The sequence below is a fragment of the Streptomyces meridianus genome (genome assembly GCF_023703325.1).
In the GTDB taxonomy this organism is placed as follows: domain Bacteria; phylum Actinomycetota; class Actinomycetes; order Streptomycetales; family Streptomycetaceae; genus Streptomyces; species Streptomyces meridianus.
This window is the reverse complement of sequence record NZ_JAMQGM010000021.1, coordinates 1-57127: the sequence shown is the minus strand read 5'-3', so window position 1 is coordinate 57127 and position 57127 is coordinate 1. Positions and strand designations below refer to the sequence as shown.

50 protein-coding genes, 1 tRNA gene and 2 pseudogenes (1 of these 53 cut by a window edge) are annotated in these 57127 nt (G+C 71.9%); 26 read left to right on the top strand and 27 right to left on the bottom strand.

Annotated features, from left to right (window positions below):
• Positions 1 to 4: the final stretch of a septum site-determining protein Ssd gene (gene ssd / locus M1E25_RS10120; RefSeq protein ID WP_251412904.1), read on the top strand. It extends 1103 nt beyond the left edge of the window; only the last 4 of its 1107 coding nucleotides appear in the window; its start codon lies beyond the left edge, outside the window; its stop codon occupies positions 2 to 4.
• On the top strand, positions 1 to 1239 hold the full coding sequence (locus M1E25_RS10115; RefSeq protein ID WP_251412901.1) for a TadA family conjugal transfer-associated ATPase: 1239 nt from the start codon (positions 1 to 3) through the stop codon (positions 1237 to 1239). Before ssd ends, M1E25_RS10115 begins: the two co-directional genes overlap by 4 nt.
• A 245-nt stretch (positions 1240 to 1484) precedes the next feature.
• Positions 1485 to 2129: a type II secretion system F family protein gene (locus M1E25_RS10110; RefSeq protein ID WP_308290406.1), complete on the top strand. Its 645-nt coding sequence runs from the start codon at positions 1485 to 1487 to the stop codon at positions 2127 to 2129.
• Positions 2126 to 2920: a type II secretion system F family protein gene (locus M1E25_RS10105; protein ID WP_251412896.1), complete on the top strand. Its 795-nt coding sequence runs from the start codon at positions 2126 to 2128 to the stop codon at positions 2918 to 2920. Before M1E25_RS10110 ends, M1E25_RS10105 begins: the two co-directional genes overlap by 4 nt.
• 97 nt (positions 2921 to 3017) lie before the next feature.
• On the top strand, positions 3018 to 3218 hold the full coding sequence (locus M1E25_RS10100) for a DUF4244 domain-containing protein (RefSeq protein WP_251413103.1): 201 nt from the start codon (positions 3018 to 3020) through the stop codon (positions 3216 to 3218).
• Positions 3205 to 3594: a TadE family type IV pilus minor pilin gene (locus M1E25_RS10095; protein WP_251412894.1), complete on the top strand. Its 390-nt coding sequence runs from the start codon at positions 3205 to 3207 to the stop codon at positions 3592 to 3594. The genes M1E25_RS10100 and M1E25_RS10095 overlap by 14 nt, the downstream gene beginning before the upstream one ends.
• On the top strand, positions 3591 to 3995 hold the full coding sequence (locus M1E25_RS10090) for an Rv3654c family TadE-like protein (RefSeq protein WP_251412892.1): 405 nt from the start codon (positions 3591 to 3593) through the stop codon (positions 3993 to 3995). The genes M1E25_RS10095 and M1E25_RS10090 overlap by 4 nt, the downstream gene beginning before the upstream one ends.
• Here the strand turns inward: M1E25_RS10090 and sftH are convergent.
• Complete coding sequence (sftH, locus tag M1E25_RS10085; protein WP_251412890.1) at positions 3973 to 6333, bottom strand: DEAD/DEAH box helicase; 2361 nt, start codon at positions 6331 to 6333, stop codon at positions 3973 to 3975. The genes M1E25_RS10090 and sftH overlap by 23 nt on opposite strands.
• Before the next feature lie 133 nt (positions 6334 to 6466).
• On the opposite strand from sftH, the gene bldG reads away from it, so the two are divergent.
• The 13 genes and pseudogenes from bldG (at position 6467) to M1E25_RS10020 (ending at position 23570) form a co-directional block, all read left to right on the top strand.
• A complete protein-coding gene (gene bldG, locus M1E25_RS10080; protein WP_098752640.1) occupies positions 6467 to 6808 on the top strand; it encodes an anti-sigma factor antagonist BldG in 342 nt (113 codons plus the stop codon).
• A gap of 105 nt (positions 6809 to 6913) precedes the next feature.
• Positions 6914 to 7366 (top strand): ATP-binding protein, encoded by a 453-nt coding sequence (locus M1E25_RS10075; protein ID WP_251412888.1) that lies wholly within the window; start codon positions 6914 to 6916, stop codon positions 7364 to 7366.
• A 643-nt stretch (positions 7367 to 8009) separates the two neighbouring features.
• On the top strand, positions 8010 to 10412 hold the full coding sequence (locus M1E25_RS10070) for a sodium-translocating pyrophosphatase (RefSeq protein ID WP_251412886.1): 2403 nt from the start codon (positions 8010 to 8012) through the stop codon (positions 10410 to 10412).
• 228 nt (positions 10413 to 10640) lie between these two features.
• On the top strand, positions 10641 to 11195 hold the full coding sequence (locus M1E25_RS10065; RefSeq protein ID WP_251412882.1) for a small secreted protein: 555 nt from the start codon (positions 10641 to 10643) through the stop codon (positions 11193 to 11195).
• Positions 11196 to 11280: 85 nt separating this feature from the next.
• Positions 11281 to 12846, top strand: coding sequence for a DUF7059 domain-containing protein (locus M1E25_RS10060; RefSeq protein ID WP_251412880.1), 1566 nt, complete (start codon positions 11281 to 11283; stop codon positions 12844 to 12846).
• Positions 12847 to 13100: 254 nt separating this feature from the next.
• Positions 13101 to 15971, top strand: a complete 2871-nt coding sequence (topA, locus tag M1E25_RS10055) for a type I DNA topoisomerase (RefSeq protein ID WP_251412878.1) — start codon at positions 13101 to 13103, stop codon at positions 15969 to 15971.
• A 128-nt stretch (positions 15972 to 16099) separates the two neighbouring features.
• Positions 16100 to 19168: a dTMP kinase gene (gene tmk, locus M1E25_RS10050; RefSeq protein ID WP_251412876.1), complete on the top strand. Its 3069-nt coding sequence runs from the start codon at positions 16100 to 16102 to the stop codon at positions 19166 to 19168.
• Between the two features lie 227 nt (positions 19169 to 19395).
• Positions 19396 to 20622 carry a DNA polymerase III subunit delta' gene (locus M1E25_RS10045; RefSeq protein ID WP_251412864.1) on the top strand — a complete coding sequence of 409 codons (1227 nt, stop codon included), beginning with the start codon at positions 19396 to 19398 and terminating at the stop codon, positions 20620 to 20622.
• 239 nt (positions 20623 to 20861) lie between these two features.
• Positions 20862 to 22448, top strand: coding sequence for an alpha/beta hydrolase (locus tag M1E25_RS10040; protein WP_251412852.1), 1587 nt, complete (start codon positions 20862 to 20864; stop codon positions 22446 to 22448).
• 116 nt (positions 22449 to 22564) lie between these two features.
• Positions 22565 to 22641: transfer RNA gene (locus tag M1E25_RS10035), tRNA-Thr, on the top strand.
• Positions 22642 to 22773: 132 nt separating this feature from the next.
• Positions 22774 to 22908: pseudogene (locus M1E25_RS10030) on the top strand (Uma2 family endonuclease); the annotation flags it as partial.
• A gap of 147 nt (positions 22909 to 23055) precedes the next feature.
• On the top strand, positions 23056 to 23313 hold the full coding sequence (locus tag M1E25_RS10025; RefSeq protein WP_251412850.1) for a type II toxin-antitoxin system Phd/YefM family antitoxin: 258 nt from the start codon (positions 23056 to 23058) through the stop codon (positions 23311 to 23313).
• Positions 23310 to 23570, top strand: coding sequence for a Txe/YoeB family addiction module toxin (locus tag M1E25_RS10020; RefSeq protein ID WP_251412848.1), 261 nt, complete (start codon positions 23310 to 23312; stop codon positions 23568 to 23570). Before M1E25_RS10025 ends, M1E25_RS10020 begins: the two co-directional genes overlap by 4 nt.
• 120 nt (positions 23571 to 23690) lie before the next feature.
• Here the strand turns inward: M1E25_RS10020 and M1E25_RS10015 are convergent, their stop codons facing one another.
• Positions 23691 to 24014, bottom strand: a complete 324-nt coding sequence (locus M1E25_RS10015) for a hypothetical protein (protein ID WP_251412846.1) — start codon at positions 24012 to 24014, stop codon at positions 23691 to 23693.
• A 564-nt stretch (positions 24015 to 24578) separates the two neighbouring features.
• Between M1E25_RS10015 and M1E25_RS10010 the strand changes: the two genes are divergently transcribed.
• On the top strand, positions 24579 to 25292 hold the full coding sequence (locus tag M1E25_RS10010) for a scabin-related ADP-ribosyltransferase (protein ID WP_251412844.1): 714 nt from the start codon (positions 24579 to 24581) through the stop codon (positions 25290 to 25292).
• A 143-nt stretch (positions 25293 to 25435) separates the two neighbouring features.
• Here M1E25_RS10010 and M1E25_RS10005 read toward each other — a convergent pair whose 3' ends face one another.
• From M1E25_RS10005 to M1E25_RS09910, 21 genes and pseudogenes are all read right to left on the bottom strand, one after another.
• Entirely contained in the window at positions 25436 to 25864 is a 429-nt protein-coding gene (locus M1E25_RS10005) for a universal stress protein (protein ID WP_251412842.1), read from the bottom strand.
• Between the two features lies 1 nt (position 25865).
• The gene (locus tag M1E25_RS10000; RefSeq protein WP_251412840.1) at positions 25866 to 27362 is read right to left on the bottom strand and encodes an APC family permease; all 1497 of its coding nucleotides are present in this window, start codon (positions 27360 to 27362) and stop codon (positions 25866 to 25868) included.
• Between the two features lie 57 nt (positions 27363 to 27419).
• Entirely contained in the window at positions 27420 to 28505 is a 1086-nt protein-coding gene (gene hypE, locus M1E25_RS09995) for a hydrogenase expression/formation protein HypE (RefSeq protein ID WP_285830596.1), read from the bottom strand.
• Positions 28498 to 29622: a hydrogenase formation protein HypD gene (hypD, locus tag M1E25_RS09990; RefSeq protein WP_251412836.1), complete on the bottom strand. Its 1125-nt coding sequence runs from the start codon at positions 29620 to 29622 to the stop codon at positions 28498 to 28500. The genes hypE and hypD overlap by 8 nt, the downstream gene beginning before the upstream one ends.
• Entirely contained in the window at positions 29619 to 29942 is a 324-nt protein-coding gene (locus M1E25_RS09985) for a HypC/HybG/HupF family hydrogenase formation chaperone (RefSeq protein ID WP_251412834.1), read from the bottom strand. The genes hypD and M1E25_RS09985 overlap by 4 nt, the downstream gene beginning before the upstream one ends.
• A gap of 24 nt (positions 29943 to 29966) precedes the next feature.
• Positions 29967 to 32360, bottom strand: coding sequence for a carbamoyltransferase HypF (hypF, locus tag M1E25_RS09980; RefSeq protein WP_251412832.1), 2394 nt, complete (start codon positions 32358 to 32360; stop codon positions 29967 to 29969).
• Positions 32357 to 33097 carry a hydrogenase nickel incorporation protein HypB gene (gene hypB / locus M1E25_RS09975; protein WP_251412830.1) on the bottom strand — a complete coding sequence of 247 codons (741 nt, stop codon included), beginning with the start codon at positions 33095 to 33097 and terminating at the stop codon, positions 32357 to 32359. The genes hypF and hypB overlap by 4 nt, the downstream gene beginning before the upstream one ends.
• A 5-nt stretch (positions 33098 to 33102) precedes the next feature.
• A complete protein-coding gene (locus M1E25_RS09970) occupies positions 33103 to 33489 on the bottom strand; it encodes a hydrogenase maturation nickel metallochaperone HypA/HybF (RefSeq protein WP_251412828.1) in 387 nt (128 codons plus the stop codon).
• Positions 33490 to 33602: 113 nt separating this feature from the next.
• The gene (locus M1E25_RS25885; RefSeq protein ID WP_372500552.1) at positions 33603 to 33707 is read right to left on the bottom strand and encodes a DUF6893 family small protein; all 105 of its coding nucleotides are present in this window, start codon (positions 33705 to 33707) and stop codon (positions 33603 to 33605) included.
• 18 nt (positions 33708 to 33725) lie between these two features.
• Complete coding sequence (locus tag M1E25_RS09965; protein ID WP_251412826.1) at positions 33726 to 34289, bottom strand: hydrogenase maturation protease; 564 nt, start codon at positions 34287 to 34289, stop codon at positions 33726 to 33728.
• The gene (locus M1E25_RS09960) at positions 34286 to 35707 is read right to left on the bottom strand and encodes a hypothetical protein (RefSeq protein ID WP_251412822.1); all 1422 of its coding nucleotides are present in this window, start codon (positions 35705 to 35707) and stop codon (positions 34286 to 34288) included. The genes M1E25_RS09965 and M1E25_RS09960 overlap by 4 nt, the downstream gene beginning before the upstream one ends.
• On the bottom strand, positions 35704 to 36387 hold the full coding sequence (locus M1E25_RS09955; protein ID WP_251412820.1) for a DUF6084 family protein: 684 nt from the start codon (positions 36385 to 36387) through the stop codon (positions 35704 to 35706). Before M1E25_RS09955 ends, M1E25_RS09960 begins: the two co-directional genes overlap by 4 nt.
• Positions 36384 to 37061 (bottom strand): DUF5947 family protein, encoded by a 678-nt coding sequence (locus M1E25_RS09950; protein ID WP_251412819.1) that lies wholly within the window; start codon positions 37059 to 37061, stop codon positions 36384 to 36386. Before M1E25_RS09950 ends, M1E25_RS09955 begins: the two co-directional genes overlap by 4 nt.
• Entirely contained in the window at positions 37058 to 37618 is a 561-nt protein-coding gene (locus M1E25_RS09945; RefSeq protein ID WP_251412817.1) for a NifU-related iron-sulfur-binding protein, read from the bottom strand. The genes M1E25_RS09950 and M1E25_RS09945 overlap by 4 nt, the downstream gene beginning before the upstream one ends.
• Positions 37615 to 39399: a nickel-dependent hydrogenase large subunit gene (locus tag M1E25_RS09940; protein ID WP_251412815.1), complete on the bottom strand. Its 1785-nt coding sequence runs from the start codon at positions 39397 to 39399 to the stop codon at positions 37615 to 37617. Before M1E25_RS09940 ends, M1E25_RS09945 begins: the two co-directional genes overlap by 4 nt.
• A gap of 66 nt (positions 39400 to 39465) precedes the next feature.
• A complete protein-coding gene (locus tag M1E25_RS09935) occupies positions 39466 to 40551 on the bottom strand; it encodes an NADH-quinone oxidoreductase subunit B family protein (protein ID WP_251412813.1) in 1086 nt (361 codons plus the stop codon).
• A 138-nt stretch (positions 40552 to 40689) separates the two neighbouring features.
• Positions 40690 to 42414 (bottom strand): enoyl-CoA hydratase-related protein, encoded by a 1725-nt coding sequence (locus M1E25_RS09930; RefSeq protein ID WP_251412810.1) that lies wholly within the window; start codon positions 42412 to 42414, stop codon positions 40690 to 40692.
• A 137-nt stretch (positions 42415 to 42551) separates the two neighbouring features.
• Positions 42552 to 43289: a flavodoxin family protein gene (locus M1E25_RS09925; RefSeq protein ID WP_251412807.1), complete on the bottom strand. Its 738-nt coding sequence runs from the start codon at positions 43287 to 43289 to the stop codon at positions 42552 to 42554.
• Between the two features lie 41 nt (positions 43290 to 43330).
• A pseudogene (locus tag M1E25_RS09920) lies at positions 43331 to 44090 on the bottom strand (ArsB/NhaD family transporter); the annotation flags it as partial.
• Between the two features lie 198 nt (positions 44091 to 44288).
• Positions 44289 to 45824 (bottom strand): ATP-dependent DNA ligase, encoded by a 1536-nt coding sequence (locus tag M1E25_RS09915; RefSeq protein WP_251412804.1) that lies wholly within the window; start codon positions 45822 to 45824, stop codon positions 44289 to 44291.
• Between the two features lie 82 nt (positions 45825 to 45906).
• The gene (locus tag M1E25_RS09910) at positions 45907 to 47667 is read right to left on the bottom strand and encodes a bifunctional 3'-5' exonuclease/DNA polymerase (RefSeq protein ID WP_251412802.1); all 1761 of its coding nucleotides are present in this window, start codon (positions 47665 to 47667) and stop codon (positions 45907 to 45909) included.
• A 212-nt stretch (positions 47668 to 47879) separates the two neighbouring features.
• Between M1E25_RS09910 and M1E25_RS09905 the strand changes: the two genes are divergently transcribed.
• Positions 47880 to 49121, top strand: coding sequence for a DUF2786 domain-containing protein (locus tag M1E25_RS09905; protein ID WP_251413099.1), 1242 nt, complete (start codon positions 47880 to 47882; stop codon positions 49119 to 49121).
• A gap of 42 nt (positions 49122 to 49163) precedes the next feature.
• Here M1E25_RS09905 and M1E25_RS09900 read toward each other — a convergent pair whose 3' ends face one another.
• Both M1E25_RS09900 and M1E25_RS09895 read right to left on the bottom strand, forming a co-directional pair.
• Positions 49164 to 49649: a hypothetical protein gene (locus M1E25_RS09900; RefSeq protein ID WP_251412800.1), complete on the bottom strand. Its 486-nt coding sequence runs from the start codon at positions 49647 to 49649 to the stop codon at positions 49164 to 49166.
• A gap of 71 nt (positions 49650 to 49720) precedes the next feature.
• Positions 49721 to 50260 (bottom strand): ATP-binding protein, encoded by a 540-nt coding sequence (locus tag M1E25_RS09895; RefSeq protein ID WP_285830595.1) that lies wholly within the window; start codon positions 50258 to 50260, stop codon positions 49721 to 49723.
• A 322-nt stretch (positions 50261 to 50582) separates the two neighbouring features.
• Here M1E25_RS09895 and M1E25_RS09890 point away from each other — a divergent pair, with 322 nt between their 5' ends.
• Complete coding sequence (locus tag M1E25_RS09890; RefSeq protein ID WP_251412798.1) at positions 50583 to 52040, top strand: aldehyde dehydrogenase family protein; 1458 nt, start codon at positions 50583 to 50585, stop codon at positions 52038 to 52040.
• 173 nt (positions 52041 to 52213) lie between these two features.
• Here M1E25_RS09890 and gad read toward each other — a convergent pair whose 3' ends face one another.
• Together gad and wrbA are read right to left on the bottom strand one after the other, a co-directional pair.
• Positions 52214 to 53623 carry a glutamate decarboxylase gene (gene gad / locus M1E25_RS09885; protein WP_251412796.1) on the bottom strand — a complete coding sequence of 470 codons (1410 nt, stop codon included), beginning with the start codon at positions 53621 to 53623 and terminating at the stop codon, positions 52214 to 52216.
• 14 nt (positions 53624 to 53637) lie between these two features.
• Positions 53638 to 54261, bottom strand: coding sequence for an NAD(P)H:quinone oxidoreductase (gene wrbA, locus M1E25_RS09880; protein WP_251412794.1), 624 nt, complete (start codon positions 54259 to 54261; stop codon positions 53638 to 53640).
• A 187-nt stretch (positions 54262 to 54448) separates the two neighbouring features.
• Between wrbA and M1E25_RS09875 the strand changes: the two genes are divergently transcribed.
• From M1E25_RS09875 to M1E25_RS09865, 3 genes are all read left to right on the top strand, one after another.
• Complete coding sequence (locus tag M1E25_RS09875) at positions 54449 to 55207, top strand: MerR family transcriptional regulator (RefSeq protein ID WP_251412792.1); 759 nt, start codon at positions 54449 to 54451, stop codon at positions 55205 to 55207.
• A 213-nt stretch (positions 55208 to 55420) separates the two neighbouring features.
• Positions 55421 to 56113, top strand: a complete 693-nt coding sequence (locus tag M1E25_RS09870; protein WP_251412789.1) for a DedA family protein — start codon at positions 55421 to 55423, stop codon at positions 56111 to 56113.
• Positions 56114 to 56307: 194 nt separating this feature from the next.
• Positions 56308 to 57127 (top strand): transposase (locus tag M1E25_RS09865; RefSeq protein ID WP_251412786.1); only part of this gene is annotated, 820 nt, incomplete at its 3' end.

Below are 57127 nucleotides of genomic sequence, written 5' to 3'. Positions count from 1 at the left end.
GTGACGGGGCACGGCACTGCCACCGAATCGCTGCTGGAAGCGGTGCGGTTGAGGCTGGCGGAAACCGGGGCCGAGCCGACCCCTGCTCGGGTCGCCGCAGTTCTGCGGGAGCAAGGCAGGCTCCTCGGGGACACCGAGATGCTCGGGGTGGTCACGGCCCTGAGGTCCGAACTGGTGGGCAGCGGGCCGCTGGAGCGGCTTCTTGCCGACCCGGAGGTCACCGACGTGCTGGTGAGTGCTCCCGACCAGGTGTGGGTGGACCGGGGGACCGGCCTCGAGCGGACGGACGTGGTCTTCCCCGATGCCGCAGCAGTCCGACGCCTGGCGCAGCGTCTGGCGGGCGTCGCCGGGCGCCGACTCGACGACGCCCGCCCGTGGGTGGACGCTCGGCTCCCCGACGGCACGCGGCTGCATGCCGTCCTGCCTCCGGTGGCGGTCGGATCGGCCTGCCTGTCGCTGCGGGTCGTGCGGCCGAAGGCGTTCCGGCTGGACGAACTCGTGGTGGTCGGCACTCTGCCGCCCGGTGGAGCGGAACTCATGGCAGCGATCATGGATGCCCGGTTGTCGTTCCTGATCAGCGGAGGTACCGGGACCGGGAAGACGACACTCCTGAGCAGCATGCTCGGGCTGGTCGGTGCCGGGGAGCGGATCGTTCTGGCGGAGGACTCCGCCGAGTTGCGGCCCGATCATCCGCACGTGGTTCGGCTCGAGGCGCGTCCGCCGAACCAGGAGGGCACCGGCAGGGTCACTCTGCGGGACCTCGTCCGTCAGGGGCTCCGGATGAGGCCGGACCGGCTGGTGGTCGGCGAGGTGCGCGGCGAAGAGGTCACGGATCTGCTCGCCGCGCTCAACACCGGACACGAAGGCGGGTGCGGAACCGTGCATGCCAACGCGGCGGCGCATGTTCCCGCGCGGCTCGAGGCGCTGGCATCCACCGCGGGTCTCGACCGGGCCGCGTTGCACAGCCAGTTGGCTGCCGCTCTCTCCTTGGTCGTCCACCTGGTGAGAGACCGTTCCGGGGCGCGCAGGGTCGCCGAGATCCATGTGCTCGAACGGAGCGACGCCGGTCTGGTCTGTACCGTTCCGGCAGTGGTCCGGTCCGCCGACGGCTTCCGGCGGGCGCGTGGCTGGGAACAGCTTGGACGCATGCTGGCGGCGTCGGGTTCCGCCGTGCGGCCGGCAGTCACGGTGGCGGCCGAGACATCTGCCGGGCCTGCAGGTCGGCGAGGCGGGTCGTGAGCGCCGCGGCAGATCCGTTCCAGGGATGGACGCCGGTTCACTCCGCAGTCGCCTGTGTCGGGGCGGCGGTCCTGCTGTTGACGGGCGGCGAGGTTGCGGCGCGCAGAGCATGGGCCGTTCTGACCCGGGACGGTGTCCGTCCCGGGTCACCTCGCACCGGTTTCAGAGCTCTGCAGAGCCGGTGGTCGTCCGGCATCGGGAGGCGTGCCGGGAAGGAGTGGCTGTGTCTGCCGGCCGGACTGGCCATGGCCGTTGCGGGGCAATCCGCACTGCCGCTGCTGGCCGTTCCGCTGGGCATCCCCCTGGTGCGGCTGGCATTGCGGCGGCGCCGCGAGCGACGGACTGCTGCCGGGACGTCGGCCGAGGTGATCGACCTCTGCGGCACGGTGGCGGGAGAACTGCGGGCCGGCCGGCAGCCGGACGAGGCGCTCCGGGCGGCGCTCGCGGGCGGCGCCGGGGTTGTGGGTGCTCCGGTGATGGCGGCGGCGCGCTTCGGCGGTGACGTCCCCGTGGCCCTGCGCGAGGCGGCGCAGCGGCCGGGCGCCGAGGGGCTGTCCGGTGTGGCCGCGTGCTGGCAGGTTGCGGCGGACCGGGGCGCCGGGCTGGCGGCAGGACTTGAGCGGGTGGCAGGAGCTCTGGGAGCCGAACGGGACCAACAAGAGGAATTGTTGGCGCAGTTGGCGGGAACCCGGTCCACGTCCGTGATGCTCGCCGTACTGCCGCTCTTCGGGATGGCCATGGGCGCGGCGATGGGTGCCAGGCCCCTGTGGTTCCTGTTGCACACACCCGAGGGCCTGGCCTGCCTCGCGATCGGCGGGGTTCTGGAAGCAGCGGGCCTGTGGTGGACCGCCCGCATCGCCCGGTCGGCCGCGGGACGGGGACCGGGATGAGCGGCGCGGTCGTTCACAGCCCGGGGCCGGGACTGGTGGCAGCTCTGCTCATGGGATGCCTGGTGTCCGCGCTCGGCGGCGCGTTCCGGGAGCGAGCGGAACGCCGACGTGCGGAACTGCTGGTCGGCGGCCGGCCCGGGCGACCGTCGCGCCGCGGCTGTCCCACGCTGCCGGCCGGCGCGCGGACGCGATCGGTCCGGGACCGGCTGCTCGCGGCGGGCGTGGGGTTGTCGGTGTTCGTGTTCCTCGGTGGAGCGGCGGGGTGCGTCGTCGGACTCTGCGCCGCCGTGGGCGTCCGGCGGTGGCGCAGCTCGGCTTCCACGGCCGCCGACAGCGATCGCACGCAGGACGTGGAACAGCAACTTCCGTTGGCCTGCGATTTGCTGGCGGCTTGTCTCGAGGCCGGAGCCGGGCCGCAGGAGGCGGCCGAGGCGGTGGGCGCTTCGCTGGGCGGTCCCATCGGGGAGCGGCTCCGCCAGGTGGCAGCGGAGCTGCGGATGGGCCAGGAGCCCGTTGCGGCCTGGTCCCGGCTGGCCCGGCTGCCGGGTGCGAGTGGGCCGGCCCGGTGCCTCGAGCGCGCCCACACCACCGGTGCGCCCGCAGCAGGGCCGATGGCCCGGCTCGCCGCGGACCGGCGGACGCGGCAGGCGCGGGACTCCGTCTCCAGGGCTCGCCGGGCCGGGGTTCTGGCGACGGCTCCGCTGGGGCTGTGCTTCCTGCCCGCATTTCTGCTGATCGGCGTCGCGCCGGTGCTGATCGGGTTGGCCGACGGGCTGATGGACGGGGGGTGACGGGACACAGACGAGCAGGGCATCGGCACCACCGTGGTGCTGCATGCGGATCGACGACGGAGGGACCGAGGGGATGAGCATGTTCGGAGTGACGGGAATGCGGATGCGTGAGCGGTTCCGGAGCCTGCACGCGGTGCTCGCTGCACGGGCCGAGGCCGGGATGACGACCGCCGAGTACGCGGTCGGAACCCTTGCGGCCTGCGGGTTCGCGGCTCTGCTCTACAAGGTCGTGACGAGTGGAAGCGTCGCGGGAGCGCTCGAGGCGCTGATCACCAAGGCGCTCGATGCGAAGTTCTGACCGCGGTCAGGCGACGGCGGAGGCAGCGGTCGTCCTTCCGGCGCTCGCCGTGTTCGCCATGGCCCTGATCTGGGGGCTGGTGGCCGCCTCGGCGCAGATCAAGTGCGTGGACGCCGCCCGGGCGGGTGCCCGGGCGGCCGCCAGGCAGGAACCGCAGTCGGTCTCTCTGGCGGCAGCCCGTTCGGCAGCCCCGTCCGGGGCGGAGGTCACGCTGTCCCGGGAGGGGGACCTGGTCCGCGTCCGGGTGGAGGCTCCGGCCACCGGACCGGGCCCGTTGGCGGTGCGGTTGCGGGCCGAGGCGGTCGCACGGTCCGAGGAACTGCCCGAGGCGCCGGGGTACGAACCGGGTGAGGTGGCGAGAGGAGCGCAGGAATGAACCGCCACGGGGACCGCGGCTCGGCGACGGTGTGGACGGCCGCACTGGCTGCGGGACTGTGCGTGGTGTTCGCCGCGGTGCTGGGCATGGGCCAGGCCGTGCTCTCCCGTCACCGTGCCGGCGGAGCGGCAGACCTCGCAGCTCTGGCTGCAGCGGATCACGCGGTCCAGGGAGCGGCGGTCGCCTGTCGCGAAGCCGGAAGGGTGGCACGTGCTCAGGCGGTCCGACTCGTCGAGTGCACGGTGAGCGGCGAAATCGCCGATGTCACCGCCGAGGCGACGTGGGGGCCGTACGCGGCGCAGGTCCGCGCGCGAGCGGGCCCGGCGGGCAGCGGCCTGTCAGCTCCGCGCGCCGGTACGTTTCGCCGCGAACAGCCGGTCAGCCGCGAGGCGCCCCGGTGAGCAGGGTGGTGAGAAGCCGGACTGCTGCGCCCTTGTGCAGGGGGTCGTTGCCGTTGCCGCACTTCGGGGACTGGATGCAGGACGGGCACCCCGACTCGCAATCGCAGGAGGCGATGGCCTGGCGGGTGGCGTCGAGCCAGTCGTGGGCGGTGTGGAAGGCCCGTTCGGCGAAGCCGGCACCCCCGGGGTGACCGTCGTAGACGAAGACCGTGGGAAGCAGGGTGTCGGGATGCAGGGGCACCGAAACACCGCCGATGTCCCACCGGTCGCAGGTGGCGAACAGCGGCAGGATCCCAATGGACGCGTGCTCGGCTGCGTGCAGGGCCCCGCCCAGCTGTTCCGGATGGACACGGGCCTCATCGAGCTGATCCTCGGTGACGGTCCACCACACAGCCCGGGTGCGGAGCGTTCGAGGCGGCAGGTCGAGCTTCGTCTCGCCGAGCACCTCCCCGGTGATCAGCTTCCGGCGAAGGAAGGAGACGACCTGATTGGTGACCTCCACGGATCCGAAACACAGGCGGGACGCACCCCAGGGGACCTCCGTGGTGGTTTCGAGTACGGAGATCGCGGTGGTGTCGCGTGCTGTCGTCGAGTATGGCGGGTCTGCCGGTTCCACCAGCGCCACGGACTCGTCCAGGTCAAGGTGGCGCACGAGATAGGTGCGGCCGCGGTGAAGATGGACGGCCCCCTCGTGGACGGTGGTGTGGGCGGAAGCCGCGTCCACGGTGCCGAGCAGCATCCCGCTGGCCACCTCCACGACCTGCACCGGGGCCCCACCCTGCCCGCGGATGTCGGCGAGATCCGCTGCTCGTTCCCGCCGCGTCCAGTGCCACGCCCTGGCCCGCCGGCGGAGCAGCCCCCGCTGCTCCAGCTGTGGCACCAGCCCGGGTGCCTCGGGGCCGAACATCTCCAGGTCCGCATGGGTCAGCGGAAGCTCGGCGGCGGCAGCGCACAGATGGGGGGCGAGGACGTACGGGTTGTCGGGGTCGAGCACCGTGGATTCCACCGGTCGGTGGAAGAGGGCCTCCGGGTGGTGCACGAGATACGTGTCCAGGGGGTCGTCGCGGGCGACGAGTACGGCCAGGGCGCCCTGCCCGGCTCGCCCCGCTCGGCCGGCCTGCTGCCACAGGGAAGCACGGGTGCCCGGATATCCGGACAGCAGGACGGCGTCGAGTCCGGAGACGTCCACACCGAGTTCCAGCGCGGTGGTGGTGGCCAGGCCCAGTAGTTCGCCCGTGTGCAGGGCCCGTTCCAGCTCGCGGCGCTCACCCGGCAGATAACCGCCCCGATACGCGGCGACACGCCCGGGCAACGACGCGTCGACCGCGGCGAGCCGTTCCTGGGCGACCAGCGCGATCAGCTCCGCGCCCCGCCGGGACCGGACGAACGCGACGGTCCGCACGCCCTGTACGGCCAGGTCGGTGAGCAGGTCCGCGGTCTCTGCGGTGGCGGTCCGCCGGACGGGTGCGCCCTGTTCGCCGTGCAGCTCGGTGAGTGGCGGCTCCCAGAGAGCGAAGACGAGCTCGCCTCGCGGGGAGGCGTCCTCGGTGATCTGCGCGACCGGGAGTCCGGTGAGCCGGGAGGCGGCCACGGCCGGATCCGCCGCAGTGGCCGAGGCCAGCAGGAACACCGGTGCCGAGCCGTAGCGTGCGCAGACCCGGCGCAGACGGCGCAGCACCTGGGCGACGTGGGAGCCGAAGACACCGCGATAACTGTGGCACTCGTCGACGACGACATAGCGCAGGGCGCGTAGGAAGGATGACCACCGGGCATGCGCCGGGAGGATGCCCCGGTGCAGCATGTCGGGGTTCGTGAGTACGTGGTTGGCGTACTGCCGCACCCATTCGCGCTCCTCGACGGGGGTGTCGCCGTCGTACACGGCGGGCCGGATCGCGGTCCCGAGCGGGTCTGCGAGTTCGGCCACGGCCCGCCGCTGATCGGCGGCAAGCGCCTTGGTGGGAGCGAGGTACAGCGCCGTGCAGCCGCGGCCGTTCGGGGCCTCGGCCCCGTCGAGCAGGGTGCTGAGGACAGGAGCGAGATAGGCGAGAGACTTCCCGGAGGCCGTTCCGGTCGCCACGACCACGGACTCTCCCCGCAGAGCGTGCTGGGCGGTACGCGCCTGGTGTTCCCAGGGCCGGCTGATGCCCGCCTCCCGGATGGCAGCGATCACTTCGGGGCGGATCTCTGCCGGCCAGTCGGCATGCCTCCCCGGACGTGGGGGCAGGTGCTCCGTATGGGTGATGCGCGTAGCCCGTTTCGGCCCGGCCGCCAGCCGGTCGAGGACGGACCGGGGGGAAGGGCCTGTGCCGGTGGATCGCGGTGGTTGGTTCTCGGCCATCGGCACCGAGTGTGTCACCGGCTCGACGAACAATGGAGTCCAGGCGTCGTACAACGCCTGCCGGTAAGTGATTGAATGCCATCGCGGCTGCCGATCCATGGGGGGCGACCGCTCGATGCAAGCTGGAGGATCCGTGGACTTGTCCCTGTCGACCCGGACCGTTGGCGACCGCACGGTCGTCGAGGTCGGTGGCGAGATTGATGTATACACCGCGCCCAAGCTGCGCGAGCAGCTGGTCGAGCTGGTGAACGACGGCAGTTATCACCTTGTCGTCGACATGGAAGGCGTCGACTTCCTCGACTCCACCGGGCTCGGCGTGCTCGTGGGCGGGCTGAAGCGAGTGCGTGCCCATGAGGGCTCCCTGCGCCTGGTCTGCAACCAGGAGCGCATTCTCAAGATCTTCCGTATCACCGGACTGACCAAGGTGTTCCCGATCCACACCTCGGTGGACGACGCCGTGTCGGCGACCGACTGACATCGTGAGATTCCCCGGCCCTGAGCCGGGGGAGGAAGTCACTGGGGGTTCCGGGCCGTCGGCCCGGCCCCTGGACACGGCATTCGTACGACCGAGGGGGATGGCATGGCCACCGTCGAGCTGCGCTTCAGTGCCCTGCCCGAGCATGTCCGGACGGCCCGCCTGGTGGCGGCCGCCGTGGCGCGCCGTGCCGGGGTCGACGAGGCGGTGCTGGACGAGGTGCGTCTGGCGGTGGGCGAGGCCTGCTCCCGCGCGGTCGGACTCCACGAGGTCAACGAACTGACCACCCCGGTGCGAGTGCTGCTCATCGAGGACGAGAAGAAGTTCTCCATCGAGGTCGGCGACGAGGCGCCTCACACACCGGCCGGCCGGCCGGCGGAATCCGCCGGCCGGCCGGGGGCCGGAGAGCCGTCCCGCGGCGCCGGCGGTGACGAGGAGGACGACATGGGTCTCGCCGTCATCAGCGGGCTCGTGGACGACGTCGAGGTGTCCGCCGGGGAGTCCGGCGGTTCCATCCGTATGAGCTGGCCTGTGACGTCGGCGCCCGTTCTGTCCTAGGGGTCCACCCCCGTTCCGGCCGCTTCCGTGCGTTTCGCCGGGAGAGTTCGCCGAACGAGCCGTCTCGGCCCGCACCTCCCACCCACCGCCCATCGGAGCGCCACACGCGGTGGCGCTCTGTCTGCCGGCCACGGCTGCCGGTCCCTCCCCGGCGGGCCGTATCCGCCCGCCCGGCGCTTTCCCCGGGCGCTCAGCGCGAGCCCGGCGGCCTCCCGGACTCCTCTCCGCGCGGGCTGCACCGCATCCCTTCCGATCTTCCGCGGGATCCACACAGGCTCTCGGGAGCCTCGTGCGCACCGCTGGACAACCTGCCCGGGAATCCCGCGGCGAGAGTCCTCCACCACCGTCCGGTGTCCCCTGGAAGCGCCATCGAGAGAACCCTGACCAGGGGTGTTCATAACACTCTTCGATAAGCCGTAGATCGTTTATCGGGTGTCGGTTGTTTGATCGACTTCCTCCCTTCGGGGGAATTGGCGGAGCGATCTTTTTTTGATCTTCGCTGGTCCGGGCCAATTCCTCTTCAGGCGCACTTTTTTGCCGCGGCCAGGCTCCCTACAATCCGTCCACAACTTTGCTCAGGACGCCTGAGCGCCGCGGCTGTTCCACTGCTGCGCGCCCATGTGCCAAACGTCAAGGAGGACGAATGGCGGGGCCCTTTCCCCCTCTGCAGAACGACCTACCCTCATCTCTTGCAGCTGCGACCCTGACCGATGACAACCGGATGATCGTGCTGGTCATCGCGGCCGTCGCGATTGCGGCCCTCGTCGTCGCCGTGGTGCTGGTGCGCCAGGTGCTCGCCGCCGGCGAGGGCACCGACAAGATGAAATCGATCGCCGCCGCCGTCCAGGAGGGCGCCAACGCGTACCTTGCACGCCAGTTGCGCACCCTGGGCGTATTCGCCGTCGTGGTGTTCTTCCTGCTCATGCTGCTTCCGGCGGACGACTGGTCGCAGCGCGCCGGCCGGTCGGTCTTCTTCTTGATCGGTGCTCTCTTCTCGGCGGCCACGGGCTATATCGGAATGTGGCTCGCCGTGCGCAGCAATGTGCGCGTGGCGGCCGCGGCCCGTGAAGCCACCCCGGCGGAAGGCGCCCCGCCGAAGGATCTGACGGACGTCTCCCACCGGGCCATGAAGATCGCTTTCCGCACCGGCGGCGTGGTCGGCATGTTCACGGTCGGGCTGGGCCTGCTCGGCGCCTCGTGCGTGGTGCTGGTCTACGCCGCTGACGCCCCCAAGGTTCTGGAGGGCTTCGGTCTCGGCGCCGCGCTCATCGCCATGTTCATGCGTGTCGGCGGCGGCATCTTCACCAAGGCCGCGGACGTCGGAGCGGACCTGGTCGGCAAGGTTGAACAGGGCATTCCGGAGGACGACCCGCGGAACGCCGCGACCATCGCGGACAACGTGGGCGACAACGTCGGCGACTGCGCGGGCATGGCGGCGGACCTGTTCGAGTCGTACGCGGTCACGCTCGTCGCCGCGCTCATCCTCGGCAAGGTGGCCTTCGGTGACGTCGGCCTGGCCTTCCCGTTGCTGGTGCCGGCCATCGGCGTCGTGACGGCCATGATCGGCATCTTCGCGGTGGCACCCCGGCGGGCGGACCGCAGCGGAATGACGGCGATCAACCGGGGTTTCTTCATCTCCGCGGTGATCTCCCTGGTGCTGGTGGGGATCGCGGTGTTCGCGTACCTGCCGTCCTCGTACGGCGATCTCACCGGTGTGACCGACCCCGGGATCCTGGGCCACGCGGGGGACCCCCGGGTGCTCGCGCTCGTCGCCGTGGGCATCGGTATCGTGCTCGCCGCGCTGATCCAGCAGCTCACCGGCTACTTCACCGAGACCACCCGGCGTCCCGTGAGGGACATCGGGAAGACCTCGCTGACCGGCCCGGCCACCGTGGTGCTGGCGGGCATCTCGATCGGCCTCGAGTCCGCCGTCTACTCGGCGGTGCTGATCGGGCTCGGCGTGTACGGCGCATTCCTGCTCGGCGGCAGCTCGGTCATGCTCGCCCTGTTCGCGGTGGCTCTCGCGGGCACCGGCCTGCTGACCACGGTGGGCGTGATCGTCGCCATGGACACTTTCGGCCCGGTCTCGGACAACGCGCAGGGCATCGCCGAGATGTCCGGTGACGTTGAGGGTGCGGGCGCCCAGGTCCTCACGGACCTCGACGCCGTCGGCAACACGACGAAGGCGATCACCAAGGGCATCGCCATCGCCACGGCGGTGCTGGCCGCCGCGGCGCTCTTCGGTTCGTACCGTGACGCGATCGCCTCGGCCGTCGCGGATGTGAATGCGCGCGCCGGGGAGCTGGGTCTGAGTCTGGACATCTCGCAGCCGAACAACCTGGTCGGGCTGGTGCTGGGCGCCTCGGTGGTGTTCCTGTTCTCGGGGCTCGCCATCAACGCCGTCTCGCGGTCGGCGGGCTCGGTCGTCTTCGAGGTCCGACGCCAGTTCCGCGAGCACCCCGGGATCATGGACTACTCCGAGAAGCCCGAGTACGGCCGCGTCGTTGACATCTGCACCAAGGACGCGCTGCGCGAGCTGGCCACCCCCGGTCTGCTCGCCGTCCTCGCGCCGATCGTCGTCGGGTTCACCCTCGGCGTCGGTGCGCTCGGCTCCTACCTCGCCGGCGCGATCGGCACCGGCACGCTGATGGCCGTCTTCCTCGCGAACTCCGGGGGTGCGTGGGACAACGCCAAGAAGCTGGTGGAGGACGGGCACCACGGCGGGAAGGGCAGCGAGGCCCACGCCGCGACCGTGATCGGTGACACGGTGGGCGACCCGTTCAAGGACACCGCGGGGCCGGCCATCAACCCGCTGCTGAAGGTGATGAACCTGGTGGCGCTTCTGATCGCCCCGGCTGTCGTGCAGTTCAGCTACGGCGACAACGCCAGTACGGGCATCCGGGTGCTCATCGCGGTGCTGGCCCTCACGGTCATCGTCGGAGCCGTCTACGTCTCGAAGCGGCGCGGAATCGCCGTGGGTGACGAAGGCAACGACGGAACGGCCGAAAGCGTCTCCAGCGCGAGTGATGCGGCCACGGTCTCCTGACGTCCGGTCGATCGGAAGGCGACCCAAGTAGTCGCAACAGCAAGGGAGTTGTTGGGCGGGCGGTGTGCGGTGAGCACGCCGCCCGCTCTCGTGTCCGGGCGGCACCGACGCCCTCCGGGCCGTGATGCAAATGGCTGCAATGCCCGTTACGGGGCATCCATGACTCGCGACTACCCCTCTTTGGGCGTGTATGTTCCGTGGCCGATAGCCACGGAAGGGACCAATCCGGTGAACAAGAAGCTTGTGGCCGCACTGTCCGGCGGCACGGCCCTGGTACTGGCGCTGTCCGGCTGCAGCGACAACAGCGAGGTCAACGACTACGCCAAGAAGGTCTGCGATCAGCTCGAGCCCCAGCTGCAGAAGATCACGGACGCCAACGAGTCGATCACCTCGACGGCCGCCGACGGCAAGCCCGCGGACATCAAGAAGGCCGACTCGGCTGCCTTCCAGCAGATCTCGACCGCCTACGCGTCGATGGCCGGCGCCGTGGACAAGGCCGGGGCCCCGCCCGTGGACGACGGCGAGCAGAAGCAGCAGGCCGCCGTGCGCGGACTGAACGCCACGTCCCGCGCGTACGCCGATCTGAAGGCGGACGTCGAGCGGCTCAACACCAACGACCAGGGCAAGTTCGCGTCGGGGCTCCAGGACATCGCCCAGAAGCTCGACGCCGTCAACAAGACCGGTGACGACGCGATCAAGAACCTCCAGTCCGGTGAGGTCGGCGAGGCCATGAGCAAGCAGTCCGGGTGCAAGCGGCCGTCGGAGGCCAGCCCTTCCTCGTGACCCGTTCGCCGGTCACGGGATCACGGGTCCGCACTCCCTCTCCGGAGGTGCGGGCCCGTGGCACTCAACGGCGGCGCATCCGACAATGGGACGCGTGAGTACGAACCGCCTTCCCTCGCCCTTCGCCGACCGCACCCGCCGGCTCCGCGACGACCTCCTGCGGGCCGGCTTCACGGCCGACGGCCTGCTCGAGCTGCTCGGCGCGCCCGCCTACGCCGCACTCGCCCGCAACGAGACCGTCCCGGCGCTGCGTGCGACCCGCGGCGGCAGCCCGCTGGAGACCCTCGTCCGGCTCTTCCTCCTGCAATGTCCGGTGCCGGCCGAACGGGCACGCGCAGCGCTGCCGTTCGACGAGTGCCTGGAGGACGGCTGGCTCGCCGGGACCGCGGAGGAGGTGCGGGCGACCGTGGACGTCCGCCCGTACGGCGGGCCCGTCGGCGAGGACTGGTACATCGTCTCCGATCTGGGCTGTGCGGTCGGCGGTGCCGGTGGTGCCGGTGGTGCCGGAGGTGCGGCGCTGCCGGAGGCGGACCGGGCGCAGCTCGTGCTGGGCGTCGGTGGGGCGTCCACCACGCTGGCCGGGATCACCCTCCGGGATCCGGTCGACCGGGCCCTCGACGTCGGCACCGGGTCCGGTATCCAGGCCCTGCACGCCGCCGGGCACACGACGGCGGTCACGGCGACCGACGTCAACCCGCGGGCGCTGCGCTTCGCCCGGCTCACCCTGGCCCTGTCCGGGGTCCGTGAGGCCGATCTCCGCGAGGGCTCGCTGTTCGAGCCGGTGCCCGAGGGCGAGCTCTACGACCTGATCGTCTCCAACCCGCCGTTCGTCATCTCACCGGCCGCCTCCGCCGGGGCCCAGGCAGAAAGAGGCCGGCTGACGTACCGCGACGGCGGTATGTCGGGGGATGCGCTGTGCCGCACGCTCGTGCAGCAGTCGGCGAGCCGGCTCGCCGAGGGCGGCTACTGCCAGCTGCTGGCCAACTGGCAGCACATCGCGGGTGAGGACTGGCGCGAGCGGGTATCCGCCTGGGTGCCGCCGGGCTGCGACGCCTGGATCGTGCAGCGGGAGGTGCAGGACGTCACGCAGTACTCCGAGCTGTGGCTGCGGGACGCCGGTGACCACCGGGCCGGCCCCGCCGAGTACGCGGCGCGGTACGACGCATGGCTGGACGACTTCGAGGCGCAGAAGACCAAGGCGGTCGGCTTCGGCTGGATCACCCTGCGCAAGTCGGGCGCCGAACGCCCCAGGGTGACCGCCGAGGAGTGGCCGTACCCCGTCGAGCAGCCCCTCGGCGAGGCGATCCGCTCCCACTTCGACCGACAGGACTTCCTCCGGGACACCGACGATGCCGCCCTCCTGGCCGGTCACTACCGCCTCGCCGACGAGGTGGTGCAGGAGCAGGTCGGGCTGCCGGGAGCCGAGGACCCCGAGCACGTGCTGCTCCGGCAGAACCGGGGCATGCGCCGGGCGACCGAGGTGGACACGGTCGGCGCCGGTTTCGCCGGCGTGTGCGACGGCACACTCAGCGCGGGCCGCATCCTCGACGCGATCGCCGATCTGCTCGGCGAGGATCCCGTCCTGCTGCGGGACCGGACCCCGGCGTCGATCCGTCTCCTCGTCGACCAGGGATTCCTGCTGCCCGTCTGACCGTTCCGGGCGGTCGTGAGAGGTCTCACCCGGTCGGTCGGAACCGCCGTCCGCGCAGGGGCGATCGGACCTTGGCGGCAATCGCCGCCAAGGACCGGGGGAGCGATCCGGGCGGCAAACAGGACGGGTATCGGGTTACCGTTCGAGTGGCGTTGCGGACTTTTCCCGTTTGACAAGAGGGCGGGAGGTACCGTCACACTCCGCAGCGTCACTGTTGTGCCACACCGAGCATCGATCCGGAGAGAAGAGCGAAGTTGTCCCCGACCAGCGAGACCGCAAAGGGCGGACGCCGACTCGTGATCGTCGAGTCGCCTGCCAAGGCCAAGACGATCAAGGGTTATCTCGGCCCTGGGTACGTGGTCGAGGCGAGCGTGGGACACATCCGGGACCTGCCCAACGGTGCGGCCGAGGTCCCCGACAAGTACACCGGTGAGGTCCGCCGCCTCGGTGTCGACGTCGAGCGGGACTTCCAGCCGGTCTACGTCGTCAACAGCGACAAGAAGAGCCAGGTCAAGAAGCTCAAGGAACTCCTCGCGGAGTCCGACGAACTCTTCCTCGCCACCGATGAGGACCGCGAGGGCGAGGCCATCGCCTGGCACCTCCAGGAAGTGCTCAAGCCGAAGGTTCCCGTGCACCGGATGGTCTTCCACGAGATCACCGAGCAGGCGATCCGCGAGGCGGTCAACAACCCGAGGGACCTCAACAAGCGGCTGGTGGACGCGCAGGAGACCCGCCGGATCCTCGACCGCCTCTACGGTTACGAGGTCTCGCCGGTCCTGTGGAAGAAGGTCATGCCCCGGCTGTCCGCCGGCCGCGTGCAGTCCGTCGCGACCCGGCTCGTCGTCGAGCGGGAACGCGAGCGCATGGCGTTCCGCTCCGCCGAGTACTGGGACCTGACCGGTACCTTCGCCACCGGCCGTGCCGGTGACTCCACCGACCCCGGCACCTTCGGCGCCCGCCTGACCTCGGTCGACGGCCGCCGTGTCGCGCAGGGTCGCGACTTCGGCTCGACCGGGCAGCTCAAGGACGGCGCGAACGTCCTGCACCTGGACGAGCAGAACGCCCGGGCCCTGGCGGCCGCGCTCGAGAGCACCGACTTCTCGGTGCGGTCCGTGGAGTCCAAGCCCTACCGGCGTTCGCCCTATGCGCCGTTCCGCACGACGACCCTCCAGCAGGAGGCGTCCCGCAAGCTCGGATTCGGCGCGAAGTCGACCATGCAGGTGGCCCAGAAGCTGTACGAGAACGGCTTCATCACCTACATGCGTACCGACTCCACCGTTCTGTCGGACACGGCGGTCGCCGCCGCCCGGTCCCAGGTGACCCAGCTGTACGGGGCCGGCTACCTGCCGGACAAGCCGCGCACCTACGCGGGCAAGGTCAAGAACGCCCAGGAGGCGCACGAGGCGATCCGGCCCTCCGGCGACCGTTTCCGCACTCCGGCAGAGACCGGCCTCACCGGCGACCAGTTCCGCCTCTACGAGCTGATCTGGAAGCGGACGGTCGCTTCCCAGATGAAGGACGCGGTCGGCAACTCGGTCACCGTCAGGCTCGGCGGCCGGGCCTCCGACGGCCGGGACGCCGAGTTCAGCGCGTCCGGCAAGACGATCACCTTCCACGGGTTCATGAAGGCCTATGTCGAGGGCGCGGACGACCCGAACGCCGAACTCGACGACCGCGAGCGCCGGCTGCCGCAGGTGAGCGAGGGCGACCGGATCGGCGCGGAGGAGATCACCGCCGACGGGCACGCCACCAAGCCCCCGGCCCGCTACACCGAGGCCTCGCTGGTGAAGGAGCTCGAGGAGCGGGAGATCGGCCGCCCCTCGACCTACGCGTCGATCATCGGCACCATCCTCGACCGCGGCTACGTGTTCAAGAAGGGCACCGCGCTGGTGCCCTCGTTCCTGTCCTTCGCGGTCGTGGGCCTGCTGGAGAAGCACTTCGGCCGGCTCGTCGACTACGGCTTCACCGCCAAGATGGAGGACGACCTCGACCGCATCGCCCGCGGGGAGGCCCAGTCCGTTCCGTGGCTGCGGCGCTTCTACTTCGGTTCCGACGAGTCCGGCGCCGGTGTCGCCGCCGAGGCCGGCAACGGCGACGGCGATCACCTCGGCGGGCTGAAGGAGCTGGTCACCGACCTCGGTGCCATCGATGCCCGTGAGGTCTCGTCGTTCCCGGTCGGTGACGGCATCGTGCTTCGTGTGGGCCGCTACGGTCCGTACGTCGAGAAGCCTTCGCCGGTCGAGGGGGAGACCGGGCAGCGAGCGGACGTGCGGGAGGACCTGCCGCCGGACGAGCTGACCGTCGAGTACGCAGAGGAACTGCTCGCCAAGCCGAGCGGCGACTTCGAGCTGGGCACGGACCCGCAGACGGGCCGCCCGATCGTGGCCAAGGACGGCCGCTACGGCCCGTACGTCACCGAGGTCCTTCCCGAGGGCACCCCCAAGACCGGCAAGAACGCGGTCAAGCCGCGCACGGCGTCGCTCTTCAAGTCCATGTCCCTCGACACGATCACGCTCGAGGAAGCGCTCAAGCTGATGTCGCTGCCGCGCGTCGTGGGCATCGACCCCGAGTCGGACACCGAGATCACGGCGCAGAACGGCCGCTACGGCCCCTATTTGAAGAAGGGGACGGACTCGCGCTCGATCGAGTCGGAGGAGCAGCTGTTCACCATCACGCTGGACGAGGCCCTCGCGATCTACGCCCAGCCGAAGCAGCGCGGCCGCGCAGCGGCCAAGCCGCCGCTGAAGGAGCTCGGTACCGACCCGGTCAGTGAGAAGCCGGTGGTCGTCAAGGACGGACGCTTCGGTCCGTACGTGACGGACGGCGAGACGAACGCGACCCTGCGCCGCGACGACGACGTCGAGACCATCACGGCCGACCGCGCCTACGAACTCCTCGCCGAGAAGCGGGCGAAGGGCCCGGCGAAGAAGAAGACGGCGAAGAAGGCCGCCGCCAAGAAGACGACCGCGAAGAAGACGGCTGCCGCCAAGAAGACGGCGGCGAAGAAGACGACTGCCAAGAAGACGACGGCGAAGAAGACGACGGCGAAGAAGGCGACGGCGAAGAAGGCCACGGCGAAGAAGACCGTTGCGGCCGGCACCGCAACGGCCGACCGGGCCGAGTGAGGCCCGGCCGGTCCGGACCGGCCCCCGCGACCCGCCCGCCCCGTCGGCAGCCACCTGATGTGCCGACGGGGCGGGCATTTGTTCGGGCGGGGCGGCGGAGGCTCGGCCGCTCCCGATAGGCTGGCGGGATGACGCGAGCCCAGCAGTCCCGGGCCGAGGGGCCCGCCCCCGCCCCCGACCCCCTTGCAGCAGACTCCCGTGAGCGGGCCGTACGAGCGCTGCTGCGATTCCCGCCGCTCCGCCGGCTGTGGAGCGCCCAGCTCGTCGGCGGCGTCGGAGACGCCCTCGCCCTGCTCGTGCTGGTGCTGCTGTCGCTGCAGGCAGCAGCCGTCGCCGGGCCGTTCGGCGGCGGATACCGCGGGGCAGCCTTCGCCGTGGCCGCCGTGTTCGGCGTCCGGCTCGTCGCGACGCTGCTGTTCGGTGTCCTGCTGCTGAGGCCGCTGGCCACCCTCACCGGGCCCTCCGGGCCGCTGGACCGCCGATGGACGATGATCGGCTCGGACGTGGTCCGGGCGGCGCTGCTCATCGTCGCCCCGCTGTGGATCGACTGGACCCGTGAGAAGGCGTTCGCCTGGCTGCTCGTCACCGTCTTCGTCACCGGCATCGCCGAGCGTCTGTGGACGGTCGCCAAGGACGGGGCCGCTCCCGCCCTGCTGCCCGCGCCTCCGGCCGAGGGAGCCACGGTCCGGCCGCTGCCGGACCGGCTCGAGGCGCTCCGCAGGCTCTTCCTGCGCACCGCTTTCGTGAGCCTGCCGCTGGCTGCCGCCGCGCTGGTACTCGTCACCCTGGTCAGCAACCTCCTCGGCTCCGGCATCCCGTGGTTCGGCGGCCACCAGGCCGCGCTCGCGTCGTACGTCGCATCGGGGCTCTTCGCCGCGTCGATCTCCGTCCTCTATTTCATCGAGCTGCCCGGCCACCGAACCTCCGGAGTGCGCTCGCCACTCCATGCGCTGCGCCGCCCCAGGCCCGGTGACGGGGCGGACGGCAAAGGGCGCACGGGCGCGATCCCGCTGCTCGTCCTCGCCTGTGCGGCCGTGGCGGGCGCAGTCGCGGGCGCCGTCGCCGTCGCCGTCCTGCAGGCCTTCGACCTCGGCGGCGGGCCGGTCGGTTTCGGGCTGCTGGTTCTGGCACTGAGCGGCGGCGTGGTGGCCGGCGTCCGGCTGGCTCCCCGGGTGCTGGTCGGGTTCTCCCGCCGCCGGATGCTCGCCCTCGCCCTTGCCGTCACCGGCCTGGCGCTGCTCGCCGCGGGCCTGACCCCCGACCCGGCGACCGTGCTCTTCCTGGCCTTGCTGGCCGGAACGACGGCCGGCGTCGCGGCCAACACCGGGCACACCCTGCTCGACCTGGAGGCCGAGGAGTCCCTGCGGCCCCGGACAACCGAGCACCTGCACGCCGTCGTTCGCCTCTTCGTCGGACTGAGCGCCGTCCTGGCCCCGGTGATCGCCGCCGGGATCGGACCGCACCGCCTGGCCGCCGGGAAGTTCGTCTTCGCCCACGGCGGCGCCGCCTTCACGTTGATGCTCATCGGCGCATTGCTGCTGCCGGTCGCGGCGCTCGTCCTCGGCCGGACCGACGACCGGCAGGGCGTGCCGCTCCGCCGCGACCTGCGCGAAGCGCTGCGCGGTGGCGGCTCCCAGGAGTCCCCGGCCGGTGCCGGCTTCTTCCTCGTCCTCGAGGGAGGCGACGGGGCGGGCAAGTCCACCCAGGTCGAGGCGCTCGCCGAGTGGATCCGGGCCAAGGGCCACGAGGTCGTCGTCACCCGTGAACCGGGTGCCACCCCGATGGGCAAGCGGCTGCGCTCGATCCTGCTGGACGTTTCGAGCGCCGGCATCTCGCACCGTGCCGAGGCGCTGCTGTACGCGGCGGACCGGGCGGAGCACGTCGAGACGGTCATCCGGCCCGCCCTGGAGCGCGGCGCCGTGGTCATCTCCGACCGCTACATCGACTCCTCCGTGGCCTACCAGGGCGCGGGCCGCGACCTGTCGCCGACCGAGATCGCCCGGATCTCGCGCTGGGCCACCGACGGACTCGTCCCGCATCTGACGGTCCTGCTCGACATCTCCCCCGAGACGGCCCGGGAACGTTTCACCGAGGCACCCGACCGGCTGGAGTCCGAGCCGGCCGAGTTCCACGAGCGGGTGCGGTCGGGATTCCTGACCCTGGCCGCCGCGGACCCGGCCCGGTACCTGGTGGCCGACGCCGGCCGCGATCCGGAGGCCGTCACCACCGTCGTGCGCCACCGGCTCGACCAGATGCTGCCGCTCTCCGATGCCGAGATCAAAGCCCGCGACGAGGCCCGCAGGGCCGCCGCCGAGGAGGCACGCCGCCGGGCCGAGGAAGAGGCCGCCCGCAAGGCCGAGGAGGAGCGGCGCGAGCGCGAGCGGCAGGAGCAGATCGCCAGGCTCCGGGCCGAGGAGGAGGAGCGCAAGCGGATCGAGGCCGAGGAGGCGCAGCGCGCCGAGGCCGAGCGGCAGGCCGAAGCGGCCCGTATGCGCGCCGAGGAGGCACGGCGGCTCGCCGAGGAGGAGCGCCGGCGTCGCGAGGAGGAGGAGCGTGCCCGCGCGGTGGAGAAGGAGCGGCTGCGCCGGGAGTACGAGCAGCAGAACCGGCTGCGCGAGGAGGCCGAGGAGCGTCGGCTGGAGAAGCAGCGCCGGGCCGAGGAGGCGCTGCGCCGGGCCGGGTCCGCGCGTGCCGCGTCGGACGACGGGACCGCCACGATCGAGACCCCGGCGCCCGGCCGGCAGCAGCCGACCGAGCGGCCTGCCCCGAACGAGCCGGACGACCCGGACTCGGAGGCGACCCAGACGGTGCGCACTCCGCTGCCGCCGGCTCCGTCGGACGCCGAGGAGACGGCCGTCCTGCCGCAGCAGCAACCTCCGGCGGAGCCCGACGAGACGGCGGTTCTCCCGAAGGTGAGTTTCGACAAGGGCCCCGACCCGGCGGACCGGGTGCCGCCGTGGATGTTCCGGGAGGGCGAGGAGCCGGAGCCCGCCGAGTCCGAAGCCGAGCGCACCCGCGAGCTGCCCTCGTTCCCGATGGAGGAGGACGAGTCGTCCTCCCGCAGCGGTCGCCGCCGCCCGCAGTGGGCCGAGGAGACGCCGCTGGACGACCTTCCGTCCCTCGCCGACGAACTGCTCGGGCCGCGGGACGACTACGACGCCGATCAGCACCGGCACGGCAGGGGCCGGCGCGACTGAGGCGTGTTGACCTGAAGCGTTGTTCCCACGGCGGCGCACCCGGACACGGCGGAGACGCCGGGGGTGTGCCGCCGCCGCGTGTGTCCTTCGGGCCCGGAGCCGGCTGTCGGTGCGGTGGACGACAATGGGATGCCAGGGGTGGAACGCGTCCCGTGAGGGCGCGGTCCCGGCATGGCAGGCACGACGGCAGAGGCTGAGACAGAGGCAGCGGGAGAGGGCGGACAGCGATGGCGGTGTGGGACGACCTCGTCGGCCAGCAGCAGGTGACCGGGCAACTGCTCGCCGCGGCCCGGGACGCCGATGCGCTGGTGACCGAGGCGGAGCCGGGGGAAGACGACGCTCCCCCGGAGCCGGGCGGATCGTCGAGCATGACCCACGCGTGGCTCTTCACCGGTCCGCCGGGTTCCGGAAGGTCCACCGCAGCGCGGGCTTTCGCGGCGGCGCTCCAGTGTGTCAGCCCGGACCGCGCCCTGGGCGGTGCTCCGGGTTGCGGGTTCTGCGACGGCTGCCACACCGCGCTGATCGGTACGCACGCGGACGTCGAGGTGGTGCGGACCCAGGGGCTGTCGATCGGGGTGAAGGAGACGCGCGAACTCGTCCGCCGGGCGCAGTTGTCTCCGGCGACCGGCCGGTGGCAGGTCATCGTGATGGAGGACGCGGACCGGCTCACCGAGGGCGCCTGCAACGTCCTGCTCAAGGCGATCGAGGAGCCGGCGCCGAGAACCGTGTGGCTGCTGTGCACTCCGTCCATCGAGGACGTGCTGCCGACGATCCGGTCACGCTGCCGGTTGCTGACACTGCGCACGCCGTCGGTGGACGCCGTCGCCGACCTGCTGGTGCGGCGGGACGGGGTCGATCCCGCGCGGGCCCGGGCCGCGGCCGAGGCGACCCAGGGGCACATCGGCCGTGCGCGCCGGCTGGCCACGGACGAGCAGGCGCGGACGCGCCGGGCGGCCGTGCTGAAGCTGCCGCTGCGGGTGGACGACATCGGTGCCTGTCTCAAGGCGGCGCAGGAACTGGTCGACGCAGCAGCGGAGGACGCGAAGCAGATCGCCGAGGAGACGGACGCCAGGGAGACCGAGGAGCTGCGCGCCGCGCTGGGTGCGGCGGCCGGGACGGGCAGCCGGCTCCCGCGCGGCACTGCCGGTGCGATGAAGGAGCTCCAGGACCGGCAGAAGACGCGCAGTACGCGCATCAAGCGCGACACCCTCGACCTCGCGCTGACCGATCTCACCGGGTTCTACCGGGATGTGCTGGCGTTGCAGCTCGGCTCGTCCGTGGCGCTGGCCAATTCCGGGCAGCGGGACGCCCTGGAGAGGGTGGCGGCCGGGTCGGGCCCGGAGAACACGCTGCGGCGCATCGAGGCGGTGATCGCCTGCCGCGACGCCATGGACCGCAACGTGGCGCCGTTGCTGGCCGTCGAGGCGATGACGATGGCGCTGCGCGCGGGCTGACTGCCGGACGCGGTGTCGTGGCCGGTGCAGTGGGTGGCGGGCGTGGCCGGCCGACGGCCACACAACCGGGGCGGGGCGGGGCGGGGCGGCCGGCGTCGCGCGGCGCCGGCCGTCGCCCCGACCGCTCTCATCCGTCCGGGGCCGGGGCTGCACGTCCCAGGGTGCTCGTACGGATACGCTCCGTAGGTCGTGCTCCGCAGAAGCTGTGGAAGCTACCCGTCCGGACCCGAGGACCGCCCATGGACACCCGTCGCCTGTTCCGCTCTTCCGGGACCCTGCTCGCGGCCGCCGGACTGCTGCTCGCCGGCTGTTCGCCCGAGGAGGCGGCCGACCGGTCCTCCGCCTCGGCGACACCGCAGCCGGGGGAAGGGGGCGGGGCGGTCCAGGGGCTGCGACCGCTGGCGTTGACCGTGCCGGCGGACCTCGAGCCGTACTACGAGCAGAAGCTGACGTGGCGCGACTGCGAGGACACCCCGGGCTTCGAGTGCTCGACGCTGAAGGTGCCGCTGGACTACGACCGTCCGGCGGCCGAGGACCTGGAGCTGGCGGTCTCGCGGAAGAAGGCGACCGGGCCGGGCAAGCGCCTCGGTTCGCTGCTGGTCAACCCCGGCGGGCCGGGCAGCTCCGCGGTCGGCTTCCTCCAGACCTACGCGGGCGTCGGATACCCGGAGCCCGTGCGCGCCCGGTACGACATGGTGGCCGTCGACCCGCGCGGCGTGGCCGGCAGCGAACCCGTCGCCTGCCTGACCGACCCGCAGATGGACGCCTACACCCAGGTCGACCAGACTCCCGACGACGAGGCGGAGACCCGCAAGCTCGTCGCCGCGTACAAGAACTTCGCGAACAGCTGCCGCAAGCGCTCCGGGGACGTGCTCGGGCACGTCTCGACGGTCGAAGCGGCCCGCGACATGGATGTCCTGCGTGCGGTGCTCGGCGACGACAGGCTGACGTATGTCGGGGCGTCGTACGGCACGCTGCTGGGCGCGACCTATGCCGGGCTCTACCCCTCGCGGGTCGGCCGGCTCGTCCTCGACGGGGCGTTGGACCCGTCGCTGTCCGCTCTCCGGCTCAACCGCGAGCAGACCGGCGGCTTCGCCACGGCCTTCGGGGCCTTCGCCGAGGACTGCGTGAAGCGGACGGACTGCCCGCTCGGGACGGGCAGCGCGGACGACGCCGGCAAGCGGCTGCGCGCGCTGTTCGACCAGGCCGACGAGAAGCCCCTCGCCACCGGCGAGGACCGCAGGCTGGGCGAGCAGCTGGCGACCACCGGGGTGATCGCGGCGATGTACGACGAGAGCGCGTGGCCGCAGCTGCGCAGCGCGCTGCAGTCCGCGGTGGAGGGGGACGGCAGCGGGCTGCTGAAGCTCGCCGACCTCTATTTCGAGCGGGACTCCGGGGGCTCCTACCAGAACCTGATGTACGCCAACGCCGCGGTCAACTGCCTGGACCTGCCGCCGTCCTTCGGGGGGCCGGAGGACGTCCGGAAGAACCTGGAGTCGTTCCGCAAGGCGTCGCCGGTGTTCGGCACGTACATGGCGTGGGCCGCGCTGAACTGCACCTACTGGCCGGTGAAGCCGAGCGGAGAGGCGCAGCGGATCGAGGCGAAGGGGGCGGCGCCGATCGTGGTGGTCGGCACCACGCGCGACCCGGCGACGCCGTACCTCTGGGCGCGGGGCCTGGCCGGCCAGCTGGACTCCGGCCGGCTGCTGACCTACGACGGCGACGGGCACACGGCGTACGGGCGCGGCAGCGACTGCATCGACGCCTCGATCAACCGATACCTGCTGGAGGGCGAGCAGCCGGCCGAGGGCAAGAAGTGCTCCTGATCACGCGGCCCCCGTACCGGTCCCGGGACCGGTACGGGGCACCCCCGGGAACTGTGTAGACTTGTCGCCGTTGCTGATGCCAGTCTGTGCGTAACGGGCGGGCATCTTCGCAGCTTGCCGCCTTAGCTCAGATGGCCAGAGCAACGCACTCGTAATGCGTAGGTCTCGGGTTCGAATCCCGAAGGCGGCTCCACCGAAACCCCGGCTCGGATCTCGTCCGAGCCGGGGTTTTCGTTTCTGCGCTCTGCTTCGCGGTCCGGGCGCGGGTTCCGAGGGTGCCCAATGGCGCCGAGCCCGGCGGGATCAGGATCGCCGGAGAGTCCCCGCGACCGGCGTTCCCCTCGTGTACACGTACGTCCTCGACCCCGCGACGAAGATCTACCGGGACGGTGACGTGTTCATCGGTGTCATCAAGGTCGCGGCGCCGTTCCCGGTGGAGATCGACCTCGGTCTGATCTGACCGTGTGTGCAGGTCGGCGGTCCGTCGTGCGTGCTCGGGACGGATCGTCGACCGCGGCGAGACCTGTGAATGACGTCCCCTCCGTGCGGCGTTGTCAGCCCGCCCAGTGAGACGTGCAATTTTCTGTACTCAAGCAGGAGGTTTGCGGTGAAGACGATGTCGTACTCGGAGTCGCGGGCGAAGTACGCGGAAGTGCTCAACGCCGTGACCGACGACCGCGAGGAAATAGTGATCACGCGCGCCGGGCATGAGCCGGTGGTCATCGTCTCGCTGGAGGACTACGAGTCCTTGAAGGAGACGGCTTACCTGCTGCGCAGCCCTGCGAACGCCCGCCGTCTCCTTGCATCCATCGAGGAGTTGGAGAGCGGCGGCGGGGCGGTGCGTGAACTCGCGGACTTCGAATGAAGATCACCTTTGCCTCCCGTGCCGGGGAGGACTACCTCTGGTGGCAGTCCCAGGATCGCAAGATCCTCAAGCGGATCAACACGCTCATCGCGGATGTGATGCGTAACGGCAACGAGGGGATCGGCAAGCCGGAACCTCTCAAGCACGGCTTCCAGGGCTACTGGTCGCGCCGGATCAACGACGAGCATCGCCTGATCTACAAGGTCGGGGACGACTCGGTCCTGATCGCGCAGTGCCGCTACCACTACGAGAGCTGACGGCCCGGAAGCCGGACAGTCCGCGTGGCTGATCGCCGGGCTCCCCGGCTCGCTGCCGAAGACGACCGGGGGACGGGCAACGTGGGGCGGACCCGTCTTGAGGCGGGGCCCTGCGTTGTGCTACGGCCCAGGAGTTTCCCCGGTTCCCTCTGACCAGCGGTACTCGGCTTGTCCCTGGAGCCCCCGGATAGGTGACGGCTGGCCTTCCCACGTCGTGTCCCAATCGGCGACGTAGCGGCGGTAGATGGCCCGGACCCGGTCGGGATCGGTCGGCTCCAGTCGGCCTGGTCCTGTAGTACGTACCTGCCGGATGTCTTCTGGTGGATCGAAGGTGGAGATCATCGCGGCGATCTCACGCCCCTGCTCGATCGCGTTCAGGAACGGGTTCGGCGAGCGGAGCGGTGTGTGGAACCACAGTCGGCCCTCGGCGAAGTCGAACCACATGGTGGCGAGGGCCGGGTTCCCACGCGCGGTGACGGTCGCACACTGGCCGGGGGTCGCGGATCCGCCAGGAACGCAGTGACCTCGAGACTTGGTGAGGACATGCGCCTCAGGCTGAAAGGTCTACCGGTGTGTTGCCAGATGCACTGAGGTGGAGCCACACGGATTCGCCTGTGCCCGCAGCGGGCACCGACGCCCGTTCGCGCCCCCGGACCTGTCGCTCTCTGTACCGCCCCGCAGGCTGGCCGGTCAGGCCGTTCTGCGTTGTGCCGACGGCAATCGGTCGACCGGTTCGCTTGTCCGGTCGTCGTCCACGGCCCCTGGCGAGCGGCCAGGCGCGCCGCTCGCAGGTTCTACCCGGCTGCCGGAGTCAGCTGACGGAACGTCATCCGACGTCCCCGACCGAGCGGTGGCGATGGCCCGTGGCCGCGGGCGGCGGATCTGCGCCGGGCGGGTGGAGGTGGTGGTGCCGACGGGTGACTGTCCCGGACGTCGTTCGGCCGATCCGGATTTCCCGGTTGTGGACTGGGGATCCCGTACGCCGAACGATGGGTTGCCCCGCACATGATGACGAAGCACGCACTCCGTCTCGCCACCGCCACCGCCCTGATCACCGGTTCGCTGATGTTCTCGCCGGCCGGCGCCTCGGCCGACGACTATCCGGGGACCCCGGAGCAGATCCGTGACACCGGCCCCTGCGGGCCGACCGGCGGGTTCCGCACGGCGGACTGGGCCCAGACCACCACGGACCTCAGCATCCAGTCGCCGGTGGAGGTCGCCGCCGTGCGCGAGAACTGGTACTGGCGCCACGACAGCAACACCCTGTGGCGGGGCGACACTCGTCCGGACCCGGAGGTGATCTTCCGGGACGGCTTCACTCCGCGGGGTTCGGACCTCACCCCGTTCCCGCAGTGGATCATCGGGGGCAGTACGCAGACGACGGCCCACGTCAGCACCAGTTGTGACCGGTGGGTGGCCCAGGGCTTCGCCACGGCGAACAACAACGACGGCTGGGTGTACGCGATCCAGGCCCCCGGCGGGATCGACGTGAACGCCACCGCACGGCAGAACGACATCAACTCGCAGTACCTGTGGAACAAGGAGATCGACTTCCCCGGCGGCGTCCAGGGGCGGTTCATCCAGGGTGCGTGCCAGTACCACTGGGAGGGCCAGGACCCGGAGACGAACAAGAACATCTACCGGAACCTCGGCTGCCGGACGAACCCCCACTTCAACCCGGCCTCGGCGGTGGGGGCCGGGCTGGCCGGCTCGTCGAGCTGAGCCGGTCTCTCCCCACGCGGACGACGAGGGCCCAGGACACCGAGTCCCGGGCCCTCGTCGTTGCCGCTCGGCGCCCCGGCGGGACGTCCCCGGTCACCGTCCCGCTGCGGGCGCGAGCCGGCGGCGAGAGGCGTCCGCCCTGCTCAGTCGTCCCCCGGCAGATGACTCGGCACGCACAGCACCGGGCGGGTCGACAGGTGCAGCAGCTTGTGGGGCGTGGACCCGAGCAGGGCGCCGCGCATCGGGCTCTCGCCCCAGGTGCCCACCACGATCACCCGCGCGTTGTGGCGTTCCGCGGCGTCCAGCAGCGCCGGCGCCGGCTTCTCGTCGATGATCTCGACGGTCGTCGGCACTCCGGCGGCGTCGGCCTCCGCGACGGCGTGATCCAGCGCCGTCCGCCCGGCTTCGTGGAGCGCGTCCTTCACGACCCGGTACTCCTCGCCCCGGGTCCCCGGCGGCGCCGCACCGTAGACCAGGATGAGCGGTTCGCCGAACGCGGCCGACACCTCGAGCGCCGCTCCCAGCGCCCGTTTGGCGCCCGGCGACTCGTCGTAGCCCAGCACGACCGTCATGTCACCGTCCCCTTCCGTGGACGACGTGCGGATCGGCCACACTCGGCCGCTCCGACCAGAAGGCAGGGGACACGAACCGCCAGACGAACATGATGACGACCCCGACGAGGGCGATCCCGATGCCGATGACCAGCGGCGGTCCCAGACCGAACCACGAGACGCCGCTGTAGGAGTTCTCCGGGTCGGCCAGGTCGCTGACCGACTCGACCAGCAGCCAGGTCAGCAGCCCGGCTCCGACCAGCGGCCCGAGGCCGATGAGAAGGAAGTTGCGCACGCTGTCCGTCAGTTGCCGCCGGTAGTAGACGGCGCAGGCGATGCCGGTGAGCGCGTAGTAGAACGCGATGAGCAGCGACAGTGCCGAGAGCGAGTCGAACAGGGCGTTGGTGCTGATCTGGTTGACGCAGAGGTACCAGCCGATGGCGATGGCTGCGACCCACCAGGTGCTCACGTCGGGTGTACGGAACCGCTGGTGGATGTGGCCGTAGGCGTGCGGCAGCGCCATGCGGCGCGCCATGGACAGTGCCGTGCGCGAGGCCGGGATGATGGTCGTCTGCGTCGAGGCGATGGCGGAGGTCGAGACGGCCAGGAGCACGATCCAGTCCCAGCCGCCCAGCACCTTGTCCGCCAGCAGGGCGAAGATGAACTCCTCCTCGCCGGCGTTCTCGGCGAGGTAGGCCGGTCCGGCGTAGGCCACGACCGCGAAGCCGACGGACAGGTAGGTGATGAGCAGCACCACGGTCGACCAGATCCCGGCCTTGCCGGGGGCGGTGGCCGAGTCCTCGGTCTCCTCGGTGAGGTTGACCGCCGACTCCCACCCCCAGTAGATGAAGACGCCCAGCAGCAGGGCCCCGGTGAGCGCCGCGCCTCCGCGCCCGAACGGATCCATCCACTTCAGCTCCGGCTCGACCGAGTCGAACGGGCTCGTTCCGGCGTACACGCGGTAGAGCGCCGCCACGACGAAGACGAGCAGGAAGACGACCTGGGCCAGGATGAGGACATCCTGGACCCGGGCCGACAACTCCGTGCCGATCACGCACAGCAGCGTCATCAGAAGAATGAGCAGCACGGCGAGCAGTTGGCGCACGAACGCGTTCTCCGCCCAGCTGTCGAGGCCGACCGCGAGCAGCCCGAAGCTCACGGCGACGTCGGCCAGCGACCCGATGACCAGGACTCCGGTCATGGTGATGGCCCACCCGCCCAGCCATCCCGCCCACGGCCCCATGGCGCGGGTGACCCACGAGAATGTCGTGCCGCAGTCCTGGTCGGCCCGGTTGAGGTAGAAGAACGCCGAAGCGATCAGGAGCATCGGCACGAAGGACGCGAGCATCACGCCGGGTGCGTAGATTCCGACGAACGCGGTGATGGGACCGATGACGGCCGCGAGCGAGTACGCGGGTGAGGTGGCGTTCAGCCCGATGACGAGGGCCTCGAGGAAACCGATCGCGTTCGCCTTCAGCCCCTCCGGCGGCGGATCGGCGTCCGTCGTTTGGTCGGTCATGTTCCCTCGCTCTGCTTCGGCAGTGAACGCATCGAAGGTGATGGCTGGAAGACGGGTTCAGCAGATTCGGGGGAGCTGCTCGCCGATGGGCAGGTCGATGACGCGGGTGCCGCCGAGCCCGGTGCGGGCGACGACCATGCCCGGGTGGGAATCGACGCATTCGCCGATCACCGCCGCGCGGGCGCCCAGCGGGTGGGCGCGCATCGCGTCGAGGACCGCGTCCGCGTGCTCGCGCGGAACGAAGGCGACCAGCTTGCCCTCGTTGGCGACGTACAGCGGGTCCAGGCCCAGGACCGCGCAGGCGTTGGCGACCGGGTCGGGGACCGGGACGGAACGCTCCTGCAGGACGACACCGACGCCGGCGGCCGAAGCGATCTCACCGAGGGCCGCGGCGAGCCCGCCGCGGGTGGGGTCGCGCAGCACGTGCAGGTCGGGCGTGACGGCGAGCATGGACTCGACCAGTCCGCCGAGGGCGGCGCAGTCGCTCTCGATCCCGGTCCCGAACTCCAGCCCCTCGCGCAGGCTCATGACGGCCACGCCGTGCACGCCGATGTCCCCGCTGACGATGACGACGTCACCCGGGACCGCACGCTGCGGCCGGATGTCCACGCCGTCGGGGACCAGGCCGATCCCGGCGGTGTTGATGTAGACGCCGTCACCGTGCCCGGACTCGACCACCTTCGTGTCGCCGGTGGCGACCTCCACCCCGGCTGCGCGTGCCGCGGCCCCGAGTGCTTCGGCGACCTGGGCCACCAGCTCGACCTCGACGCCCTCCTCGAGGATGAACCCGCACGAGAGGTAGGCCGCCCGCGCCCCGCTCATGGCCAGGTCGTTGACGGTGCCGTTGACCGCGAGGTCGCCGATGCTGCCGCCGGGGAAGAACAGCGGCCGCACCACGTACGTGTCGGTGGAGAACGCCAGCCGGGTGCCGCCCAGCGTGACGGTTGCGGAGTCCGCCAGCGCCGAGAGGACCTGGCCGCCGAACGCGGGGGCGAAGACGTGCTGGACGAGTTCACCGGAGAGCACGCCGCCCCCGCCGTGCCCCATGACGATGCGGGGCTGGTCGCGCAGGGGCGCGGGGCAGGTCCAGCCGGAGAAGTCCGGTGCCTGGTACGGCCGGTCCAGGTCGGTGATGTCAGCCAACGGGGCTCGCCTCCAGAGGTGCAGTCGTGCCGCCGAGCCGGCGGTACAGGTAGTACGCGGCGCAGGCCCCCTCGCTGGAGACCATCGTGGCGCCGAGGGGGGTACGCGGCGTGCAGGTCGTGCCGAACGCCGCACATTCGTTCGGCTTGAGCAGGCCCTGCAGGACTTCGCCGCTGCGGCACTCGTCGGGTTCCTCGGTGGCGATCCCGGTGACGGAGAATCGGTGCTCCGCGTCGAATTCCCGGTAGCGCTCGGACAGTCGCCAGCCGCTGGCCGGGATGGTGCCGATGCCCCGCCAGGAGCGGTCGGTGACCTCGAAGACGTCGGCGAGCATGGTCTTCGCCGCAGGGTTGCCCTCCGGCCGGACGACACGGGCGTACGCGTTGTCGACCGTGTGCTCGCCGCGCTCCAGCTGCCGGACGGCGCGGCGGATGCCTTCGAGGATGTCCAGCGGCTCGAACCCGGTGACGACGACCGGTACCTGGAACCGTTCGGTCAGGTCCGGGTACTCATCGATGCCCATCACACTGCACACGTGACCGGCGGCCAGGAAGCCCTGGACGCGGCAGTCGGGCGACTGCATGATCGCCTCGATGGCCGGTGGCACCCGGACGTGCGAGACGAGCAGGCTGAAGTTGCGGATGCCGAGTTTGCGCGCCTGGTACACGGTCATGGCGTTGGGCGGCGCGGTGGTCTCGAAGCCGATGCCGAAGAACACGACCTCGCGGTCCGGGTTCTCCTGGGCGATCCGCAGCGCATCCAGCGGGGAGTAGACGACGCGGACGTCGCCGCCTTCGCTGCGCACCTGGAACAGGTCCCGGTTGCTGCCGGGCACGCGGAGCATGTCGCCGAAGGAGCAGAAGATCACGCCGGGTCGGGAAGCGATCTCGAGGGCCTTGTCGATCACCTCGAGCGGTGTCACGCACACCGGACAGCCCGGTCCGTGAATCAACTCCACCTGATCGGGCAGTAGCTGGTCGATTCCGTGCCGGATGATCGAGTGCGTCTGCCCGCCGCAGACCTCCATCAGTGCCCAGGGACGGGTGACGGTGGCGTGGATGTCGTCGAGCAGCCGCTGCGCGAGCTCGGGGTCCTGGAACTCCTCGATGTACTTCATCGTCCGCCCTCCCGCGCGGCAGGGGCGGACGCGGCGGGCAGCGGGCTGCCGCTCTCCTGTGCGGCCTGTTCCCAGGCGTCGCCGAACTCCTCCTCCAGCATTCCGAGGTTGCCGAACAGCGCGAGGGTCTGCTTTGCCGACTCCTCGTCCAGCCGTTGCAGCGCGAATCCGACGTGGACGATGGCGTACTCGCCCACCTGAAGGTCGGGCAGGTACTCGAGGCAGACGTCCTTCACCACACCGCCGAAATCGACGCTCGCCATGCGGGTGCCGTCCCGCTCCTCGATGTCCAGCACTTTGCCGGGTACCGCCAGGCACATGGGGGTTCTCCTCGCTCTGGGGGGTCAGGGAGTGGCCGTGCCGGCGTCCGGCAGGGCTTCGCGCGCGGTGACGATCAGCTGGCCGAGCGCCAGCCCGCCGTCGCCCGGGGGTACGAAACGGTGCCGCAGCACCGTGAAACCGTCCTCGCGCAGGTCGCGGGCGCAGGCGCCGGACAGCAGCACGTTGGCGAACACACCGCCGCTGAGCGCCACGGTGTCCAGCCCGTGCCGTTCGCGTGCCGCGGCGCAGACGTGGCGCACCAGCTGCGTCACCGCATGGTGGAAACGCGCCGCGATGACGTCCTGCCCGGTGCCGCGGCGCAGGTCGGCGACGACGGCGGCCAGCACCGGCGCGGGGTCGGCGATCAGCGGCCCGTCGGGACCGGGGGACAGGCCGAACGCGTAGGCGGGGTCGGGCGGTTCGGGGCAGCCCGTGGCCGCGGCCTCGAGCTCCATCGCCGCCTGCGCTTCGTAACCGGCGTGGTGGCACACTCCCGCCAGTGAAGCCACGGCGTCGAAGAGGCGGCCCATGCTCGAGGTGGGGACGCAGTGCAGCCCCCGTTCCACCTGGCGGGCCAGCGGTCGGCGTTCGGCGTCGGGGCAGGCCGCGACGCACGGCAGGTCGTCGGTCCAGGGAAGCCGGGCGGCGTAGAGGTGGGCCAGCGCCATCCGATAGGGACGCTGCACGGCGGCGTCCCCACCCGGCAGGGGCACCGGGGCGAGGTGGGCGAAGCGGTCGAAGCCCCGGTAGTCGGCGAGCAGGAACTCTCCGCCCCACACCGTTCCGTCGTCCCCGTAACCGGTGCCGTCGAAGGCGACGCCGATGACGCGGCGGCTGCCGTCGAGCCCGTGCTCGGCCATGGCGGAGGCGATGTGGGCGTGATGGTGCTGCACCCGGCGCACCTCGCGGGCCCCGGCGTGGCGCCGGGCCCACTGCCCGGAGCGGTAGCCGGGGTGGCGGTCGGCGGCCAGCACGGTGGGCGTGACTCCGGTGATCTCCTCCAGCTGGCCCTCGGCGCGGTCGAAGGCGGTGAGGGTGGCCAGGTCGTCCATGTCACCGATGTGCGCCGACAGCCAGGCGCGGCGGCCCTCGCCGAGACAGAAGGTGTTCTTGAGGTCGCCGCCGACGGCGAGCGCGGGCACCACGGGCACCGGGAGGGTCACCGGGAACGGCGCGTAGCCGCGGGAGCGGCGCACCGGCAGTTCCTCGCCGTCCAGCACCCGCACCACCGAGTCGTCGCAGGGGACGTGGATGGGCCGGTCGTGGGTGAGCCATCCGTCGGTGAGACGGGCCAGGCGTTCGAGGGCCTCGTCGTCGTCGGTGACGATCGGCTCGCCGCCGAGGTTTCCGCTGGTCAGGACGAGCAGCCGGGGTCCGGGCGGGTCGTCCGGCAGCCCCATCAGCAGGTGGTGCAGGGGGGTGTAGGGCAGCATGACGCCGAGATCGGCGCTGCCGGGCGCGACGGAGTCGGCCACAGTGGGGGCGCCCGCGGGCCGTTCGGCCACGGTGCGGGCGCGCAGCAGGACGACGGGCCGCCGGGTTCCGGTGAGCAGGTCCCGTTCGAGGGGGCCGATGCGGGCGATCGCCTCGGCGTCGGCGAGCCGGCGGGCCATCAGGGCGAAGGGCTTGTCGCCGCGGGCCTTGCGCCGCCGCAGCCTGCGGACGCTGTCCGCGTTCCCCGCGTCGCAGGCAAGGTGGTAGCCGCCCAGGCCCTTGACGGCGAGGATCGCGCCCTCGGCGAGCAGCCGCCGGGCTTCCGCGAGCGGCCGGCTGCGCGTCACGGTGTTGCCGGGCTCGTCGCCGGCGCGCAGCAGCAGGCGCAGCCGGGGCCCGCAGTCGTGGCAGGCGACGGGCTGGGCGTGGAAGCGGCGGTCGGCCGGGTCGGTGTACTCGCTCGCGCAGCGTTCGCACATCGGGAAGCGCACCATGGTGGTGTTGGCGCGGTCGTACGGCAGTCCGGTGACGATGGTGAAGCGAGGGCCGCAGTTCGTGCAGGTGATGAACGGATGCCGGTACCGGCGGTCGGCCGGGTCGGACATTTCGGCCAGACAGTCGTCGCAGGTCGCGGTGTCCGGGGAGACCAGGGTCCGGCTGGGGCCGCCGGAGCGGGAGGCGAGGATGCCGAAACCGGTGGAGCCGGTCGTGGGGACGGGCTCGTGGCGTACGGACTCGACCGCCGCCAGGGGCGGCGCGTCCGCGGCGATGCGCTCGCAGAAGGCGGTGACCGCCTCGGCCGGGCCCTCGACCTCGGCGACGACGCCCTCACCGGTGTTGGTGACGTGCCCGGCCAGTCCGAGTTCGGAGGCGAGGTGGTGCACGAACGGCCGGAATCCGACTCCCTGTACGACCCCGTGCACGGTGACCCGCCGGCGCTGGGCGAGTGCCTCGGCGGCGGCGTCGGTCTGCTGGGCCGTCATGAGTGCGTGTGCACGACGCCGTCGTGGTGATGGACGTGCCCCTGCCCGGCCGTGCGCGCCATGACCGGCTGGTGGGGGACGTGGCCTGCGTGGACCGCGCAGGCGTGGTCGATCAGAACGCCGAGTCCCTCGCCGCGCCGGGCCGAGGTGAAGACGACCTCGACACCGGGGTTGACCTGCTGCACGGCCGCAAGGAACGCGGCCCGGTCGAAGCCGGCGGCCTCCGCGATGTCCTGCTTGGTGACGACGACCAGGTGCGCCAGCCCGAACGCGGTCGGGTACTTGAGCGGCTTGTCCTCGCCCTCGGTGACGGAGGCGAGTACCACGCGCAGCGATTCGCCGAGGTCGTATGAGGCGGGACAGACCAGGTTGCCCACGTTCTCCACGAACAGCAGCCGGGTGTCCCCGGGGAGCCAGCCGGCGATGTGGGAGCGGAGCATGCCGGCCTCGAGGTGGCAGAGGCCGTCGGTGAGCACCTGTTTGACGGGGGCTCCGGAGCGGGCCAGCCGCGTCGCGTCGTTCTCCGTGGCCAGGTCCGCGGTCAGGGCGGCGACCGCGATGCCGCGCTGCCGGGCCAGGGAGAGTTCGGCCTCGAGCAGGGCGGTCTTTCCGCTGCCGGGACTGGAGAGCAGGTTGACCACGACGGTTCCGCGTGCGGTCAGTTCGTCGCGCAGCTCCTGGGCGCTGCGGTCGTTCTTGGCGAGCACGGCCTGCTGGAGGTCGACGACACGGCACATGGGCTTCAGCGCTCCTCGGTGACGTGGGCACGGTCGTGCGCGGGGCGGTCGGCCCAGCGCACGCTGACGATCTGCAGTTCGCGTCCGGACACCATGTCGGCCGTGGCGCCGCCGCAGTTCGGGCAGCACAGTTGCGGGGGCATCCCGGTGTCCCATTCGGTGGTGCAGGGACCGCAGCGGGCGCGGGCGGTGACGGGGTCGATGTCCAGCTCCGCGCCGTCCAGGACCGTCCCTGCGCAGGCGAGGGTGAAGCAGAAGCGGAGGGCGTCGGGGACGACACCGGCGAGTTCGCCGACCTGCAGCCGTACCGCCTCGGCGGCGTCGCCGGACCCGGAGCGGGCGGCGTCCTCGACCTGCTCCACGACGGCCAGCGCGATGGACATCTCGTGCATCGGTCTCTTTCCGGTGTGCGGTCCGCCCGTGTCCCTGATCCCATTACAGGCCGGGGTACGGGGGCGGGCCGGGCCGCCACGCCGCCGCCCGCCCCTCGCGTCCGCCGTTCGCCTCACATGGCGCGCATCTTCATGTAGCGCCGGAAGTCGGGCAGGTTCTGGCTGACGACCCAGCCGAGCGCGGCCGCCAGCGACCCGCCGATGAGGATCTTCCACATGGTGCATCCGCTCCTTCGTCACCGGTTCCGGGCCGCGTGCCCGGCCGCCTGTTGCGCCGGCCCGTCCTGTTGCCGGCCGTTCCGCAGAATTTCCAGTACGACGCCCACGGCCTCGTCGACGGCGGCCTCGACGGGTTCGCTGAGGCCGATGCCCTCGTCCAGGCAGGCCGGTTCGCACCCCACGACGAACACCTGCTCCGGTCTGCTGCCGCCGGTGCCGGTGCTGAGCGCGTCCAGCAGCGACAGGACGGCGCCGGGGGTCATCCGGTGGCCGTCGATCAGTGCCTCCCCGGGGCCGTCCGGTGCCGGCCTCGGGTCCTCGATCCGGTACACGGTGCCGGGTTCGCCGCCACGGGCGGTGGCGTCCAGCAGAACGAGCCTGCGGTAGCCGTCGAGGACCTGGTAGGCGAGATGGACGCCGCGCACCCCGGTGTCCACGACGTCGACGTCGTCGGGGCGGGGCTGCCGGGCCAGTCGCCGCACGGCCTCGACGCCGAAGCCGTCGTCGCCGAGGAAGATGTTGCCGATTCCGGCCACGAGGGTGCGGCCGTGCGCGTTCCCGCTCACGTCGGTGGGGTTCACGCGTCCTCCAACGGGGTCACCTCGTCGGGCTGGAAGTACAGGAACCGGCCCTGTTCGCGGCGGAGTTCCGCGCCGGGGTCGTCGTCGACGGTGACGGCGAGGTGGACGGCGCCGTCCACGTCGTGCAGGACGGCCTCCACGAGGGCGGTGCGTCCGTGCACGAAGAGGTCCTGGGCGTCGGTGCGGCGCAACCCGGGGCTCAGCCGGATGCGGCTGCCCGCGCCGACCGGGACGCCGTCGACGACGACGCGGTCGTGCTCCGGGTCGACGCTCCGGTCGGCGGCGGGGTCCCACCAGGGGGTGCCGGGCTCGACGCCGGGCACGGTCGAGCCGGGTTCGGGCGGGGGCGCGCCGGGGCCGGTGACGTCGCGGAGCGCCCGGACCGCGCCGTGCAGGCGCTCCAGTACCTCGGGAGGCATGGTGTCGGCGAGTTCGATGACGGCCGCGGCCCGGTCGTCGGTGCCGCGGGCCTCGCGCTTCTCCTCGTCGGTGAGGGCGGCGGTGCGCAGCGCGAGGATCTCGTCGATCTCGGTGGCGTCGTACAGGGTGCCGAGGCTCTCCGGGGCGATCTGCGGGTGGTCCTCCAGGATGATCGGGGAGGACAGCAGGACGTCGGAGCCGCCGTCGGCCCCGGCGAGGACCGGCCAGCAGTGCTCGTTGCGGCACTCGGCGACGGCGGCCCGGGCCCATTCGGGCGGGTCGGTCACGGAGAGGAACGAGCCGCCGGTCAGGCCCAGGACGAGGTGTGCGGACAGCAGCGAGTGGGGCAGTGCGGCGTCGCGGTCCGCGGGCGCCCCGGGCTCGGGGGCCCAGCCGCCGGCGTTCTCGACGACCGCGGTCAGCCGCATCACCCGGTAGGGGCCGGGGAGTTCGGCTGCGGTCAGCCGCAGCACGCCGTCGACGCGTTCGCGGCGGCGCACCAGCCGGCCGGCGAGGGTGCCCGAGGCGTCACGGACCTCTTCGGCCTCCTCGCGGGCGGGCCGGGTGAAGGGCAGCACGACGCCCTCGTCGCACAGGCCGTCGACGTCGGTGACCAGTTCGACGCGCTCCTCCACGCCCTCGTCCCACGGGGACAGGATCCGGTCGGGGAGATCCAGTCTTTCCACCTCGGTGAACTGCCCGTCCCCACCGCATCGTTGGACGGTCCGGCGCTGGGCGTGCAGGAACCGCAGCTCGACGTGGAGTCCGGCGCCGCGGCGGGGCTCCATGAGGCACTCGGTGCGCAGGTGGGAGTGCTCGCCGCTGCCGGCTCCCCAGGCGGGCGGCACGAGGACGCCGAACTGCCAGCGCATGCGGTTCTTGGCCGCCGACGCCCGGTAGGGGTAGAGCACGTACCCCTCGAACAGGACGGCGTCGGCGACCTGGTGGGCCACCGCGAACCGGGGGTTCACGGCCGGGCCGGTTCCGGTGGCGGTCATGAGGTCCCCTCGGCGGCCTGCGGGGCGAGCACGGATGCGGGGGCCTCGGCCGCCGGGGCGGCCGAGCGCAGGAGTTCGTGGACCGTCGCCTCCCAGGACGGCAGGGCACGGCGGGAGCGGAAGTCGCTCAGGGCACCCATGGCGGAGCGCGAAAGCCGGAGCCAGCCGCACCTCGGGAAGTGCTGCTCGATCATGTCCTTCCACACCTGTACGGGCATTCGGCAGGCGGCCTCCTTGTCCCAGGGAACCGGCTGGACGCGGAAGCCTCCGGCGCCGCAGAAGGCCGTGCCGGAGAACAGCAGGACGAGTGGGACATGGCCGTCGTCGAGAGCGGTGAAGTACTTCGACGAGGCGACGTCCGTGTCGTACGTGCACGGGACCGGCAGGTCTACTTCCGTCTCGTCGGTGAAGCCCGGGACGACCACGGAGACCTGGGTGAACTGCATCGGCTTGAGGGTGGTGGCCCAGCGGGAGCGCTCGCCGAACAGGTCGCCGAGCCGGTCCGCCTCCGTCTTCCGGTATGTGCGCCGGCCCGGCTCGATGCGCATCTGGCAGCGCAGTGCGATGGCGTGCACCCGTTCGCCGCCGGGCGCGGTGATGCGCAGGCGGAAGACCAGGGTCGGCCCGGCCGCGTACGGCTCGGCCCGGACACCGGTGCAGGTGAAGTTCAGTTCCGTCACGTCTCTCCGTCCTCCCGGGGCACTTCGGTCGCACGCCGTGCCAGATCGTCGAAGAACGCGGCGAGTTCGGCGTGCGCCTGTGCCCCGCCGTCGAAGCCCTGCCAGTGCAGCCGCATCCGGCCGACCAGGGCGTACGCCAGATCGACGGGCACCAGATAGCACTCGCTGCGGTCGTCGTCCCCGCTGCCGGGGGTTCGCCGCACCAGCAGCGCCTCGGTGTCGGGCAGCATCACTTCTGCCAGCGGGGACCTTCCGAGGACGGACTCCCAGGCCTCCGGGTCGAGTTCGCTCTCGGTCGCTCCGGCCGGGCTGGGGTAGAACGCCACCGGCCGGCCCAGTTCCGAGTTGCGGAAGAAGAACGCGATGCTGACCGGGACGCGCAGCGCCTCCCAGTCGGCCGGGCCGAGAGCGGCACCGAACCCCGGGTCGGTGAGGATGCGCCCCGGGAGGCTGCGGAACCGCCCGGTGGAGGCGCCCGGCCGGTCGAAGAGCATCGCGCAGGGGGTGCAGGCACAGGCGAGCGAGCGCCGTTCCTCGTCCACCAGGTGCCGGTGCTCCTGCGGCACGTTCGTGCCGCACAGTTCGCACCGCTCGGGCCGGGGCTGCGCCGGTTCCAGGAACCGGCGCAGCCCTCTGCGGCCCGTCCGCCCGCGGTCGGTGGTGTGTGTGCTCACGACGCTCCCGTGGGGGACGCCGGTCCGGCTCCGGCCGGCTGCAGCCCCGGCGGGCGGCGGCCGATCTGCAGCAGCGCCGGTTCCCGGGCCGCCGATCCGGGCTGCTCGAACTCGACTGCCGTGACCTCCGGTGCGAAGCACGAGAGGGCCGCCTCGATGCGCTGCCGGGCGGCGTCGGCGGTGCTGGGGCAGCCACCGCCCCCGGAGGAGGCCAGCCGCAGCGCCCCGGTCTCCTCGTCGAGCTCCCGCACGGTGAACCCGTCGCCGCCGGCGGCGTCGAGGGCACGTCCGATGCGGGTGCGGACGTCCTCCGGGTGCAGGTCGTGCAGCGCCAGCAGCGCCGACACGGTCTCGTCGGCCAGTAGCGGGGCCAGCGATCCGGCGGCCCCGCCGCCCCGCTCCGACAGCAGCGCGGTGATCCGGGCCAGCCCGGTGCCGTAGAAGTCCATCAGCACGCGGACCAGTTCCTCGGCGGCCGCGGGGACGGCCGGGTCGGCGTGCGACGTGAGGCGGTCCAGGACCTCCTCGACCTGCCGGGCGGTGGTCTCCGCGCTCATCCCGCCATACCGCTCAGGCCGGTGGGCACGTGCATCTTCTCGACGGTCTTGCCGCCGCCGACGTACATGTGGACGCCGCAGGGCAGGCACGGGTCGAAGCTGCGGACCGCGCGCATGATGTCGATGCCCTTGAAGTTCTCCGGGGAGTTCTCCTCGAAGATCGGGGTGTTCTGCACCGCGTCCTCGTACGGGCCAGGGGTGCCGTAGGTGTCGCGCACACTGGCGTTCCACGGAGTGGGCGGGTACGGGTGGTAGTTGGCGATCTTCCCGTCCCGGATCACCATGTGGTGCGACAGGACGCCGCGGACGGCCTCGGTGAAGCCGCAGCCGATGGACTCGTCCGGCACCTCGAACTTCTCCCAGGTCTGGGTGCGCCCGGCACGGACTTCCTCCAGCGCCTTCTCGGCGAAGTGCAGCGCGACGGCCGCCGAGTAGGCCTGGAAGTAGGTGCGGGCCCGGTTGCGCTCCAGGGCGTTGCTCCACTTCGGGATCTTCCACTCGAAGGTGGTCTCCGGCTTGGTCAGCGAGCGCGGAAGGTTGATCTTCACGCTGTGGCCGGTGGCCTTCACGTAGCCGACGTCGACCAGCCCGGACAGCGCGGTGGACCACAGCCGGGCCAGCGGGCCGCCGCCGGTGTCCAGGGCCAGGTGGTCCTTGCCGTCGAACCAGCGGGGCGACATCACCCAGCTGTACTTGTCGTCGAAGTTCCGCTTCTGCGGGGCGGGAATGGTGTGCTGGTTCCACGGATGGCGCGGGTCGACCGGGTTGCCGAGCGGGTCGTGGCTGACGAAGGTCTCCTGGCCCTCCCAGTCCTGGTAGTACGAGCTGCCGAGCAGGATGCGCATGCCCAGGTTGATCTCGGTCAGGTCGTTGGTGACCAGTTTGCCGTCCACGATGATGCCCGGGGTGACGAACATCCGCCGTCCCCAGTCCGTCATGTTGCGGTAGGTGAAGTCGCAGTGGTCGGGGTCGTTCAGGGAGCCCCAGCAGCCGAGCATGACGCGGCGCCGGCCGACCTCCTCGTAGCCGGGCATGGCCTCGTAGAAGAAGTCGAAGAGGTCGTCGTGCAGAGGCACCACGCGCTTCATGAACTCGACGTAGCGCATGAGCCGGCTGAGGTAGTCGGTGAACAGCTGGACGGACGCCACCGTTCCGACGCCGCCCGGGTAGAGCGTCGAGGGGTGCACGTGCCGCCCCTCCATCAGGCAGAACATCTCACGCGTGTACCGGCTGACCTGCAGGGCCTCCCGGTAGAACTCGCCCTCGAGCGGGTTGAGGGAGCGCATGATGTCGCCGATGGTGCGGTAGCCGTGCTCGGCGGCGTGCGGCGCCTCGGTGCGGTTCGCCTGCTCCAGGACGCCGGGGTTGGTCTCGCGGACCATCTTCTCGCAGTAGTCGACCCCGACCAGGTTCTCCTGGAAGATGTTGTGGTCGAACATGTACTCCGCGGCCTCGCCGAGGTTGATGATCCACTCACCGAGGTGCGGGGGCTTCACGCCGTACGCCATGTTCTGCGTGTACACCGAGCAGGTGGCGTGGTTGTCGCCGCAGATGCCGCAGATGCGGCTGGTGATGAAGTGGGCGTCCCGCGGGTCCTTGCCCCGCATGAAGACGCTGTAGCCGCGGAAGACCGATGACGTGCTGTAGCACTCGGCGACCCGCTTCTGCTTGAAGTCGATCTTGGTGTGGATGCCGAGGCTGCCGACGATCCGGGTGATCGGATCCCAGGACATCTCCATCAGGCCGCTGCCGTCTCCGGCTGCCTTCGTCTTCGGTGCCATCAGTCTGCCGTGCCCTTCGTCAAGCGGGGAGATCGGATGAGCGGCTGGTGAGGTTCCGGCCGGGGGTCACCACGGCTGCCGGTAGCCCGTGGTCAGCTTCCGGCCGGTGTGGCGCCACTTCGGCTCCTTGTCGACCGTGCCGAGCGTGATGGAGCGCAGCTTGCGCACCGCAGCTCCGTAGGCGCCGCTGGCGGTGCTGGAGACCTTGGCGCCGGGCGGCTCGTCCATGAACGGCATGAACTTGTCCGGGAAGCCCGGCATCGTGCAGGCGATGCAGATGCCGCCGACGTTCGGGCAGCCGCCGATGCCGTCCATCCAGCCGCGCTTGGGGACGTTGCACTTCACCACGGGCCCCCAGCAGCCGATCTTCACCAGACAGGTGGGGGAGTCGTACGCCTCGGCGAACTGGCCCTGTTCGTAGTAGCCGGCCCGGTCACAGCCCTCGTGCACGGTCGCACCGAACAACCAGGTGGGACGCAGCTTGTCGTCCAGCGGGATCATCGGGGCCGAACCGGCCGCCTGGTACAGCAGGTACGTCAGGGTCTCCGCGAAGTTGTCCGGCTGGATCGGGCAGCCGGGGACGCAGACGATCGGGATGCCCGCCTTGGACTTCCAGTTCCAGCCCAGGTAGTCCGGCACGCCCATGGCCCCGGTGGGGTTGCCCTCCATCGCGTGGATGCCGCCGTACGTCGCACAGGTGCCGATGGCCACCACGGCGAGGGCCTTGGGGGCCAGGCGGTCGAGCCACTCGCTGGTGGTGATCGGCTGGCCCGTCACGGGGTCGTCGCCGAAGCCGGACCAGTAACCCTCGGCCTTGATGGACTCGTTGGGGATGGAGCCCTCCACGACCAGGACGAACGGTTCCAGCTCTCCGCGATCGGCCTTGAAGAACCAGTCGATGAAGGTGTCGGCGCCCCCCACCGGGCCGCACTCGAAGTCGATGAGCGGCCAGTGAACCTGGATCTTGGGCAGGCCCGGCAGGGCCTGCAGTGCGATTTCCTCGATGCTGGGCTGTGTCGCGGCGGTCAGCGACACCGAGTCGCCGTCGCAGCTGAGTCCTGCGTTGATCCACAGAATGTGGACGGGTGCTTCCTCGGCTGCGGAGCCGGCAGCGCCCGCGGTGTCGGTCACGGTCGAAGGTGCTGCATCCATGTGGATGCCTCCTCGGGGAGGGTTGCGACAAAAGCCACATAACGTCGTCCAGTGTCCTTGTTACCGCTCGCCGCGCCGGACGGCAGGTCAGGGAGCGCCGATCCAGTGACGACCAGCTCTCCGACGGGCGAACCGGCTTCAGAGGCGCCCCGCCGACCGGCCGGGCAGCGGCGGATCCTGCCGCTGAAGCGGTGCTCCGGGGCGCGGCTGCCGGGTCACGAAAGCCCTGCGCAGTACGTGGTACGGAGCTTGCGGATCGAAGAAGATGCGGCGCATCCGGGCCATCTCGGCATCACGGAAGGCAGCCAGCGGCTTCGCCTCTTCCTGTCGCTCCAGCGCGGACTTCTTGGCGCCGATGCGCTCGTGCACCTGCTGCGTCGTGGCGAGGCGGGCCGCCAGCCGCCCCACCTCGGCACCGAAGTCCGCCGCCTGGCAGTCCAGCAGACGGTCCACCAGCCCGATGCGGCTCGCCGTCGCAGCCGATACCGGCAGGGCCTGGCGGGTCAGCCGCTCGGCCGTTGCCGAGCCCACCCGGCGGGGCAGCGTGCACGTCCAGTACTCCGAGCCGTACAGCCCCATCAGCCGGTAGTGCGGGTTGAGCACCGCCCCGCGCCGGCACCACACCTCGTCCGCGGCCAGCGCCAGCATCACCCCGCCGGCCGCCGCGTTGCCGCCGAGCGCCGCCACTACCATCCGGTCGGTGGTGGTCAGAACGGCCTCCACCACATCGTTCATCGCGCTCAGGTTGGCCCAGGACTCGGCGGCCGGATCGGCGGCGGCCTCGATCAGGTGCAGATGGATGCCGTTGGAGAAGAGGTCGCGCCCGCCGCCGAGCACCAGCACGGTGGTCGGGCGCGAACACGCGTACCGGTAGGCGTCCAGCAACCGCCGGCACTGTTCGGTGCCCATCGCGCCGCCCGGGAAGGAGAACGACAGGAATCCCGCCGAGCCGGCCTCGCGGTAGCGGATGTCGCTCCAGGTGCGCCGGCGCTCGTCCGGATGGAGCGGGACCCCGTCCTCCGGCAGCGGCGGCAGCAGGTCCCCGAGGGCGGAAACGGCGGGCAGCGCGAAGGCCGGCGGCCCGCCGGGCCTGCGCCGCGGCCGCAGCCGGGGGATCCACACCGCCCCGTCCGTCGTGGCCCGGCAGACGGCGCCGGCCCGGGTGGCCAGCAGCCGGCCGGGCTCGCCGCGCAGCCGGTCCTCGGGATGGCCGCCGAGCAGAAACCATTCGGCGCCCAGGAGTTCGTCCAGCACCCCGGGCTGCGAAGAGGCCGCGCGCAGCTTCCGGAGCACCGCGTCGGTGGTGTCCGCCGCCCAGTCGATCCGGCGCACCTCCTGCCGGAGATACGGCCGGGTGCGCACGGCGTCGCGCAGGTCCGGGCCGCTCTGCGCGAGGGGACGGTGGCGTCCCGAAGCGAAGCGGTCCACGGCCGTCAGCACCGCGTCCATGGCGGCGTCCGCGATCTCGTTGCGGTAGAGGTCGCTCTTGTCCACCGGCGGCATGGGACAGCTCGCCGACGCCCAGACGTCACCGGCGTCCATCTCGGCGCCGGCCTGCAGCACGGTCACACCCCAGCGCTGCTCCCGTTCGTGCATCGCCCAGTCCAGGGAGGACGGTCCCCGGTCGCCCGGCGGGCCCGGGTGGACGATCAGGCAGGTGTACTCCGACCAGATGTCCCGGGGAATGGCGGTGGTGAGCATGGGCGCCAGGATCAGCTCCGGTGCGTGCCGGCCCACGGCCGCCCGGAGCGCCTCGCCCTCGGTTGCCGTCTCCACCGCCAGGTGGTGGCCGCGGTCGCCCAGCTCGGCGAACACGCGCTGGGTCAGGCTGTTGAACGCCGATGCCACAAGCAGGATGCGCATACGACCTCCCGGCCGCCCGGCGCGCGGGTGCGCCGCATCCGGCCGTCAGCGATCATCCGGCCGGACCGGCGGCAGCTCCCCGCAGCCCGGCCGGGAGGTCACCCGATCGTCGCCGGTGGTTGCGCCGGACACCCCCCTCAACGGTGCTCGGGGTTGGCCTGATCGGCGCTGCAACCGGCGTTCCAGCCGGCGCGCACGTTGCCGTACGCCGGGACTCCGCCTGCGTCCTTCAGCATCCGGGCCGTGTGCAGCAGGTTCCAGGTCATGAACGCGGTGTTCCGGTTGGTGAAGTCGTTCTCCGGGCCGCCGGACCCGGGGTCGAGATAGGACGGACCGGGTCCCGCCTCACCGATCCAGCCCGCGTCCGCCTGGGGCGGAATGGTGTAGCCGAGGTGCTGGAGGCTGTAGAGGATGTTCATCGCACAGTGCTTCACGCCGTCCTCGTTGCCGGTGATCAGGCATCCGCCGACGCGGCCGTAGTACGCGTACTGGCCGGCGTCGTTGAGAAGGTGGGAGCACGAGTACAGCCGCTCGATGACCTTTTTCGTCACCGAGCTGTTGTCCCCGAGCCAGATCGGTCCGGCGAGGACGAGGATGTCGGCGTCCAGCACCTTGCGGTAGATCCCGGGCCACTCGTCCGACGCCGCGCCGTGCTCGATCATGTCGGGCCAGACACCGACCGCGATGTCGTGGTCGACGGCCCGGATCTCCTCGACCGTCACCCCGCGCCCTTTCATGATCGCGGTGCAGCGGTCCACCAGACCCTGGGTGTTGCTCGGTTCGGGGGAGTACTTGAGCGTGCAGTTGATGACCAGGGCGCGCAGGTCGTCGTAGGAGGCCGGGGCCGCGCCGGCCGTACCGTCGTCACTTGCCATCGCCGCTTTCGCCTCCCGCTCGAGTGGATCGGATGCAGGCGTCAGCCACCGGTCTCGCGTAGCACGGCCCACAGGGCAACGGTGGAGCAGAACAGCCCGGCGGGCACGGTCAGCAGGCCCAGGCGGGTGAACGAGCCGAGCTCCGGCCGCGTCCCGTGGCCGACCAGGAACCGGCGCCACAGCAGGGTCGCGAGAGAGCCGACGTACGTGAGGTTCGGCCCGATGTTCACACCGATCAGCACGGCCGGCACGGGACCGGGCCCGCCGGCCGAGACGATGGGGAGCAGGGGCCTCCAGCCCGTTGTCCAGGACCGCCTTCACCACCACGCCCAGGGCGAGCACGAACAGACAGAACAGGGGGTTCGCCGAGCCCGTGACCCGGCGCAACGTGGTGCGCCGGTCGGCGAACGCACGGACGGCGAGGACCAGCGCCCCGGCCAGCGCCGCCCAGGCGGGGTTCAGCCCGGCGAACGAGGTGAGGACGAAGCCCGCCAGCGTGAGGGCGAGGACGGTCAGCGCGAAGCGGGGGGCCGGCGGGTCCGTGCGCTCGCTCTCCCAGCGGGCCTCCACCTCGGGGTCTCCCACGAGGCCGGCCGCGGTGCCGTTGCCCCTCGCGGGGCGGGACGTCGCCAGGTCCTGACGGAAGAACAGCCGGAAGGCCGCGTACTCGACGGCGATCGCGACCGCCCAGGGGGCCGCCATGAGAGCCGCGAAACGGGCGAACGACAGCCCACCGGCAGTGAACGCCAGCAGGTTCGTCAGGTTGGAGACCGGCAGCAGCAGTGAGGCGGAGTTGGCCAGCCCAGGACGGCGGCCAGGAAGCCGACCACCGGCAGCAGGCCATGGCCCCTACGCCGCACCCGGCGGAGCCCTGGGCACCAGAGTGGCATCCGTTCGCGGGCCGCCGCCGCACCCCCCGGTCGTGCCCGGGCCGTGTGACGGAGGGCCGGCGACACGGCACCGGCCCGGACGCGCCGGGCGAACACGTGGCTGCGTGGTTCAGGTGTGGAAGGCGACCACCGCGTCGACCGTGTCCGCCTCCGCCGGGGACTTGTCCTCGCGGTAGCGCAGCACTCGGGCGAACCGCAGGGTCACCCCCTCCGGGTACCGCGTGGAGCGCTGCACCCCGTCGAAGGCGATCTCCACCACCAGCTCGGGCCGGACCGTGACTCCCCATGGCTCGTGGCTCTCCGCGAGTTCCAGGAGCCGCTCGGTCTGCCAGGCGAGCAGGGCGTCGGTGAGTCCCTTGAACGTCTTCCCGAGCATGGCGAACGAACCGTCGGGCCGGCGCGCGCCCAGGTGAAGGTTCGACAGCTTGCCGGTCCGCCGCCCGTGGCCCCACTCGGCCGCCAGCACCACCAGATCAAGGGTGTGCACCGGCTTGACCTTCAGCCAGGAGGCGCCGCGCCGCCCCGCGTTGTAACCGGCATCGAGGGCCTTGGCGACGATGCCCTCGTGCCCGCGCCCGAGTGCCTCGCCGACGAACCGGTCCGCCGCCCGGCGGGTTTCCCCGTCGGACGGGTCGCAGGCCACGAACCGCCGTACGCGCAGCCGTTCCGGCACCACCCGGACCAGTTCGGCGTGGCGCTCAGCGGTGGGGAGCCCGAGCAGGTCGGAGCCGTCGACGGAGAGCACGTCGAAGAAGACCGGGGACAGCGGGACCGACTCCCGGGCCAGGGCGACGTCGAGCCGAGACCCCACCCGGCCGGCCGTCTCCTGGAACGGACGGGGGCGGCCGTCCGGGAGGAGGGCGAGCACCTCACCGTCCAGCACCACCCGCTCGGCTGCCAGCTCACCGGCCGCGGCGACCACCTCGGGAAGCCGGTCGGTGATCTCGTCCAGGGTGCGGGTCCAGATCCGTACGGTGCCGCCGTCCCGGTGCACCTGGACCCGGATGCCGTCCAGCTTCTCCTCGACGGCGCACGGCCCCAGCCGGTCCAGCGCCTCGCCGACGTCCTTCGCGGTCCGGGCAAGCATCGGGACGACCGGGCGGCCCACCTCGAGCCGGAAGTCCCCGAGCGCTTCCGGACCCCGGTCCAGCAGTGCCTGCGCCACCGCGCCGAGGGAACCGCCGAGCATCACGGCGCGCCGCACGTCCGCGGGGGCCGCGCCGGCCGCGGATGCCAGGCCTTCCACCGCGAGCGCGTCCAGTGCCCCCTGCCGCAGTTCGCCGCTGATCAGCCGGATCAGGAACTGCTGCTCCGACTCCGTGGCCGCCTCCATCAGTGCGTGCAGCAGACGTTTGCGTTCGCTCTGTGCGCCCGTGCCGGACACCGCCGCGATCCGGGTGAGTGCCCCGTCGACCTCGGTGACGGTGAGCCGGGGTGCCGCGGCCGGTGGCCTGCGTTCGCCGAGCGTCCGCCGGCCGACGCCCGTCCGGCGCTGGGGCAGCCGCCCGGCGAGGTAGGTGATGACGACCGGGACCTCGCCCGGGTCCGCGGACCGGAACAGCCGCGCGAGTGCGGCGATCTTCTCCGAACGGGCCGGGGTGGCGCCGATCTCGGCGGATGCCTGGGCGACGTCGGCGAGCATCATGGGCCCATCCTCGCCCGGCCCGGCCGCCCGTGCAGCCGTGCTGCGCGGCCGGTTGGCCCGCCGCCCGTGCCCTGGCTCCCCGTCATCCCGCGGCTCCCCGGTCCGCGGGTGCCGGCGCGGCGGCAGGTGCGTCGGACGCCGCGGCTGCCTTCGCCTCGGCGTAACACTCCACGACCGACGTGGTGAACGGGAACGCGACCGGTGTCTCGCCGAACGAGATCCGTCCCGCCCGCGCGGCCGAGACGGCCACGGCCTCGGTGACCGCCGCGACCTCGTTCTCCGGGCAGTGCACGATGACCTCGTCGTGCTGGAAGAAGACCAGCTCCGCGTGCAGGCCGGCCAGAGCCTGCCGCAGCGCGGCCAGGACCAGGAGCATCCAGTCGGCTGCGCTGCCCTGGACCACGAAGTTGCGGGTGAAGCGGCCCCGGGCCCGGGCGTCCCGGGACGCGTAGCCGTATCCGGCGGGCCCCGGTTCCCGGGGGAGCCCGCCCTCCTGCAGCAGCCCCGCCTCGTCGCCGCCGGTCTCACCGGCCGCAGCGGGCGGACAGGTGCGGCCGAGCCAGGTGCGCACCAGACGCCCCTCCTCGCCGGCGCGCGCGGCCTCGTCCACGTAGGAGACCGCTGCCGGGAAGCGGCGGCGCAGATCGGCGAGGTACCGCAGGGCGTCGCCCGAGGTCTGCCCGTAGACGGCGCCGAGCAGCGCGAGTTTCGCGCGGTCCCGGTCGCCCGCGAAGGCCCGGTCGGAGAGGGCGGAGTAGAGGTCTCCGGGGTGGCTCGCGACCTCCATCAGGCCCCGGTCGCGGGAGACCGCCGCGAGCACCCGCGGCTCCATCTGCGCGGCGTCCGCGACGACCAGCCGCCAGCCGGGATCGGCGACCACCGCTCGCCGGACCACCTTGGGGATCTGCAGCGCGCCGCCGCCGTTGGTGGTCCACCGGCCGGAGACGGTGCCGCCGGGCACGTACTCGGGCCGGAACCGGCCGTCACGCACCCACGACTGGAGCCAGCCCCATCCGTGGGCGGTGTGCAGCCGGTACAGCTTCTTGTAGGCCAGCAGATGCGGGACGGCCGGATGGTCCAGCCGCTCCAGCTCCCAGGCCCGGGTGGAGCCGAGGGCGATGCCGTCGCGGGCGAAGGCCCTGACGATGTCCGCCGGGATGTCCGGCCGCACCCGGGCCCCGCCGAACGCCTCGGACACCCGCTCGGCCAGCCGCGCGAGGCGTTCCGGCTCCTGCACCCCCGGATAACGCTCGCCGAGGAGTTCGGTCAGCAGACTCCGGTGGACGTCCGCCCGCCACGGCAGTCCGGCGCGGGCCAGGTCGGCGGCCACGAGCATGCCGGCCGACTCGGCGGCGGTCAGCAGGCGCATCCGGCCGGGGTGCTCGGCCGCGTCGTGCCGGCGCTGCTGGGCGGCGTAGACCTCCAACAGGGCGCCGAGCGGATCGGCACCCGGCGGCAGAGGTGCGGGGTCCGGTTCGAACAGCGACGGCTGTGGCCGGCCGGCCCGGGCCGGGGGATCGTCCGGCTCGGGCAGCCGGTGCAGCCGGGCCCAGGCGGCGGCGAGGGAGCGTGGACGGCCCCAGTGCCCCTCGTGGCCGAGCAGCAGCGACTCGGCCGCCTCGACGTCGTAGGCGCGGTCCACGTGCACCCCGGCCGCGAGCAGCCGGGGGACGAGGGCCGCGGTCGAGCGCCACACCCAGCGGACGACCCCCGGCCGGGAGCGGACGGCGTCCGGTAGCCCGCCGGCGGGCACGTCAGTGACCGGGCCGTCCGGCAGCCCCTCACCGTCGAGCATCGCGAGCCGGGCGCCGCCGTCCTCCGTCTCCGCCACCGCACAGCGCATGCCGCGGATTCTGGCACCGGGCACCGACAACACGGTTGGGCGCGCGCCGGCCGCACGGTCACGGGCCGGGCGGACGCGCCGGCCGGAGCCGGGCAGGGCCTACTCTGGGCCGCCGGGACGAGGACGGGACAGGGCCGGTGGCGGTGCGAGGACAGGACAGCCGGGACGGCGGGCAACCGCGGCGCACGGCGGCCGACGTCGTCGCCGAGGCGATGGGCCGGGCCCTCCACGCCCCCGACGGCGGGATCGAGGAGGCATGTGACGCCGGCGCCTCGCTGCTCTGCGCCGATCCGGGGATCCGGACCGCCGTCGATGCCGAACTGCTGTGCCGCGCCGAGGAGTTGGTGCGCCGGGCCTGGGAGCGGGGCTGGCAGCCGGCCGATGTCGTGCGCACGGTCCGCCGGGCGCGGGAGGACGCGCGCCCGGCCCGGCTCGCCGCGGACCTGATCGCCGCCGAGTCCCGTCGTTACGCCGACGAGGACCTGCCGCCCCGGTGGGCCGCCCAGCTCGGCGAGCTCCCCGGGCCGCTCCGCAGCGACGGCGGGCCGTGGTTCGACGCGGCGGCCCGCCGGGAGTCGCTGGACCGGTTCACCCTGCTCAGCGAGGTGCTCGCGCTGCTCGGGCTGCTGTTCCGGCTGCCCCGGACGGAACCGGTCGGCCCGGTGCCGGGCACGGGAGCCGGACGGTTCCCGGACCCACCCGCCGCGACAAGCCCCCGTGGGGACGAACCGAAGCTCCTGGGCAGGATCCGTGCGCTGCTCGCCAAGGCCGAGGCGACCGGCTTTCCGGAGGAGGCCGAGGCGTTCACCGTCAAGGCGCAGCAACTGATGGCACGGCACAGCATCGACGAGGCGATGCTCGCGGCCGGCCCGAACGCCCCGGGAGACGCCCCCTCGGCCTGCCGGATCGGCGTGGACCGGCCGTACGAGTCGTCGCGGGCTCTGCTTCTCGACGCGGTGGCCGCGGCGAACCGCTGTCAGGCCGTCTGGAGCGGCGACCTCGGTTTCTCGACCGTGGTCGGGTACGAGGCCGACCTGCGGGCGGTCGAGCTCCTGTACACGTCGCTGCTGGTCCAGGCGACGACGGCGATGAGCCGGGCCGAGACCGGCCGGAGCCGCGCCGGACGCAAGCGGACCAAGACGTTCCGCCAGTCGTTCCTGGTGGCCTACGCGGGCCGGATCCGCGAGCGGCTGACCGAGGCCGCCGAGCAGGCAGCCGGCGAGAGTGCCGCGGGGCTGGGCGGGCGGCTGCTCCCAGTCCTGGCCGCCCGGGAGACCGCGGTGGCCGGCGAGACGGAGCGGCGCTTCCCCTCCCGGACCCGCCATGCGATCCGGGGTGCCGGGGTGCGCGACGCCGAGGGCTGGTCGCACGGCACGGCGGCTGCCGACCGGGCGCGACTGCCCGGCGGTCCGACGGGGCCCGAAGGCTCGGCCCAGGTGTCCCGCCGAGCGTGATCCGGCATGGCCCACCGCAGCGGTGAGCCGGGAAGCAGCAGCTCAGCCGGTGGGCTCGCCCAGGCTGCTGGGAAGCTCGGTGGGGAGGCCCTCGGGCAGCTTGCCGTCGGCGGACTTGGTGAAGGTGTCCTCGACACCCTTGCCCCAGTCGACCGTGAGGGTCTTGCCGTCCTCGGACGGGGTCGCCCGGCCCGAGGTCCGCGCGCTCCCGCCACCGGGGCACGTCAGCTTGATGACGACGTCCTGCTGCGCCGTGACCACCGATCCGGTGCACGCCTGCTCGCCGAGCAGGGCGGCGTTCCCGCCGGCGACGGAGAGCACCGTGGGGACGTCGTTCTCGGTCCGGGTGGTCCAGACGCCCGCCACACCGGAGGCGTCGCTCCGGTCCTTGCCCGTCTCGGATGCCTCCCCGGCCGGACTCGGCGTGCTGCCGGCCGACCCGTCGTCTGCGCTGTCACTGCTGCAGCCGGTCAGCAGAACGGCCGCCAGGGCCGCCGCTGCGGCGCCCGCACGCACATAGGTGAACACCGGCGTCTCCCCAGTTCCTCGTTGCCAGGACGCGTCAAGCTACCAGCTCGCTTCGGTCCTCCTGAAGGCGTTCACGTCATCCCCACCGGCCTCACCGGCCCCGTGCGCCCGAGCCGGAACAGGGCCCATACCACGGTGCCGGAGGGGGGACCGGGCAGCGGATGCCAGCCCCACCCGTCGCTGACGGCGTCCACCAGGCACAGGCCGCGGCCCGATTCGGCGTCGGCGTCCGGGCACGACGGCGTCAGACGAAACGCCGTGCCGACCGTCGCGGCGCCCGGGTCGCGCACCGCACAGACGAGCTTCGAGGTCCACGACATGAGCAGGAGCCGGACCGGCGGCTCGAGGCCGGGCGGGCCGTCCGCGGGCATGCCGTGCCGCAGCGCGTTGGTGACGAGCTCGGAGACCACGAGCGCCACGCTCTCGAACCGGTCGTCCAGGTCCCACCGCCGGAGGGTGTTCCGGGTGAACCGGCGCGCCCCGCCGACGGCTTCGCGGCAGCGGGGCAGCGGGCAGGTGGCGGAGTGCGCCGAGAAGCCCGCGGCCGCCACGGGTGGACGGCCCCGCCTCGACGGCTCCAGCACGGTCCCGGTCGTTTCGTCGGTCAGCATTGCGCCGCGCTCCTGCCCCGGTCGATGTGGGTCGCGGCGGCGTACGGGTGCGGGACCTGGTCGCCACCGCGATCAGCTGGTGCAGGCCCGGATACCCGCGAAGGCAGCGAACGTGCGTACGCGGGCGCCCCTTTTCGGGAGCCTTCCCGCCCGCTCCCCGGGCGCGCCCTCGGGAGATGCCGCAGGAGCGCCGGCCCGGCCCGTCGCACTCGTCGCCCGCCCCCTCCTGACGCGCCACACGACTGCCTAGGATGACGGCCCGTCAAGCCGGGCCCCGGCCGTGGATCACTTCCCGGCACCCCGGCCGAGAGAGAGGGAAGCCATGTCCTACTTCACGGAACTCGCCGCCCAGTGCATCGACGGCGAGTGGCGGTGCGGGAGCGGTTCCCGGGACATCGTCGACGTCAATCCCTACAACGGCGACGAACTGGCCGCGATAACCGTGGCCGGTGTCGAGGACGTCGACCGTGCGTACCGATCGGCCGAGCGGGCCCAGCGGGAGTGGACCGCCACCAACCCCTACGCCCGCCGCGAGGTGATGGAGCGGGCGCTGCGGGTCGTCGAGGACCGGGAGGAGGACATTGCCGGGGCGATCGTCGCGGAGCTCGGCGGAACCCGCCTCAAGGCCGGCTTCGAGATCCACCTCGCCAAGGAGTTCCTGCGGGAGGCCGCGAGGCTGGCCCTGAGCCCCGAGGGCCGGATCCTGCCGTCCCCGGTCGATGGGAAGGAGAACCGCGTCTATCGGGTGCCGGCCGGTGTGGTGGGGGTCATCAGCCCGTTCAACTTCCCTTTCCTGCTCTCCCTCAAGTCGGTCGCCCCGGCCCTGGCCCTCGGCAACGGAGTGGTGCTCAAGCCGCACGAGAACACCCCGGTCGTCGGCGGCACGCTGGTGGCCCGGGTGTTCGAGGAGGCCGGTCTGCCGCCGGGGTTGCTCAATGTGGTGGTCACCGACATCGCCGAGATCGGGGACGCTTTCGTGGAGCACCCGGTGCCCCGGGTCATCTCCTTCACCGGGTCGGATCGCGTCGGCCGGCACGTCGCCACCGTGGCCGCCGCCCACTTCAAGCGGACCGTTCTCGAACTCGGCGGCAACAGTGCGATGGTCGTGCTCGACGACGCCGACATCGACTACGCCGTGGACGCGGCGGTGTTCAGCCGGTTCGTGCACCAGGGGCAGGTCTGCATGGCCGCCAACCGGGTGCTGGTCGACCGCAGCGTGGAGCGCGAGTTCACCGACAAGTTCGTCGCCAAGGTGCGCACGCTCAAGTCGGGTGACCCGGCCGATCCGCACACCCACATCGGGCCGCTGATCAACCCGGCACAGGCCGAGGCGATGACGACGCTCGTCGACGAGGCGGTGGCCGCCGGTGCGACGGCGCTGCTGCACGGCCGGACCGAGGGGAACCTCGTCGAGCCGTCCGTGCTCACCGGGCTGCCCGCCGGGTCCCCGGTCCTGGGGCAGGAGATCTTCGGCCCGGTGGTGCTGCTCGTGCCCTTCGACGGCGAGGACGAGGCCGTGCGCATCGCCAACGACACCCCGTACGGCCTCAGCGGGGCCGTGCACACGGCCGACGTCGAGCGCGGCGTCCGGCTCGCCCGGCGGATCGAGACCGGGATGATCCACATCAACGACGGCACGGTGCACGACGAGCCGATCGTCGCGTTCGGCGGCGAGAAGAGCTCCGGCGTCGGGCGGCTCAACGGCGAGGCGATGGTCGAGGCGTTCACCACCCAGAAGTGGATCTCCATCCAGCACGGACGCAGTGCCTTCCCCTTCTGACAGTGATGCAGGTGGGTGGTTCCGGACCGCCCGGCGACGGGCGCCGGCCCCGCTCGCCTTCCTCGAGGCACGGCTCGGCGGGGAGCGGCGGAGTGCGGCGGGATGCGGGGGCCGGGACCCCGCCGACTCCGGCACCCGTCGTGCCGCCCCGGGGGCGCGCAGCCGGCAGGCGGTCAGTGGTGGAACGCCGTCGCGACCGACCGGGGGCGGTCCAGCGGGGCCGACTGGGCGCGCAGTTCGGGCAGCAGCGTCCGGAGGTCCTCCATCAGGAGGTCCGCCAGGTCGGCCGAGAAACCGTTGCGGCACACCACCCGGAGCACCGACAGGTCCTCGCGGTGCGGCGGGAAGGTGTAGGCGGGGATGAGCCAGCCCCGTTCGCGCATCCGCCGCGACACGTCGAACACGTCGAAGGGGCCGTTCGGGTCGGTGGTCGTGAAGGCGAACACCGGCAGTTCGTCGCCGCGGGTGAGCAGCGTGAAGTCGCCGAGTGCGTCGATGCGTTCGGCCAGCGAGCGCGCCACGTTCCGCGCCGACTGCTGGACGGCCCGGAAGCCCTCACGGCCCAGCCGCAGAAAGGTGTAGTACTGCGCGGCCACCTGTGCGCCCGGGCGGGAGAAGTTCAGCGCGAACGTGGGCATGTCGCCGCCGAGGTAGTTGACCCGGAAGACGAGATCCTCCGGCAGGTCGTCGTGCGTCCGCCACAGCGCCCAGCCGACGCCTGGATACACCAGCCCGTACTTGTGGCCCGAGGTGTTGATGGAGGAGACCCGCGGCAGCCGGAAGTCCCACACCAGGTCCGGGTCGAGAAACGGTGCCACCATGGCACCCGAGGCCCCGTCCACGTGGACCGGGACGTCGAGGCCGGTGCGCTCCTGCAGCGCGTCCAGGGCCGCGCAGACGTCGGCGACCGGCTCGTACGACCCGTCGAACGTGGAACCGAGCACGGCGACCACACCGATCGTGTTCTCGTCGCAGAGGTCGGCGGCTGCCTGCGGGTCCAGGTGGAAGCGGTTCCCCTCCATGGGGACCAGGCGGGGCTCGACCTCCCAGAAGTTGCAGAACTTGTCCCAGCAGACCTGCACGTTGACGCCCATGACCAGGTTGGGCCGTGCGGCGGGGTAGCGGTCCGCGTTCCGCTTCGCCCAGCGGCGCTTGAGCGCCATGCCGGCCAGCATGCACGCCTCGCTCGAGCCGGTCGTCGAGCAGCCCACGCCGTGGTCCACGGGCGCGTTCCAGAGCGCCGACAACATGGACACGCACCGCCGTTCCAGTTCGGCGGTGCGCGGGTACTCGTCCTTGTCGATCATGTTCTTGTCGCGGCACTCGCCCATCAGCCGGGCTGCCTGCGGCTCCATCCAGGTGGTGACGAACGTCGCCAGGTTGAGCCGCGAGTTGCCGTCGAGCATCAGCTCGTCGTGGACGATCTGATAGGCCGTCTCCGGGGCGATCGGCGCGTCCGGGATCCGGTGGCGCGGCGGTACCTCCGCGGTGGCCGCGGCCGGGAACGCCTCCTGCAGGAAGGGGTTCACGCTGAGCCGTGGGCTCCGCGCTCCGTCGGCCCCAGGACCCCTGTGCAGCGACATGCGTCGTCCTCCCGTCAGCCCCCGGACGCGAGACCTGTCCTGATCGCGCGCGTGAACCGTACGACACGCTCCGCCTGGACCCGGGCAGCCGTGCGTGTGGTGTCGCCGACCGGCTGCTCGCCCTGGGCGTCCACATGCGAGGTGCCGTACGGGTTGCCGTCCACGAACTTGGACGCGTCCGTGTAGCCGGGCGTGACGAGGACGCCGCCGAAGTGGTGAACCGTGTTGTAGAGCGCGAGCAGCGTGGACTCCTGGCCCCCGTTCGCCGTCGCGGACGAGGTGAAGCCGCTGTAGACCTTGTCCGCCAGCTTGCCCTCCTGCCACAGCCCGCCGAGGGTGTCGAGGAACTGCTTGAGCTGCGAGGACACATTGCCGTAGCGGGTGGGCGTACCGAGAATGACGGCGTCCGCCCACTCCATGTCGTCCGGCGTCGCCTCCGGGATGTGGCTCGTCGCCTCGGCGTTCGCCGCCCAGGCCGGGTTGGCGTCGACGGCCGTCCGCGGGGCGAGCTCGGCCACCCGCCGCAGCCGCACGTCGGCCCCCGCCTTCTCCGCCGCATCGGCGATCTCCTTGGCCACGGCGGCGTTGACGCCGGTGGCGGAGTAGTAGATGACGGCCACGTTCACAGCGGTGCTCATGCTGTCTCCTTCGGTCGTGACGATCCGTCGCTCGGATGCCCGGCCTCCCCGCCCCTATGCGTCACGGCTCCCATGCGTCACGGCGCTGTCGGGCCCTGCGCGCCCACTCTCCCGTCGCCGAAACGGGTTGCACCTCACGCGGCGTGAGGGAGCACGCTGGTGGAACAGGCAGGAAGGAGGCAGGGCGATGGACTGGTCGGTCGGGCAGGTCGCCGGATTCGCCGGGGTGACCGTGCGCGCCCTGCACCACTACGACGAGATCGGGCTGCTGACGCCGAGCGCCCGGAGCCGTGCGGGGCACCGCAGGTACGACGCCGCCGACCTCGACCGGCTGCAGCGGATCCTGTTCTACCGGGACCTCGGCTTCCCGCTCGACGAGGTGGCCGTCCTGGTCGACGACCCACAGGCGGACCCGCAGGAGCACCTGCGGCGCCGGCTCGCCCTGCTGGCCGGCCGGATCGAGCAGTTGCAGAAGATGGCCGCGGCCGTCGAACACGCCATGGAGGCACAGAAGATGGGCATCGCTCTCACCCCCGAGGAGAAGTTCGAGGTCTTCGGCGACCACGACCCGGACCGCTACGACGAGGAGGCCCGGCGTCGCTGGGGCGGCACGGACCCGTACCGGGAGTCACAGCGCCGCGCCGCCGCCCGCACCAAGGAGGACTGGCTGCGCATCAAGGCGGAGGCGGACGAGAACGTCCGGGGCTTCGTCGCGCTCATGGAGGCCGGGGCCGCGCCGGACTGCGAGGAGGCCATGGACCTGGCGGAGGAGCACCGGCAGCAGATCTGCCGGAACTTCTACGACTGCGACCACGAGATGCACACCGGCCTCGCCGAGATGTACGTCTCGGACCACCGCTTCACGGCCGTGTACGACGAGGCCCGGCCGGGGCTCGCGGCCTACCTGCGCGAGGCGGTCCTCGCCAATGCGATCCGCCACGTGTGACCGGCCCGGGCCCCGGCGACGGCGGGAGCCGGAACCGGGACGCCCGGTGGTCCGCGTCCGGCACCGCGGCACCGGGTCCCGGGACGGACGGAGGCAGTCCGGAACGGAAGCGGCTCCGGCCACGTTGATAGCTTTGGGCACCCACAAGCCCTCAGTAACCTGCGCCCGGGCCGTGCACGAGCCTGCGCCGCCTCGACCCAGGAGCCTGTCACCGTGACCAACCTCGCGCTCGGCCCCAGCTGGCTGGACCCGGACTTCCTCATCCAGACCTTCGGGCTCATCGGCGTCATGGCGATCGTCTTTGCCGAGTCCGGGCTCCTCATCGGCTTCTTCCTGCCAGGTGACTCGCTGCTCTTCACGACGGGCCTGCTCGTCGTCACGGACAAGCTGAGTCAGCCGCTCTGGCTGGTGTGTGCGCTCATCTCGATCGCCGCCGTCGTCGGTGACCAGGTCGGATACCTCTTCGGCCGCAAGGTCGGCCCGGCGTTGTTCAAACGGCCCGATTCGCGGCTCTTCAAGCAGGAGAACGTCGAGAAGGCGCACGAGTTCTTCGAGAAGCACGGCCCGAAGTCCCTGGTCCTGGCGCGCTTCGTGCCGATCATCCGCACCTTCACGCCGATCATCGCCGGTGTGAGCCGCATGAACTACGGCACTTTCGTGATGTTCAACGTCATCGGCGGTGTGCTGTGGGGCGCGGGCGTCACGCTGCTCGGCGCGGCCCTCGGCCGGATCGGCTGGGTGCACGACAACATCGAGGCGATGCTCGTCGGCATCGTGGTGCTCTCCGTGGTCCCGATCATCATCGAGGTCCTCAGGGCCCGCAGCCAATCCGGCAAGGCCGTCCGCAGCACCGGGGACGCCGAAGAGCCCCAGGATCCGGGACGCCGCCGCCACGCCAAGCGCTGAGTGCCGCCGCACCGAGACGGCGGAACGACAAGGGGCCGCCCCGGCTGCTCGGCCGGACACTGTTGGCGAATGCCCCTTCGTCGTGTCGTCGGCCTGATCCCCTCGTTGGTGGGTCAGGCCGACGTTGTGTTTGGGGTGGGTAGATGTCGTTGCGTCCTGGTGTGCCCGGCGGGGTGCCGCAGGAGCCGGTCAGGGTGGCTCGCGCGGCCTTCCCGAAGGGGTGCCTGGCCGTCCGGGTTCGGGATGTGCTCGGGCCAGTCTTCGCTGATGTGGAGTTCGCGGGTCTTTTCCCGGGCCGGGGGCGGCCTGCGGCGTCGCCGGGCATGTTGGCGATGGCGCTGGTGTTGCAGTTCGCCGAAGGCATGTCGGACCGGCAGGCCGCTCACGCGGTGCGGTCCAGGATCGACTGGAAGTACGCGCTCGGGCTGGAACTGACCGATCCGGGCTTCGACTTCTCCGTGCTCAGCGAGTTCCGTGGTCGGCTCATCGCCGGTGGCGTCGAGGCCGGGGTGCTGGATGCAGTCCTGGAGAGTGTTTCGGCGGCCGGGCTGCACAAGGCCGGCGGGCGTCAGCGCAGTGATGCCACGCATGTGCTGGCGGCGGTGCGGGTGGTCAACCGGCTGGAGTCCGTGGTCGAGGCGGTGCGGGCGGCGCTGAACGCGCTGGCGGTCGCGATGCCGGGATGGCTCGTTGAGCGGACGCCGCCGGAGTGGTTCGACCGGTACTCCGCCCGGCCGGAGGACACGAAGTTCCCCAGCCGCTGGGCTGCCCGGCTCAGCCATGCCGAGCAGGTCGGCCAGGACGGCATGACGCTCTTGCGGGCAGTGCGGTCGGCAGGGGCGCCCGTCTGGCTGCGGGAACTGCCGGCGGTGGAGTTCCTGCGGCAGATGTGGGTGCAGGAATACCAGGTCAGTGACGGTGAGGTGGAGTGGCGCAAGCCGAAGGACTGCCCGCCTGGGCAGTTACGAATCAGCTCGACCTACGATCCGGACGCCCGCAACGGGGCCAAACGCG

Coding starts and splice junctions, on each gene's coding strand:
- M1E25_RS10110 (WP_308290406.1), top strand. CDS start 1,485: ATGGCCGTTGCGGGGCAATCCGCACTGCCGCTGCTGGCCGTTCCGCTG.
- M1E25_RS10105 (WP_251412896.1), top strand. CDS start 2,126: ATGAGCGGCGCGGTCGTTCACAGCCCGGGGCCGGGACTGGTGGCAGCT.
- M1E25_RS10100 (WP_251413103.1), top strand. CDS start 3,018: ATGCGGATGCGTGAGCGGTTCCGGAGCCTGCACGCGGTGCTCGCTGCA.
- M1E25_RS10095 (WP_251412894.1), top strand. CDS start 3,205: ATGCGAAGTTCTGACCGCGGTCAGGCGACGGCGGAGGCAGCGGTCGTC.
- M1E25_RS10090 (WP_251412892.1), top strand. CDS start 3,591: ATGAACCGCCACGGGGACCGCGGCTCGGCGACGGTGTGGACGGCCGCA.
- sftH (WP_251412890.1), bottom strand. CDS start 6,333: ATGGCCGAGAACCAACCACCGCGATCCACCGGCACAGGCCCTTCCCCC.
- M1E25_RS10075 (WP_251412888.1), top strand. CDS start 6,914: ATGGCCACCGTCGAGCTGCGCTTCAGTGCCCTGCCCGAGCATGTCCGG.
- M1E25_RS10070 (WP_251412886.1), top strand. CDS start 8,010: ATGGCGGGGCCCTTTCCCCCTCTGCAGAACGACCTACCCTCATCTCTT.
- M1E25_RS10060 (WP_251412880.1), top strand. CDS start 11,281: ATGGGACGCGTGAGTACGAACCGCCTTCCCTCGCCCTTCGCCGACCGC.
- tmk (WP_251412876.1), top strand. CDS start 16,100: ATGACGCGAGCCCAGCAGTCCCGGGCCGAGGGGCCCGCCCCCGCCCCC.
- M1E25_RS10045 (WP_251412864.1), top strand. CDS start 19,396: ATGGCGGTGTGGGACGACCTCGTCGGCCAGCAGCAGGTGACCGGGCAA.
- M1E25_RS10040 (WP_251412852.1), top strand. CDS start 20,862: ATGGACACCCGTCGCCTGTTCCGCTCTTCCGGGACCCTGCTCGCGGCC.
- M1E25_RS10020 (WP_251412848.1), top strand. CDS start 23,310: ATGAAGATCACCTTTGCCTCCCGTGCCGGGGAGGACTACCTCTGGTGG.
- M1E25_RS10015 (WP_251412846.1), bottom strand. CDS start 24,014: ATGTGGTTCGACTTCGCCGAGGGCCGACTGTGGTTCCACACACCGCTC.
- M1E25_RS10010 (WP_251412844.1), top strand. CDS start 24,579: ATGACGAAGCACGCACTCCGTCTCGCCACCGCCACCGCCCTGATCACC.
- M1E25_RS10005 (WP_251412842.1), bottom strand. CDS start 25,864: ATGACGGTCGTGCTGGGCTACGACGAGTCGCCGGGCGCCAAACGGGCG.
- M1E25_RS10000 (WP_251412840.1), bottom strand. CDS start 27,362: ATGACCGACCAAACGACGGACGCCGATCCGCCGCCGGAGGGGCTGAAG.
- hypD (WP_251412836.1), bottom strand. CDS start 29,622: ATGAAGTACATCGAGGAGTTCCAGGACCCCGAGCTCGCGCAGCGGCTG.
- M1E25_RS09985 (WP_251412834.1), bottom strand. CDS start 29,942: ATGTGCCTGGCGGTACCCGGCAAAGTGCTGGACATCGAGGAGCGGGAC.
- hypF (WP_251412832.1), bottom strand. CDS start 32,360: ATGACGGCCCAGCAGACCGACGCCGCCGCCGAGGCACTCGCCCAGCGC.
- hypB (WP_251412830.1), bottom strand. CDS start 33,097: ATGTGCCGTGTCGTCGACCTCCAGCAGGCCGTGCTCGCCAAGAACGAC.
- M1E25_RS09970 (WP_251412828.1), bottom strand. CDS start 33,489: ATGCACGAGATGTCCATCGCGCTGGCCGTCGTGGAGCAGGTCGAGGAC.
- M1E25_RS25885 (WP_372500552.1), bottom strand. CDS start 33,707: ATGTGGAAGATCCTCATCGGCGGGTCGCTGGCGGCCGCGCTCGGCTGG.
- M1E25_RS09960 (WP_251412822.1), bottom strand. CDS start 35,707: ATGACCGCCACCGGAACCGGCCCGGCCGTGAACCCCCGGTTCGCGGTG.
- M1E25_RS09945 (WP_251412817.1), bottom strand. CDS start 37,618: ATGAGCGCGGAGACCACCGCCCGGCAGGTCGAGGAGGTCCTGGACCGC.
- M1E25_RS09940 (WP_251412815.1), bottom strand. CDS start 39,399: ATGGCACCGAAGACGAAGGCAGCCGGAGACGGCAGCGGCCTGATGGAG.
- M1E25_RS09935 (WP_251412813.1), bottom strand. CDS start 40,551: ATGGATGCAGCACCTTCGACCGTGACCGACACCGCGGGCGCTGCCGGC.
- M1E25_RS09930 (WP_251412810.1), bottom strand. CDS start 42,414: ATGCGCATCCTGCTTGTGGCATCGGCGTTCAACAGCCTGACCCAGCGC.
- M1E25_RS09925 (WP_251412807.1), bottom strand. CDS start 43,289: ATGGCAAGTGACGACGGTACGGCCGGCGCGGCCCCGGCCTCCTACGAC.
- M1E25_RS09915 (WP_251412804.1), bottom strand. CDS start 45,824: ATGATGCTCGCCGACGTCGCCCAGGCATCCGCCGAGATCGGCGCCACC.
- M1E25_RS09910 (WP_251412802.1), bottom strand. CDS start 47,667: ATGCGCTGTGCGGTGGCGGAGACGGAGGACGGCGGCGCCCGGCTCGCG.
- M1E25_RS09905 (WP_251413099.1), top strand. CDS start 47,880: ATGGGCCGGGCCCTCCACGCCCCCGACGGCGGGATCGAGGAGGCATGT.
- M1E25_RS09895 (WP_285830595.1), bottom strand. CDS start 50,260: ATGCTGACCGACGAAACGACCGGGACCGTGCTGGAGCCGTCGAGGCGG.
- M1E25_RS09890 (WP_251412798.1), top strand. CDS start 50,583: ATGTCCTACTTCACGGAACTCGCCGCCCAGTGCATCGACGGCGAGTGG.
- gad (WP_251412796.1), bottom strand. CDS start 53,623: ATGTCGCTGCACAGGGGTCCTGGGGCCGACGGAGCGCGGAGCCCACGG.
- wrbA (WP_251412794.1), bottom strand. CDS start 54,261: ATGAGCACCGCTGTGAACGTGGCCGTCATCTACTACTCCGCCACCGGC.
- M1E25_RS09875 (WP_251412792.1), top strand. CDS start 54,449: ATGGACTGGTCGGTCGGGCAGGTCGCCGGATTCGCCGGGGTGACCGTG.